Origin of the sequence: Paenibacillus cookii, from assembly GCF_018333375.1 — a bacterium.
In the GTDB taxonomy this organism is placed as follows: domain Bacteria; phylum Bacillota; class Bacilli; order Paenibacillales; family Paenibacillaceae; genus Paenibacillus_AQ; species Paenibacillus_AQ cookii.
Genome location: NZ_BORW01000011.1, coordinates 115,344 through 173,014, shown reverse-complemented (window position 1 = coordinate 173,014; position 57,671 = coordinate 115,344). Strand labels below are relative to the sequence as shown.

General features: G+C 56.5%; 49 protein-coding genes and 1 other annotated feature (2 of these 50 cut by a window edge). Of the genes, 13 read left to right on the top strand and 36 right to left on the bottom strand.

Features of this window, described 5'->3' with window-relative positions; all coding sequences use genetic code 11:
- The 3 genes in view from KI367_RS12945 to KI367_RS12935 are tightly spaced (at most 55 nt apart) and all read right to left on the bottom strand, a layout consistent with a single transcriptional unit that may run on beyond the window.
- Positions 1-450: the 5' portion of a RidA family protein gene (locus tag KI367_RS12945; protein ID WP_036707512.1), read on the bottom strand. 12 nt of this gene lie to the left of the window's left edge; 450 of the gene's 462 nt are visible here — the first part of the coding sequence; it begins with the start codon at positions 448-450; the stop codon falls past the left edge of the window.
- 55 nt (positions 451-505) lie between these two features.
- Positions 506-2,122, bottom strand: a complete 1,617-nt coding sequence (locus tag KI367_RS12940) for an N-acyl-D-amino-acid deacylase family protein (RefSeq protein ID WP_212950113.1) — start codon at positions 2,120-2,122, stop codon at positions 506-508.
- A gap of 21 nt (positions 2,123-2,143) precedes the next feature.
- Positions 2,144-3,247, bottom strand: coding sequence for an alanine racemase (locus tag KI367_RS12935; protein ID WP_212950111.1), 1,104 nt, complete (start codon positions 3,245-3,247; stop codon positions 2,144-2,146).
- A gap of 213 nt (positions 3,248-3,460) precedes the next feature.
- Between KI367_RS12935 and KI367_RS12930 the strand changes: the two genes are divergently transcribed.
- A complete protein-coding gene (locus KI367_RS12930; RefSeq protein ID WP_212950109.1) occupies positions 3,461-3,733 on the top strand; it encodes a hypothetical protein in 273 nt (90 codons plus the stop codon).
- A gap of 155 nt (positions 3,734-3,888) precedes the next feature.
- Here the strand turns inward: KI367_RS12930 and KI367_RS12925 are convergent, their stop codons facing one another.
- The 6 genes from KI367_RS12925 to KI367_RS12900 form a co-directional block, all read right to left on the bottom strand.
- Positions 3,889-4,926 (bottom strand): YdcF family protein, encoded by a 1,038-nt coding sequence (locus KI367_RS12925; protein ID WP_212950107.1) that lies wholly within the window; start codon positions 4,924-4,926, stop codon positions 3,889-3,891.
- 241 nt (positions 4,927-5,167) lie between these two features.
- Positions 5,168-6,706, bottom strand: a complete 1,539-nt coding sequence (guaA, locus tag KI367_RS12920) for a glutamine-hydrolyzing GMP synthase (protein WP_212950105.1) — start codon at positions 6,704-6,706, stop codon at positions 5,168-5,170.
- A 79-nt stretch (positions 6,707-6,785) separates the two neighbouring features.
- Complete coding sequence (locus tag KI367_RS12915) at positions 6,786-8,996, bottom strand: transglutaminase TgpA family protein (protein ID WP_212950103.1); 2,211 nt, start codon at positions 8,994-8,996, stop codon at positions 6,786-6,788.
- Positions 8,997-10,295, bottom strand: a complete 1,299-nt coding sequence (locus KI367_RS12910; protein ID WP_212950101.1) for a DUF58 domain-containing protein — start codon at positions 10,293-10,295, stop codon at positions 8,997-8,999.
- On the bottom strand, positions 10,292-11,275 hold the full coding sequence (locus KI367_RS12905; RefSeq protein WP_212950099.1) for an AAA family ATPase: 984 nt from the start codon (positions 11,273-11,275) through the stop codon (positions 10,292-10,294). The genes KI367_RS12910 and KI367_RS12905 overlap by 4 nt, the downstream gene beginning before the upstream one ends.
- 131 nt (positions 11,276-11,406) lie before the next feature.
- Positions 11,407-12,657, bottom strand: coding sequence for a polysaccharide deacetylase family protein (locus KI367_RS12900; protein ID WP_212950097.1), 1,251 nt, complete (start codon positions 12,655-12,657; stop codon positions 11,407-11,409).
- A gap of 127 nt (positions 12,658-12,784) precedes the next feature.
- On the opposite strand from KI367_RS12900, the gene KI367_RS12895 reads away from it, so the two are divergent.
- Positions 12,785-13,441, top strand: coding sequence for a DedA family protein (locus KI367_RS12895; RefSeq protein ID WP_212950095.1), 657 nt, complete (start codon positions 12,785-12,787; stop codon positions 13,439-13,441).
- Positions 13,442-13,551: 110 nt separating this feature from the next.
- Here KI367_RS12895 and KI367_RS12890 read toward each other — a convergent pair whose 3' ends face one another.
- The 5 genes from KI367_RS12890 to bcp form a co-directional block, all read right to left on the bottom strand.
- Positions 13,552-15,075 carry a DHA2 family efflux MFS transporter permease subunit gene (locus KI367_RS12890; RefSeq protein ID WP_212950093.1) on the bottom strand — a complete coding sequence of 508 codons (1,524 nt, stop codon included), beginning with the start codon at positions 15,073-15,075 and terminating at the stop codon, positions 13,552-13,554.
- Positions 15,072-15,530, bottom strand: coding sequence for a MarR family winged helix-turn-helix transcriptional regulator (locus KI367_RS12885; RefSeq protein WP_212950091.1), 459 nt, complete (start codon positions 15,528-15,530; stop codon positions 15,072-15,074). The genes KI367_RS12890 and KI367_RS12885 overlap by 4 nt, the downstream gene beginning before the upstream one ends.
- 276 nt (positions 15,531-15,806) lie before the next feature.
- Entirely contained in the window at positions 15,807-17,081 is a 1,275-nt protein-coding gene (locus tag KI367_RS12880; RefSeq protein ID WP_212950090.1) for a YhgE/Pip domain-containing protein, read from the bottom strand.
- 25 nt (positions 17,082-17,106) lie between these two features.
- Positions 17,107-17,574: a MarR family winged helix-turn-helix transcriptional regulator gene (locus KI367_RS12875; RefSeq protein ID WP_052146821.1), complete on the bottom strand. Its 468-nt coding sequence runs from the start codon at positions 17,572-17,574 to the stop codon at positions 17,107-17,109.
- Between the two features lie 240 nt (positions 17,575-17,814).
- Entirely contained in the window at positions 17,815-18,276 is a 462-nt protein-coding gene (bcp, locus tag KI367_RS12870; protein ID WP_212950088.1) for a thioredoxin-dependent thiol peroxidase, read from the bottom strand.
- A gap of 184 nt (positions 18,277-18,460) precedes the next feature.
- On the opposite strand from bcp, the gene KI367_RS12865 reads away from it, so the two are divergent.
- Both KI367_RS12865 and KI367_RS12860 read left to right on the top strand, forming a co-directional pair.
- The gene (locus tag KI367_RS12865; protein WP_212950086.1) at positions 18,461-19,519 is read left to right on the top strand and encodes an LCP family protein; all 1,059 of its coding nucleotides are present in this window, start codon (positions 18,461-18,463) and stop codon (positions 19,517-19,519) included.
- 64 nt (positions 19,520-19,583) lie between these two features.
- Positions 19,584-20,897, top strand: a complete 1,314-nt coding sequence (locus KI367_RS12860) for a glutamate-1-semialdehyde 2,1-aminomutase (RefSeq protein ID WP_212950084.1) — start codon at positions 19,584-19,586, stop codon at positions 20,895-20,897.
- A 103-nt stretch (positions 20,898-21,000) separates the two neighbouring features.
- Here the strand turns inward: KI367_RS12860 and KI367_RS12855 are convergent, their stop codons facing one another.
- Positions 21,001-21,600 carry a VanZ family protein gene (locus tag KI367_RS12855; RefSeq protein ID WP_212950082.1) on the bottom strand — a complete coding sequence of 200 codons (600 nt, stop codon included), beginning with the start codon at positions 21,598-21,600 and terminating at the stop codon, positions 21,001-21,003.
- A 189-nt stretch (positions 21,601-21,789) separates the two neighbouring features.
- Positions 21,790-22,090 (top strand) — a binding site (T-box leader).
- Positions 22,091-22,353: 263 nt separating this feature from the next.
- Between KI367_RS12855 and trpS the strand changes: the two genes are divergently transcribed.
- Positions 22,354-23,364, top strand: a complete 1,011-nt coding sequence (gene trpS / locus KI367_RS12850; protein WP_246536884.1) for a tryptophan--tRNA ligase — start codon at positions 22,354-22,356, stop codon at positions 23,362-23,364.
- Between the two features lie 107 nt (positions 23,365-23,471).
- On the opposite strand, the gene KI367_RS12845 is transcribed toward trpS, so the two are convergent.
- On the bottom strand, positions 23,472-26,057 hold the full coding sequence (locus KI367_RS12845; protein ID WP_212950080.1) for a xyloglucanase: 2,586 nt from the start codon (positions 26,055-26,057) through the stop codon (positions 23,472-23,474).
- A gap of 289 nt (positions 26,058-26,346) precedes the next feature.
- Positions 26,347-27,228 carry a LysR family transcriptional regulator gene (locus KI367_RS12840; RefSeq protein WP_212950078.1) on the bottom strand — a complete coding sequence of 294 codons (882 nt, stop codon included), beginning with the start codon at positions 27,226-27,228 and terminating at the stop codon, positions 26,347-26,349.
- Positions 27,229-27,409: 181 nt separating this feature from the next.
- Between KI367_RS12840 and KI367_RS12835 the strand changes: the two genes are divergently transcribed.
- Positions 27,410-28,324, top strand: coding sequence for an NADP-dependent oxidoreductase (locus KI367_RS12835; protein ID WP_212950129.1), 915 nt, complete (start codon positions 27,410-27,412; stop codon positions 28,322-28,324).
- Positions 28,325-28,426: 102 nt separating this feature from the next.
- Here KI367_RS12835 and KI367_RS12830 read toward each other — a convergent pair whose 3' ends face one another.
- From KI367_RS12830 to KI367_RS12795, 8 genes are all read right to left on the bottom strand, one after another.
- Positions 28,427-29,686 (bottom strand): SGNH/GDSL hydrolase family protein, encoded by a 1,260-nt coding sequence (locus KI367_RS12830; RefSeq protein WP_212950076.1) that lies wholly within the window; start codon positions 29,684-29,686, stop codon positions 28,427-28,429.
- 83 nt (positions 29,687-29,769) lie between these two features.
- Positions 29,770-31,377 carry a response regulator gene (locus KI367_RS12825; protein WP_306433236.1) on the bottom strand — a complete coding sequence of 536 codons (1,608 nt, stop codon included), beginning with the start codon at positions 31,375-31,377 and terminating at the stop codon, positions 29,770-29,772.
- A gap of 7 nt (positions 31,378-31,384) precedes the next feature.
- Positions 31,385-32,746, bottom strand: coding sequence for an ABC transporter substrate-binding protein (locus tag KI367_RS12820; RefSeq protein ID WP_036707469.1), 1,362 nt, complete (start codon positions 32,744-32,746; stop codon positions 31,385-31,387).
- A 35-nt stretch (positions 32,747-32,781) separates the two neighbouring features.
- Entirely contained in the window at positions 32,782-34,506 is a 1,725-nt protein-coding gene (locus KI367_RS12815; protein ID WP_036707467.1) for a sensor histidine kinase, read from the bottom strand.
- A gap of 137 nt (positions 34,507-34,643) precedes the next feature.
- Positions 34,644-35,513, bottom strand: coding sequence for a carbohydrate ABC transporter permease (locus KI367_RS12810; RefSeq protein ID WP_212950072.1), 870 nt, complete (start codon positions 35,511-35,513; stop codon positions 34,644-34,646).
- Positions 35,510-36,466 carry a carbohydrate ABC transporter permease gene (locus KI367_RS12805; protein WP_212950070.1) on the bottom strand — a complete coding sequence of 319 codons (957 nt, stop codon included), beginning with the start codon at positions 36,464-36,466 and terminating at the stop codon, positions 35,510-35,512. Before KI367_RS12805 ends, KI367_RS12810 begins: the two co-directional genes overlap by 4 nt.
- Positions 36,467-36,662: 196 nt before the next feature.
- Positions 36,663-38,015 carry an ABC transporter substrate-binding protein gene (locus tag KI367_RS12800; RefSeq protein WP_036707465.1) on the bottom strand — a complete coding sequence of 451 codons (1,353 nt, stop codon included), beginning with the start codon at positions 38,013-38,015 and terminating at the stop codon, positions 36,663-36,665.
- A 201-nt stretch (positions 38,016-38,216) separates the two neighbouring features.
- Positions 38,217-38,537: a winged helix-turn-helix transcriptional regulator gene (locus KI367_RS12795; RefSeq protein WP_052146825.1), complete on the bottom strand. Its 321-nt coding sequence runs from the start codon at positions 38,535-38,537 to the stop codon at positions 38,217-38,219.
- 314 nt (positions 38,538-38,851) lie between these two features.
- On the opposite strand from KI367_RS12795, the gene KI367_RS12790 reads away from it, so the two are divergent.
- Complete coding sequence (locus KI367_RS12790; RefSeq protein ID WP_036707462.1) at positions 38,852-39,391, top strand: NAD(P)H-dependent oxidoreductase; 540 nt, start codon at positions 38,852-38,854, stop codon at positions 39,389-39,391.
- Positions 39,392-39,536: 145 nt separating this feature from the next.
- Here KI367_RS12790 and KI367_RS12785 read toward each other — a convergent pair whose 3' ends face one another.
- The 6 genes from KI367_RS12785 to KI367_RS12760 all read right to left on the bottom strand — a co-directional run bounded on the left by KI367_RS12785 (position 39,537) and on the right by KI367_RS12760 (position 44,647).
- Positions 39,537-39,803, bottom strand: a complete 267-nt coding sequence (locus tag KI367_RS12785; protein ID WP_036707461.1) for a hypothetical protein — start codon at positions 39,801-39,803, stop codon at positions 39,537-39,539.
- 100 nt (positions 39,804-39,903) lie between these two features.
- On the bottom strand, positions 39,904-40,773 hold the full coding sequence (locus KI367_RS12780) for an inositol monophosphatase family protein (RefSeq protein WP_212950068.1): 870 nt from the start codon (positions 40,771-40,773) through the stop codon (positions 39,904-39,906).
- Positions 40,774-40,985: 212 nt separating this feature from the next.
- Positions 40,986-41,987, bottom strand: a complete 1,002-nt coding sequence (gene uvsE, locus KI367_RS12775) for a UV DNA damage repair endonuclease UvsE (RefSeq protein WP_036707458.1) — start codon at positions 41,985-41,987, stop codon at positions 40,986-40,988.
- Between the two features lie 37 nt (positions 41,988-42,024).
- Positions 42,025-42,345 (bottom strand): hypothetical protein, encoded by a 321-nt coding sequence (locus KI367_RS12770; RefSeq protein WP_036707456.1) that lies wholly within the window; start codon positions 42,343-42,345, stop codon positions 42,025-42,027.
- A 122-nt stretch (positions 42,346-42,467) separates the two neighbouring features.
- Positions 42,468-43,562, bottom strand: a complete 1,095-nt coding sequence (locus tag KI367_RS12765) for a D-alanine--D-alanine ligase (protein ID WP_036707453.1) — start codon at positions 43,560-43,562, stop codon at positions 42,468-42,470.
- 68 nt (positions 43,563-43,630) lie between these two features.
- Positions 43,631-44,647 carry an amidase domain-containing protein gene (locus tag KI367_RS12760; RefSeq protein ID WP_036707451.1) on the bottom strand — a complete coding sequence of 339 codons (1,017 nt, stop codon included), beginning with the start codon at positions 44,645-44,647 and terminating at the stop codon, positions 43,631-43,633.
- A gap of 456 nt (positions 44,648-45,103) precedes the next feature.
- Here KI367_RS12760 and acnA point away from each other — a divergent pair, with 456 nt between their 5' ends.
- On the top strand, positions 45,104-47,818 hold the full coding sequence (gene acnA / locus KI367_RS12755; protein ID WP_212950066.1) for an aconitate hydratase AcnA: 2,715 nt from the start codon (positions 45,104-45,106) through the stop codon (positions 47,816-47,818).
- A gap of 117 nt (positions 47,819-47,935) precedes the next feature.
- Here acnA and KI367_RS12750 read toward each other — a convergent pair whose 3' ends face one another.
- The 4 genes from KI367_RS12750 to KI367_RS12735 form a co-directional block, all read right to left on the bottom strand.
- Positions 47,936-48,901 (bottom strand): hypothetical protein, encoded by a 966-nt coding sequence (locus KI367_RS12750; protein ID WP_212950064.1) that lies wholly within the window; start codon positions 48,899-48,901, stop codon positions 47,936-47,938.
- A gap of 16 nt (positions 48,902-48,917) precedes the next feature.
- A complete protein-coding gene (locus KI367_RS12745; RefSeq protein ID WP_246536883.1) occupies positions 48,918-49,916 on the bottom strand; it encodes a cysteine peptidase family C39 domain-containing protein in 999 nt (332 codons plus the stop codon).
- 5 nt (positions 49,917-49,921) lie between these two features.
- Complete coding sequence (locus KI367_RS12740) at positions 49,922-50,827, bottom strand: helix-turn-helix transcriptional regulator (protein WP_212950062.1); 906 nt, start codon at positions 50,825-50,827, stop codon at positions 49,922-49,924.
- Between the two features lie 111 nt (positions 50,828-50,938).
- Entirely contained in the window at positions 50,939-51,154 is a 216-nt protein-coding gene (locus tag KI367_RS12735) for a hypothetical protein (RefSeq protein ID WP_036707549.1), read from the bottom strand.
- 253 nt (positions 51,155-51,407) lie between these two features.
- Between KI367_RS12735 and KI367_RS12730 the strand changes: the two genes are divergently transcribed.
- The 5 genes from KI367_RS12730 (at position 51,408) to KI367_RS12710 (ending at position 57,098) form a co-directional block, all read left to right on the top strand.
- Complete coding sequence (locus KI367_RS12730; RefSeq protein WP_212950060.1) at positions 51,408-51,554, top strand: hypothetical protein; 147 nt, start codon at positions 51,408-51,410, stop codon at positions 51,552-51,554.
- 190 nt (positions 51,555-51,744) lie between these two features.
- The gene (locus tag KI367_RS12725; RefSeq protein WP_036707442.1) at positions 51,745-52,143 is read left to right on the top strand and encodes a GntR family transcriptional regulator; all 399 of its coding nucleotides are present in this window, start codon (positions 51,745-51,747) and stop codon (positions 52,141-52,143) included.
- Positions 52,143-53,240 carry a DUF1648 domain-containing protein gene (locus KI367_RS12720; RefSeq protein ID WP_036707440.1) on the top strand — a complete coding sequence of 366 codons (1,098 nt, stop codon included), beginning with the start codon at positions 52,143-52,145 and terminating at the stop codon, positions 53,238-53,240. Before KI367_RS12725 ends, KI367_RS12720 begins: the two co-directional genes overlap by 1 nt.
- Positions 53,241-53,358: 118 nt before the next feature.
- The gene (locus KI367_RS12715) at positions 53,359-54,993 is read left to right on the top strand and encodes an alpha/beta fold hydrolase (RefSeq protein ID WP_212950058.1); all 1,635 of its coding nucleotides are present in this window, start codon (positions 53,359-53,361) and stop codon (positions 54,991-54,993) included.
- Positions 54,994-55,103: 110 nt separating this feature from the next.
- Positions 55,104-57,098, top strand: coding sequence for a S9 family peptidase (locus KI367_RS12710; protein ID WP_212950056.1), 1,995 nt, complete (start codon positions 55,104-55,106; stop codon positions 57,096-57,098).
- A 58-nt stretch (positions 57,099-57,156) separates the two neighbouring features.
- Here KI367_RS12710 and KI367_RS12705 read toward each other — a convergent pair whose 3' ends face one another.
- On the bottom strand, positions 57,157-57,671 hold the 3' portion of the coding sequence (locus KI367_RS12705) for an IclR family transcriptional regulator (protein WP_036707437.1). It continues 226 nt past the right edge of the window; 515 of the gene's 741 nt are visible here — the last part of the coding sequence; its start codon lies off the right edge, out of view; its stop codon occupies positions 57,157-57,159.

Here is a 57,671-nt window from a genome sequence, read left to right as displayed (position 1 = left end):
GACGATCAATTCGATCTCTACCGGCGTATTAAAAGGCAGCTCATTCGCGGAAATCGCGGAACGCGCGTGTTTGCCCTTTTCACCGAAAATTTCGACCAGAAGCTCGGAAGCCCCGTTAATGACGTACGGCTGTTCGACGAATCCGTCCGCGGAATTGACGAAGGCCAGCATTTTTACCACCTGTTTGATCCGGTCCAAATCGCCCAAATGCTCTTTCAGCACGGAAATCAGGTTGATCATCACCTGGCGCGCCGCATCATACCCCTGCTCCACCGTCAGGTCGCTGCCCACTTTCCCCGTATATTTCAGCTTCCCGTTGACGCGGCAGTCGTTGCCGGAGGTATACACGAGGTTGCCGACGGTTTTGGCCGGAACGTATTCCGCTACCGGAGTCGGAACCTTTTCTAAGACGATCCCTTTTTCTTCGAGAATTTTTTCGATTTTTGCCATGATGGTCATCTCCCTTTTAAATTTAGCTTGCGCTTTGATACGAACCTATTTGCATTTACCGTTCCAATTCATGCCGGCAGCAATGCTGGACGGGGATAAAAATGCCCGGCCGTTCATGCGTATGATGCCGATGCTCCATCGTTTTGCGGCCGTTGACGAGCACCGCGGAAATCCCCTCGGGATGCCGGATGGGGTCCTGGTAAGTCGCCGTGTCGGAAATGCGGTTCGGGTCAAAAATGACGATGTCCGCGGCATACCCCGGAACGAGGAGCCCGCGTTTGCCAAGCTTGAACCGCTGGGCCGGGAACGATGTTACTTTGCGTACCGCCTGCTCAAGCGTAAGTATTTTGTTCTTTCGGACGTACTCCGCGAACAGCCTCGGAAATGTGCCGTAGGAACGGGGGTGCGGTTTGCCGGTGACGCAGCCTAAGCTGTCCGACGCCACCAGAGAATAATCGTAACGGATAACTTCCCGCACGTCTTCCTCCGACATATGGAAATACACGATCGATACCTGTCCGTTTTCCCTCCGGAGCAGCTCCAGCGCCGCATCTTCCGGATCCATGCCCCACAGCTCGCCGATCTCTTGCATATGCTTCCCTTCGAGCAGCCTGCCTGCCGCGGAAGGCACGGAGGACACGAACACGCTTTGCCAGCCGGTCGAGCATACGAGGTTGTCCCAAGTCGTCTGTTCTTCCCGGAGCTCCTGCTTGATTTGGGCCCGGATGGCCGGATCGGCGATCCGCTCCAGCGTCGCTTCGATTCCGCCTTCGAGGACCCATGGGGGGAGCACCGTCGTCAGCGTCGTCGAGCCCGCGGAATACGGGTACACGTCGCAAGTGACGTCCATCCCGCGGCTTCTGGCTTCGTCGATCAGCTCCATCGCGGCCCCGGTTTGGCCCCAATTGATCCGGCCCGCCGCCTTCAAATGGCTGACATGGAGCGAAACGCCGCTTTGCTCCGCGATCCAGATCACTTCGCGCACGGATGCCAGCAGGTTGTTGCCTTCGCCGCGAATATGGGTGGAGAACAAGCCGCCGTACGCGGCAACGACCTTGCACAGCTCAGCCAGCTCTTCTTTTGGCGTATAACTTCCCGGAGCGTATAACAGACCGATGGACAAGCCGATCGCACCGGCCTTCAAGCCGTTTTCCAGCAGCCGTTTCATCCGGTCGAGCTCATCCTTGGTGGCCGGGCGGTTTTCGAACCCCATGACGGAGATGCGAAGCGCGCCGTGCGCCACGTAAGTGGAGACGTTTTCGGACGCGGGAGACTTCGCCAAATGCTGCATGTATTCCTCGATGCTTTCCCAAGGCCAGGGCCAATCCGTGCGTCCGATGACGGGCTCGATATAGCTTTTTAGCTCGGCAGCCCGGTTTTTCACGTAGGGGGCAGGCGCCAGGCCGCAGTTGCCGACGACTTCCGTCGTGACGCCCTGCTGCATCTTGAACTCGCTGTTCGGCTGGTCCAACACGAGCAGATCGGAGTGGCAATGCCCGTCGATAAAACCGGGAGCAACCACCTGCCCGCGCGCGTCGATCCGCTCCAAAGCTTCGGCTTCGGTTCTGCCGACATGCGTGATTTTCCCGTCCTTGATGCCCAGTTGTCCAAAATACCACGGATTTCCGCTGCCGTCCACAATCCTTCCGTTTTCGATGACGATATCAAGCATCTTCTTCTCCCTCCCGCTGCGCTAGGCCAGTTTCCCTCTTGCCAAGACCGGGATGGCCCGAATGCTGCCGTCTTTCGACGCAAAAACCTCGTTATGCAAATTGACCGTCGAACAAATATGGTTAGGGACGATTTCGAGAATGTCGCCGACATGCAGGCCGTGCGGGCCTTGCGTCCGGATCATGCCGTGCTCTTCATTCATTTTTTCGAACACGGCATCCGGATGGCCGACGATTTCGCCAAAACCCTTCAGATGCAGCGGCGGTTGCCCGGGCTGCACGTCGGTCGCAAAGGTTTTGCTGCCGCCGTCGACGACCAGCCGATCTTCCGCGGGAACGCTTACAACCGTAACCAGCACTTTGGCCGCCCAATCTTCTTTCGAGCAGGCTCCCATCACGGCGAGCATCCGGTCATAAAAAATATAGGTGCCGGGCCGCACTTCCGTGATGCCCTCCACGGCTGCCGCATAAGGGGCGGTTGGCGTGGAGCCGACGCTGACGTCCCGGATGGCGATGCCCGCGGCGCGCAGCCTCTCCGCCGTTTCGACCATGATGCGACCCTCTTCCTGTCCTGCAGCTTCGAGGTCCAGCGTCCCTGCTCCTTCGAACACCGCACCTTTAAACGTAAAAATACCGCTCAAATCGAGCCCCGGCAGCTCCGCAATCCGTTTGGCCAGCTCTACGGCCTCATCCGGACGCACCCCCGTGCGCGCCAGCCCCGTGTCGATTTCAAGCCGGACCGACAAGGTGATTCCCGCCCGTACAGCCTCTTGGGAGAGATTCCGTGCGCCTTCGATGCTTTCGACGCCGGCGATCATGCGGATTTTTTCCGCCAAAGCAATGATCCGCTTGATTTTGGACGGGGATACGATCGGGTAGGCGATAAAAATATCGTCAATGCCGTGTGCCGCCATCATCTCCGCTTCCCCCACTTTGGCCGCCGTGATGCCGGATGCCCCCTCAGCAAGCTGTCTGAGCGCAAACTCGGGAACTTTGTGGGTTTTGATATGCGGGCGAAGCTGTACCCCGTTCCGCGCGGCGATGTCGGCCATGCGGCCGATATTGCGCTGCATAACCTGTTCGTCGATCAGGATGCAGGGCGTCTCCAGCAGCTCTTTCGTTACCATGCCTTAATCCTCTCCCCTCTCGCGTACGCCTGTATTTTGCAATTCCTAACATAAGCCCATTATATAGGATAAACAATAGGAGGAAAGGAAGGAAATGATAAAATTCAACGAAATCGGTTGGCGGAATCGCCGAATGACCCGACGAAAAGGGATGAAATCTTCGCGAGGCGGAGACATTACTTTTTATACATCGAAAGGCAGGTGCGAAAGAACATGACAACATCGAAATCCGAACCCGAATACAGCGACTTTTCCAACGTCGAGTCCCAGCGCAACGACCTGACGGCCGAGGAGTTTCCGGAGGGCCCTTACGGCTCGGGCCTGGAAGCCGAATCGATCGGCAAAAGCGCCCCTTGGGGAAAAGGCCAAAACGGCCCGCGCCCGTACGGTTACGAAAACCTGCAGCTCCATGAAGGTTCGGGCCGGGACTATCCGGCCGAAGATTTGATGACGGACGAACAAAACGAGCGCGAAAACGGCGAATAACCGGCGGCATGCCCAAGTGACGCTCCCTTAAGGTAGACAGGACATGCATAAGTCCAGCTGCTTTGAGGGAGATTTGTCATGTACAGCCTTGCGCGGCAGAAAAACCAAAAAGAAAAAGCCATTCGCCGTTAACGATGAATGACTTTTCGAACCGATTATTCAATGAACAAATAAATAAGCGTGACGAGGAGCGAAACCCCGAAAATGCTTCCCGCCACAAGGGTATGACGTTTCCGCTGCATGACGACGATGGCGATGTATTCGCGAATCATGGCATTCGGCCAGTAATAGAACGCTGTCTTCGAACCGATTCCCTGGCTCTTCAAACCTACCTTTTTCGCGTACAAGCTGGCTCTGAACAGGTGGAAATTGTTCGTCGCAAAAATGCTGTTATATTCGCGTCCCTTTAACGACTCCATGATCCGTTTCGAAAAAAGCATATTCTGGTATGTATTTACGGATTCCGTTTCCGTTATCGTGTGCTCCAAGGGAATGCCGCGCTCGAGTGCAAATTTTTGCATCGCTTCCGCCTCTGAAATATTCTCATCCGAGCCTTTTCCGCCTGAAAAAATGATCGTCGGCGGAAAAGCCGCCGCCGCTTGCTTTCGGTAAAAATCAATGGCTTTTTGAATTCTGCTGGCCAAAAGCGGCGGTACCTTGTCGTTAATCAATCCACTGCCAAGAACGATAATAAAATCCTGATTATATTTAGGCCTGTTAAATTGATACAGCAAATATGCGGTCAAAAAATTGGTGAGGTGCAAAAAGAAATACACCACAATGAGGGTCACTCCGGCGTATAAAGGTTTAAAGTGAACGGATAGAAAACGCTCCGGGTTAATGATTTGGATCAACGACAACACGAGAAGGGCGATCCCTAAGATCAGCGTCAGGCAGTTGGAGAATTTCCGGCCTTCTTTTTTCAGCAAAATTTTCGCATTTAGGAAAAGACCGATACTTAAAGCCAATAACCCGAACGAAGAGATAATAAATACAAAAACGAGCGCAGCGAAGGCAAAGATCCCAAAAATCAAGAGATTCGACTGATACCCTAAATAACCGCAAAAAAGAAGAAACGAACAAAAAAACACGTTAAACAAAAAACCGTTTAACATTCGTCTCGGATCCGTCAAATAAAAGGCCAGGAACACCATAAACAACGCAAGAGAAGTCAGTCCAAGGGCTGCAAGCATGTTAATCAAACCTCAATTTTTATGTATTTTTTCAAAATGACAAATATATCTTAACCCTTTCAAAGCGGAAAAAAACGCCTGAACCTGAACGATAAAAAAACTCCCTTTTATTTGCCGAAAACAGCAGATAAAAGAGAGTTGTTGTTTCAGATGATCGCCCGCAGGTAAAAAACAGCTGTACCGTCCATGCCGTCCCCTCTCACTTCCAAGGGGGGCAAGCATGGACGGACATTCACCCGGCTTACTCCCATTCGATCGTTGCAGGCGGCTTGGAGGTAATGTCGTACACGACGCGGTTGACGTTCTCCACCTCGTTCACGATGCGCACCGAGATCTTCTCGAGCACGTCCCAAGGAATGCGCGCCCAGTCCGCGGTCATGCCGTCGATGGACGTTACGGCGCGGATGCCGACGGTGTAGGAGTACGTACGCGCATCGCCCATGACCCCAACGCTCTTCATGTTCGGCAAGGCCGTAAAGTACTGCCAGATTTCGCGGTCCAGACCGGCTTTGGCGATTTCTTCGCGCAAAATGTAGTCGGAATCGCGCACGATCGTCAGCTTCTCTTCCGTTACTTCGCCGAGCACGCGGATCGCAAGTCCAGGACCCGGGAACGGCTGGCGCCATACGATGGCTTCCGGCAGGCCGCATTCCAAACCGACCTTGCGCACTTCGTCTTTAAACAGAGTTTTCAGCGGTTCGATCAGCTTGAATTTCATGTCTTCAGGCAAGCCGCCGACGTTGTGGTGCGATTTGATCGTTTGCGCCGTCGCCGTGCCGCTTTCGACGATATCCGTATACAGCGTGCCTTGGGCAAGGAAATCGAAGTCGTCGAACTTGGCGGATTCTTCGTCAAAGACGTAAATGAATTCGTTGCCGATGATTTTCCGTTTTTTCTCCGGATCTTCCACGCCGGCCAATTTGCCGAGGAAACGGTCGCGGGCGTCGATTTTGACGACCTTCATGTCGAATTTGCCGACAAAGGTTTCCATGACGCTTTCGGCTTCGCCCTTACGCAGCAAACCGTGGTCGATGAACATGCATGTCAGCTGGTCGCCGATCGCTTTGTGGACGAGCATGGCCACGACGGAAGAATCTACCCCGCCGCTGAGCGCGCAAAGCACTTTGCGGTCTCCGACCTGTTCGCGGATGTCGCGCACCGCGTCATCAATGAAGGTTTCCATGCTCCAGTTGCCCTCGCAATGGCACACTTCGTACAGGAAGTTGCGGATCATTTCGTTGCCGTTCACCGAGTGGCGCACTTCCGGATGGAACTGAACCGCGTAAAGCTGCTTGTCCAGGTTGCTCATGGCCGCAATCGGCGCCGATTCCGTGCCAGCATCCAGCTTGAAGCCTTCAGGCAGCTCGACGACATGGTCCCCGTGGCTCATCCATACGGTTTGTTTGGCATCCAGACCTTTGATCAAAGTCGTGCCCGGGTTGAATTCCAGATCCGCTTTGCCGTATTCGCGTTTGGCCGCGCGTTCCACTTTACCGTTCAGCTGATGGGCCATCAGCTGCATGCCGTAGCAAATGCCGAAGATCGGCACGCCCAGGTCATAAATCGCCGGATCCACATGGGGTGCGTCTTCAGCATATACGCTCATCGGTCCGCCGGAAAATACGATCCCTTTCGGAGAAAGCTCGCGGATTTTGTCGATCGGCGTATTGTATGGCAGCAGTTCGCTGTATACTCCCAAATCGCGAATGCGTCGTGCAATAAGTTGATTGTATTGTCCACCGAAGTCCAAGACGACGATGATTTCATTTGGTTTGTTCATGAACGTGCCTCCCTCAATTGTTGAAATTAATTATACGCAACGATAATTCATACCGTCAAGGAATCCGGGGCGGCAAAGCTTATGCCACTTTTTTGGAGATCCAAAGGCAGCGGCGCAAAAAGTCGGTGCATCTGCCCCGTTCCATCGGACCTTCGTCATAAGCTATCATTTCCCAATCGGCGGCAAAATCGTACAGCATTTTGCGTATTTCATCTTGTTCAACAGGGAGGGACCGGATATACTCCCGAACCGTGCAGCCTGCGGGGGCGGCGCCGAAGCGTCGCGCCAGGGCCCGCCAGACCGGGCGCGCGCTTTGGATGAGCTCGTCTCTTCCCGGAAACCGCCGTCGTGTCGCGTAGAGGCGAAGCCATAAAGGCAAAAGCCCCAGCCATGGCAGCGCCCGGACAACCGCCAGGGCAAGCGCTCCCGCCAAAGCGGCTCCGACGGCGAACCATGCCGCGTGACGGAGCATGAAAGCCAGCGTCGAACGCAAACCGTCAACGGCCGTGCCTGCCAACGCTTTCAGAACATGCCCGCCTGCCGCGGCCGGACGGAACGCCGATGCCGTTTCCGACGCGCCGCCGGTCAACGCAATGCCTGGCGTAGGATCGAACGGAATCCAGCCGGACTCCGGAAAATAAACCTCCACCCAGGAATGCGCATCGCCTTCGCTGACCAGATACGTACCCTCTTGGCCGACTTCTTGTTTTCCCGGCGCAAATCCTTTCACGTACCGCGCCGGGATGCCCTCGCTGCGCAAAAGCACGGCCATGGCGGTCGAAAAATGATTGCAATATCCGGCGCGGGTCTCGAAAAGGAAGTCATCGACGAAATCCGTGCCGGCCGGGGGAACCCTCGTGTCCAGCGTATACTTTTCGTGCTCCTTCAAGTAATTCAGGACTGCTTGAACCCGGTCGTAACGGCTGCCGGCCCCGGCCGTCATTTCCTTCGCCAGATCCCTCACCCGCTGCGGCAGCTCCTCGGGAAGCTGCAAATACCGTTCGCGTACGGCGAGCGGATCCGGGCCCGACTCCCGCTTCAGCCGCTCGGGGTTTTTGTCCGGTATGGCGACTTTCACGGTATAACCTTCAATTTGCGTCTGCCCTCCGCCGAGCACGACTTTGACCGTGCCGGCGCCAACGTTTCTTTCGATGGCGGCAGGCAGCGCCGAACCTCCCGGGGACAGCCGCATGTCCACGATTTCGGCGACCCTGCCCCCGCCAAACAGCGGAAAGCTTTGCCGCAGCGGTTGCTCGAACGAGACATGCTGGGTGATTGTCGCCAGCCCCGCCGAAGCGTCTCCCCCTTGCTCCGCGATCACGCCGGGGGCATACCCCGTTTTGACGTCAGCGTCGGGTTCCGACCATTTCCTTCCATTATATTCGCTGAAGGTTTCGCCGCGCCAATAGGTCGGGACCGGGGTTTGGGCCGTGAAATAGATCCGGCTGCTTTGCTGAAGCGGAAGGCCCATGTCCTCCTCTTCGCCGGATAAATTATAGCCCGTCATCGCTGCCGCTTCTTTGGCCCCATATTCGGATTGAACCCAATTCGCCAGACGGTTCGCGGCTTGCTGGAGCGAAAAACCCGCAGCCGGTTTCGGCTCCGCCAGGCTCCCCAGCATCCAGCTGCCGGCAACGACCGTCAGCACGACCGCGGCAAGGGAGCCCCCCCATCTGCCGTACTCCGGTTTCGCCATGCGGCGGCTGCCAGGAAGCGAGCGTTCCCTTAAACGCGAGAAATGAACCATGCCCTGCAGCAGAAGCACCAAGGCGCTGGTCCGAATCACGTCTCCGTACACGGACAGGCCGAGCAGCGTTTCAAGGCAGAACAAATACAGCAGCGTGGCTCCCGCGAACAGGAGGATGCTGCTTCGGAGCAGGGCCAGGGACTGGACCGAATAGACCAGCAGCGCCCAGCCGACCATGAGCACGAGCATGCGCGCATCTTGGCTTAATGCCGAAAATCTGCCGGTGGCGGCAAGCTGTTCGGCATCTTGGCGCAGCACGGAAAGCATGGAAGCCAGGCCGGCTTTCTCCCCGCTTTTCGCGATGACATCCGCCCAAAAAAGAAGCGTGCAAAGTCCGTACAAAGGCGCCAAAAGGGGCAGCCGCGGACAAAAGGCCCCGAGCAGCAAAAGCATGGCCGTAAAGCCGTACATGACGCCGAACCATTCCCGGCTGACGGACAGCACATCCAGCGGTTGCAGCGGAACGATCCATTCCATGAACAACCCCATCAAGAGAGCGGAGATGCCGAGCCGGAACCATAACGGATCTTTGCCGGTTTCCATTTACACCGCCCCCTCTCCGGCGCGAAACGGACCGGTCAAGCCGACCTTCGTCACGCCTTCGGGATGAACGGCATAGATCCCGGCACCCATCCGGGAAAGGCGTACGGCCGCCGCAAAAGCCGAACCTGCTCGCTTCTCGCGTTTCCCGTCGGCCTCCCCCATCCCGGCATTCAGGGCCGTGCAATACAAATGAACCTGGATGCCCCTTGCCAGCAGCCGGGCTGCCGCCTCGGACGTCGGCTCGCTGAGCGTCCCGGTGATGAGCAGGACTCGCGTCCCTGGGGCCGCATGCCTGATTTCCGTTTCCAGCAAGGAGCCCAGGGCCGGGCCCTCGGCCAGTTCAACCGAAGACAGGGCGGCAAGCATTCGCGAATAACCGCCGCTGCCTGACATCCGATCCTCCGCCGGTGCGGCGGCAAACGCCGCGAGCGGGTCCGATGCGCCGCAGACCAGCTTGCCTTTGGCTCCGGAGCGTCTCATCTCGCTTACGATTCCTGCCGCTGCCGATACCGCCTGCTCAAAATCCCGCTTTGCCCGTTTCACCCGCTCCTCGTCCGTTCCTTCCCACGCAACATATCCGGCGTAGGAACGGTCCAGGACAACGAGGCAATGCGGATCGCGTTCGTCTTCCGGCAAAAAGGTGTTCAGGCTGCCGCGTTTGGCATAACTTTTCCAATGGATCCGGTTCATGGGATCCGTCGGCAAGTAGGGCCGAACCTCAGGGCCTTTGACTCCCTGCCTCCGTTCCATCGTTTGGGCCGGCTGCGCCGCCCCATAAGCAACGGCGGCCGGGGATTCCGACAAGCCGGCGACGGGCAGCGGCTTGGGCAGCACCAGAAGGTTTCCCTCCGATTTTTGCACCCGCTCCCCTTTAAACCAGCCGAAAAGCCCGCCCCATTCCAGCCGGCAGGCATCGAAGGAATATACGCCGCGCGGCAGGCTGCGCAGCTCGCAGCGGTATGCCAGGCGGCGCCGGAATCCCGGGAACAGGATCTGCCGGCTGCTGCCGCCGGTGTAATAGTCTTCGACGGCAAGCCAAGGCACGGGGAGAAACGATCGGAACCCGATCTCCACCTCCATGACGGCGGTTTCGCCCGAAGTCACGACGGGGGCGGACATCCGGCGCTGGACCGTGACGTTCCTCGGCCCGAGCCATTGCAGCAGGATGCCGGACGACACGATCCATCCCGCGAGCAGCATCAAATACAGCGCCGAGGCGCCCCCATGCCTAACATACAAGGCGCATAACGCGCCGAACACGCAAATCCCGGCCGACCACTCTGCAATCCGCCTTTTCATGGCTTTGCTCCTTTGCGGGCGGCGACCGGCATCGTCAGGCCGGATAACAGCTCCCGCACGACGTCCTCGCTTTGCGTCCCGGAGAGCACGGCCTCATGGCTGAGCACCAGCCTGTGGGCAAGCACCGGCACCGCCACATGCTTCACGTCGTCGGGGATGACGTAGGAACGGCCGGACATGTAGGCGGCAGCCTGCGAAGCCTGCATCCATGCAAGCGTCCCGCGCGGGCTGATGCCGAGCTGAAGCTTCGCATGCCGTCTCGAAGCGTCCGCGGTCTGGACCAGCATCAGCTTAATCGCGTCGTCCACGAAGACGCTTTTGGCCTCCCGCTGCATGTTGACCATCTCTTCGGCCAGCATCACCGGTTTGATCCGGTCCAGCGGGTCGTTCCCGGCCATTCGCGTCAGCAGCTCGATCTCCTGGTCCGGATCCGGGTATCCGAGCTGAATCCGCATAAGGAAACGGTCAAGCTGCGCTTCGGGAAGACGGTAGGTTCCTTCGAACTCCAGCGGATTTTGGGTCGCGAGCAGCAAAAACGGACGAGGCAAGAGATGCGTATGGCCGTCCACCGTTACTTTTCGTTCCTCCATCGCTTCAAGCAGCGCCGACTGCGTCCGGGGCGAAGCCCGGTTCAACTCGTCGGCCAGCACCAGATTGTTCATGAGGGGACCCGGACGGTATTCGAATTCGCCGCTTTGCTGGCGGAATACCGACGTTCCCGTGATGTCCGCCGGCATGAGGTCGTACGTAAATTGGATTCGCCCGAAGCTCGCGCCGAGACAGGCGGCCAGCGAGCGGACCAGCATCGTTTTGCCGACGCCGGGAATGTCCTCAAGCAACAGATGCCCGCCGCAGAGCATCGACATCAGCGTCAGCCGGATTTGTTCCTCTTTGCCGACAATGACCGTGCCGACGCGGTGAATGACCCTTTCAAGCAGCTCGGGAGCAAAATCCCGATGAGGTAAGGAAGAAGTGGACAATGTCAAAACCTCCGATTCATTGTGGAGTGGCCGTCTATAAACGGAATCTATGAATATAGCTTTTCCACAAACGAAAGGAAGTAGACATGATCGCCCGGGTTGTTTTTCTTGAGCAGCCTCTCGAGAAACGGTCAGGACACCTTGACCCGCCGCTCCTCCCGGTTTTCGGAAGCCTCCGCGCGGGCATATCCGGCATTGGCGAACAAGTCCCGCAGCGGAATCCAAACCGCATCGTTGATCATGCTGACGGACGTCGTGACCGAAGAGACGTTTTTCCCGGCTTTGGTCACCGTCAGCTGTCCGGTCCGGACCTGGATGTTCAGCACGGTATCCGAATCCGCCGACAAGGTCACTTTGGCGGTCTGCGTTTTCGGATCCCAAACGGCGTTCCCGCCCACCCTTTCGGCTACGGCACGGACCGGAACCAGATAATGCCCGTCCTTATACAGGTATTCTCCGGGATTCAGCGTCGTTTCCATCGGTCCGACTTCGAGGCGCAGCGGTTTGCCGTTCGCGAACAAGGCGCCGTTGCCGGCGACATGCGACTGCACCCACGACTCGCTTGGCGCGGCGCGCTTCAGCTTTTTCGCCTTTTCGTTCACTTTGAACTGCACGGGTTCCTCGTCCGGCGACAGGACGTCAAAACGATACCCTTGCTTTTTGTAATGCGCAATGATTTCAGGCAAAGCCTTCACGCTTTCCTCATGGCCGCTGCCGTCATGCAGCAGGAGTACGACGCGGTCCGAGTTCGCCGGGGCCTTGGCCCCTTTTACGATTTCCGCCGCGGGCACTCCCCGCCGCTTCGAATCGCCGCTGTCCACGTTCCAGTCGGTCACGACGTATCCGCCCAGCTTCATCAGGCGAAAATAGGTATCGTCGAAATGGCCGGCCGTACCGCCCGGGGCCCTGACCAATTGCGGCCGAACGCCGGTGACGGCATAAACTTCTTCTTCGGTCCGTTTGATCTGGTTCCAGAAGGCGGGAAATCCGCTATAAAGTTCGGTATAATGATGATCATAGGAATGATTGCCTATCGCGTGCCCTTCTTCGTGGATGCGCTGCAGCAGCTCGGGATACCGTTTCACCTGCTCGCCCAGAACGAAAAACGTGGCGCGGATATTATTTTTTTTCAAAATATCGAGAACTTTGCCGGTTAAAGCGCTGGGTCCGTCGTCAAACGTAAGGAAGACTGTTTTTCCGGCTGAAGTTGGATTTTTGGATTTCGGGGATGCGGATGTTGTTGCGTACATCGGCGGAATTTGCTGCAGAACCCGTTCCTGCACCGAAGCTTCCGCGGTTTGAGGCTGCCGAACCAGTTCCTGTCTGCTGATGAACGGTAGGATCATGAGGAGCAGCAAAGCAATCAATAATCGTTTTACCATCGGGAAAACCTCCACTATTTCTATGAATTCTGCTTTCTGGTAGATTATATGGTGGGAGGTTCGAAAATAGACTTTACGGATCAGTCTTTTGGCAAGAACATCTTGGATCTGGTTTGGAGTGAGAATGTTGGAACTGCTGAAGTGGATACAGCTATTGTTTGGAGATTACGGTTATATCGTTTTGTTTTTGGGACTGGTTCTGGAGTTTATTGCGCTCCCGTTTCCGGGTGAGACGACCATGGCTTATGCGGGGTATTTATCCTACGCGGGGAATCTGAATTTCGGCTGGCTGATCGTGCTTGCTTTCCTCGGGACGACCATCGGCATGACCATCACGTATTTTATCGGCCTCAAGGCAGGTCTTCCCTTCATTCACCGGTACGGCAAATGGGTGCTGCTTTCCGAAAGCAAACTCGATCACGTGCAAAAATGGTTCAACAAGTACGGGCAAGGCCTCATTTTCATCGGGTATTTCATCCCCGGCGTGCGCCATTTTACCGGGTATTTTGCGGGAATCATCTCCGTTCCCTTCCGGAAGTTCGCTTTGTATGCATACAGCGGGGCGCTGTTCTGGGTGGTGCTCTTCATCAGCATCGGCAAGGTGTTCGGTCCTCAGTGGAACATGGCCTTCCATATGGTGGAGAAATATTCGGTTTGGATCGTCGGCGCCATCCTGCTGCTCGCGATCGTCCTGCTGGCCGTTCGTTACCGGAAACCTCTCTCGGCGCTGATGCACAAGCTTTTCCGCAAAAATAAAGCAAAGACCGTGTCGAAGACGCGTTGATCGAATGGCAACGTTTGAAAAACGTGCAAGGTCCATTGAAATAAAACAAAAGGGTATCCCTCCAGGTTGTTCAAACCTGTCGGGACGCCCTTTTTTTTGCGTGCGATCCATTAACCTTTCGCGTTCACGGCTTTGCCGACGTTCGGCATCTCCGCCTTTTCCGATTTCATGTTTTCGTCCTGCGGTTTGGTCTTTTTGATGAAAAACGCCAACACCAGCGAGACGGCGCTCAGCCAAGTGGCGATCACGAACGCGTCGTTGATGCCGTGCACCATGGATTGGGCCGACAGAGCCGCCATTTGCGCTTTGTCGGTCGCTTTGGCGGCGCCTGCTTTCAGGCCTTCGGTCACGTAATGTTTCGTTTGCGAAGTCATGACCGTCACCAGAATCGCCGTACCGATCGAACCGGAAATCGTCCGCAGCGTATTGGACATCGCCGTACCGTGCGCGTTCAAGCTGCGCGGCAGTTGGTTGAGGCCCGCCGTCTGGATCGGCATCATCATCAGCGACATGCCGAACATGCGGATCGTGTAAATCGTGATCAAATGCGCATAAGTCGTTTCAACGCTCAAGCGGCTGAACTCATAAGTCATGTAAGTCGTGATGGCCAGGCCGATGACCGAAAGCCATCTCGCGCCGATTTTATCGAAGATCGCCCCCGTAATCGGCGACATGATCCCCATCAAAATCGCCCCCGGCAGCATCATGAGGCCGGACTCCAGCGGCGTAAAGCCGCGGATATTCTGCAGGAACAACGGCATCAGGATCATGCCGGCATACATCGCCATCGTGACGATCACGTTGATGAGCGTCGTCAGCGTAAACATGTTGTATTTAAAAATGCGGAATTCGAGCATCGGGTTTTTGGACTTAAGCTGCATCCACACGAACGCGATCAAAGCCACGGTGCCGACCGCCAGCGACCAGACGACCTCCCGGCTTCCCCAGCCGTCCGTACCCGCGTCGCTGAAGCCGTACAATAGGCCGCCGAAGCCGATCGTGGACAAAATGACCGAGACGGCGTCGAATTTCGGCTTGGTGACTTTCGTGACGTTTTTCAAGAAGAAAATTCCGATCAACGTCGCGATAATGGCAAACGGAAGAATGATGTAGAACAGGACGCGCCAGCTGTAATGCTCCACAAGGTAACCGGAAAGCGTCGGTCCGATCGCCGGAGCGAGAATCATTGCGATCCCCATCATCCCCATCGCGGATCCGCGTTTTTCAATCGGGAAAATGTTCAGGAACACGACGGTCATCAGCGGCATCAAAATGCCGGCTCCCCCGGCCTGGATCAACCGTCCGACCATCAATACGCCGAATGACGGAGCCAAGGCGCATATGAGCGTGCCGATCGAAAACAGGGACATCGCCGAAATGAACAACTGGCGTGTCGTAAAACGGGCGATCAAAAAGGCGGTGACCGGGATCAACACGCCGTTGACAAGCATATAGCCGGTGGTCAGCCATTGTCCCGTCGCGGCTTGGGTAATCCCGAGGTCGGCCATGATTTTGGGCAGGGCCACGTTCATGAGCGTCTGGTTCAAAAACGCCACGAAAGCGCCGATGAGCAGGGCGGCGATAATCGGCCCTTTTTTTATGTGCTCGATGGACTGAGCTTCGCTGCTATTCATAATAGATTTCTCTCTCTCCCTTTTTCGGATAATATGTCGATAATCTGCTTGTGCGTCCTTAACATGTGACGCCGGTCCTCTTCCTTGATATGTAAAAGAGGTTCAAGATAGTCTTGGCAAATGGCCTCGGTGCGTTTCCGCAGTTCATCCCCTTCCTTCGTGTTTCTCAGCGTAATCGATCTCCGGTCCGTCTCGGAGCGTTTGCGTTCCACCATCCCCGCCTTGACGAGCCGGTTCACGACGCCGCTGGTCGTACTGTTGCCTATTAGAATGAAATCCGCGAGCTCGGTGAGTCCGATGTCCGGATGGTCACGGAGCGTTCGCAGCACTAGATATTGAATCCAGGTGGTCCCAAGCGATTCCGCTCTCTTCCAGAACAGCTGGTAAAAGCTTAAATGCACTTGGCGAAAAGAATACAGCAATTCAACGATTTGTTCCTGTTCCTGGGATTCCAAAACTTGCCCCCCTGTTTCACAACCTAATATTTCGCATACGAATTAGTTTAATGCCTACCTGTTTCCATGTCAATAAAAATATACGAACAAATTTACATATGTTTTTACAATTTTATTTCATAAATTATCTGAAAACAACTATTTCGGATTAGACATGTCCCCTTAGCACGAACAAGATCCCCGGAAAAGCAAAAAAGCCGGTCTCCGCCGCCGCTTAAGCAGCGGGTACGGAAACCGGCTTTTGAAGGATCACAAATACGATAAAGAAAATTGGCATTATTCCGCGGCCAAAGCGCCCATTTCGTTTCCTTTGGATGCGGAAGTTTCTTGTACCGCCTCGGCGGCAGCGCCCTTTTTATCCTGATGATGCGCCATGATGACCTTTGCTCCGCAAAGGAACAGGAACATGATCAAATAGGTAACGATGTATTGCAGCGCCGTGCCGAGCCCGGCTTCCATATGGCCGCCGTAATAAAACAAGGCGCGGAACCCGTCCACCATGTACCGCGTCGGCAAAAACGAGCTGAGCGCGCGGTGAAACTCGGGCAGCGTCGTGACGGGAAAAGCGCCGCCGCTCCCGAAGATCCCCATAATGTTGACCGGGAACATCGCAAGCATCCCCCATTTGCCGAGGAACAGGCTGAGCATTTTGAATAAGAAAAACATCGTGAGGGAACTTAACAGCAGGAACAGATAAATGCGCCAAACGGCCGTCGTATGCGCGCTGTCGAAAACGCCGAACACGAAGCTCATGATCACCGAAGTCACGAGCACCGACGTAATGACTCCAAGCAATATTTCGGTCAGCAATTGTTTGGCATGGCTTAGGCGATGACCTTTGCGTCTCATGTTTTCGGCGATTTTTTCCACATATCCGTGGATCATGTTGACCCCGAGCAGTCCGCTGATCGACGAGATCATGACGACCACGAAAGGCGTCATCCCTTTGTTGATGTTCCCCGTCAAGCCCAAGGCATTGGTTGTCTTCGCCTGTACCGGGTTATCCAGCAGCGTTGCCGCTTGCGGCGATACCTCCAGGCCGAGCTTCGTCATGCCCGCCTTGATTTGCTGGCTGACGCCGGCGTTCACGGTCGAGGCGACCGTTTGAAGCGCGGTGGTAGCGACCGAGGAGGCGAGCTGTCCGCCCGCTTCGTTTACCAATATCTCCATCCGTGCAGGTTTGCCGCCGGTTTTTCCGGTCATCAGCGATTTCTGCACGCCGGACAGCGAAGCGGAATAGTCGGCCGGGATGACAAGCGCCCCGTATGCCTTGTTGTTTTTGATTTGTTCGACGGCTCTTTCCCTGCCGGACTCGATCGTCCATTTAAAGGAATGTCCGTCCTGCGTTTGGATCAGATTGTCCATGATCTTTTGGCCCATGTTCACCGAGGCGGCGCCTTGATCCTCATTCACCACGATCAGCGGAAAATCCGTCAATCTTTGCGACTGCCCGCCGAATACGGGCAAATATATGCTTAGCATGCAAAGCATGAGAAAGGCCGTGCACCACACCGGGAACCAGGCGATTTTAACCTTCAGTAACCTTTTCAAAATAACACTTCCCTTAAGTTATGATTCATATTTTTTGCATATCGCTTGATTCCGAGTCCAATTTACGGTTCATGATCCGCATCATCACGTACAGAACCTCGAGGTCATCCTGGCTGAGCTTTTTGAAAAAGTCAGCGGCAAAAGAATGCTCGAACGGGAAAGAGGAGATTTCATGCCCTTCGTCCGTCAAGCTGATGAAATGGCTTCGCAGGTCGCTGGGATTTTCCGTCCGGGCCACAAGCCCCTTTTTCTCCAGCGAATCGACCAAATACGTAATGGACGCCGCCTTCAGCTTCAAATGGCTCGCCAGATGGCTCGACAGGCATGCGCCGCCCCGTTCGATGATATTCAATATAAAAAACTGGTTCAGGGACAATTCGTGCTTGCGCAGATGATCCATCAAGGCACGAATGCGCTGGCCAGTCATTTTTCGGGACAGCTCGCTGTATACATCAAATAACATATCTACCGTAATTTCAGGCTGCTTATCCATGTAATTCTCCTCTTTCCTTACCGGATAATCACCATTATACTTCGAATATTCTAAATTGTAAATGGATAATGATGTGTTTACATTTGTTTTCACTGAAATTTCACCATGGTTTGCTTAGAATATTCTAACTTATATTCTTAGGAACTCACTGCGGAAACAGCCGGAGCAGGCTGAGCGAAACGCCAAAAATCCCGGCGTCCGCCATGAGGCTGCACAGCGCCGGGATCTTTGGGTCACAGTTTACGATAAAGCGGACAGGACGTCCTCGGTATGGCCCTTGACCTTCACCTTGCGCCATTCCTTCAGCAGCTTGCCGTCTTCATCGATGAGGAAGGTCGAGCGGACGATGCCCATATATTCGCGGCCGTACATCTTTTTCAGCTGCCAGACGCCGTACATCTCGCTCACCCGGTGATCCTCGTCCGACAGCAGCAGAAACGGCAGGCCGTATTTCTCCGTAAACTTGCCGTGGGATTTGATCGGGTCGGGACTGATGCCAAGCACCACCGCCCCCTTCTCTTCCAGCAACGGGTGCGCGTCCCGGAAGCTGCAAGCCTCCTTGGTGCAGGCTTCCGTCATGTCTTTTGGATAAAAATACAAAACGACCTTTCGTCCGCGGAAACTGCTCAGCGTAACGTCCGCGCCGCTGGATGCCGGGAGGGTAAAATCCGGAACCTCTTGTCCGATCGCCAGTTCTGTCATATTCTTCGTGCTCCTTTCGGCAGGCAATCCATGCCAACATCGGGTGCCATCAAATGCAATATCCCAAGGTAAAATTGATTGTATTGTCAAAAAAAATTATAATAAATGAATCCTTATCCTACAAATTGTCGAATGATACAGCAAAAGCCTCCTTTATCAGCATAACTTGAAAGGAAGAGAAGGAATGACTTCAAGGAAAAAAACGATATTATGGATTATAGCCATCATCTTGGTAGCCGTCATCGGCTACGCGGTATATTATTTTACTTCGATATACAACGGTTTGCAGGGCCTGCAAAAAACCGGCGAAGCCTCCCCTTTTAAAAACGTGACTCCCGTCGAAGCCAAAGTCCCCGAGCCTCCCAAATGGGAAGGCACCGAACCCGTCAACATCCTCCTCATGGGCGTGGATGCCCGCGGCATCTCCGAAGGCGAGATTCCCAGGTCGGACAGCATGATGGTCGCCTCCCTCGACCCGGTCAAAAAGCGGATTCATCTGTTTTCCATCTTGCGAGATACGTACACGGACATTCCTGAGCACGGAAAGGACCGAATCAACACCGCGATCACCCACGGTCCGAACACGGCCATGAAAGCGGTCGGCGATTTGCTCGGCATTCCGATCCAATATTACGTTTACACCGACTTCCAAGGCTTTATCAAGCTGGTGGATGCGGTCGGCGGCGTCGATTTTTACGTGGAAAAAGACATGTATTATCCCAGCGCCGCGGATAAACACGAATACGACATCGACCTGAAAAAAGGCATGCAGCATCTCGACGGAAAAACGGCGCTGCAATATGTCCGTTTCCGCCACGACGCGACTTCGGACTTCTCCCGGACCGAGCGCCAGCGCGCTTTCCTGAAAGCCGTCGCCGCAAAAATGCAGTCCACCACCTCCATCATGAAACTTCCGGATATTTTGGAGGAGGTCAGTCCATACATCGATACGAATTTATCGGTGAACGACATGTGGAAGCTGGCGACGGTCGGCTACAAAAGCCAGATGGCCGGCAGCGAGCAAATTCCGCCCATGAAGCTGCTCAAAGAAAGAACCATCGGCGGAGCGGCGGTGCTTACCGTATCGAGCGAATCCAAATTGAAGGATTATATTCAAGACGTTTTCAACAAACCGGCCACGGTACCGGTTTCCAGCGACGGAACCGCCGGGTCCGGAACAACCAATACCGAATCGCAGGACGCCACGTCCGGCAAAAGCGGCAGTACGGGCAGCAGCGATTGACGGCTGCCCGCCTGTGTTTCTAAATGGAGGATTGTCACATACATCGAAAGGAAGTTGAAATTCAATGAATCGTTCTCGTTCCGAACAGCTTTACCAGGAAGCACTTCAGCACATCGTCGGCGGCGTCAACAGCCCTTCCCGTTCGTTTAAGGCGGTAGGCGGCGGGGCGCCCGTCTTTATGAAGAGAGCCAAAGGCGCTTACTTCTGGGATGAAGACGGCAACCGCTACATCGATTATTTGGCGGCCTACGGCCCGATCATTACCGGACATGCCCATCCCCACATCACGGCGGCGATAACGCAGGCCGCGGAAAACGGCACGCTGTACGGCACGCCGACCGAACTTGAAATCCGCATGGCCCGGATGCTCAAAGAAGCCATCCCTTCCATGGACAAGGTCCGTTTCGTCAACTCCGGCACCGAAGCGGTCATGACGACGATCCGCGTCGCCCGCGCGTATACGGGCCGGAGCAAGATCATCAAATTTGCCGGCTGTTACCACGGCCACTCCGATCTCGTGCTGGTTGCGGCGGGATCCGGGCCTTCCACGCTCGGGACCCCCGACAGCGCGGGCGTGCCGTCCAGCATCGCGCAGGAAGTGATCACCGTTCCGTTCAACGATCTGGACGGCCTCGCACAAGCGCTGGATACCTGGGGCAAAGACGTCGCCGCCGTCATGGTCGAGCCGATCGTCGGCAACTTCGGCATGGTCATGCCGAAGCCCGGATTCCTTGAAGGGCTCTGCCGGCTGGCCCGCGATAACGGCTCGCTCGTCATTTACGACGAAGTCATCACCGCTTTCCGTTTCCACTACGGATCGACCCAAACGTTTGCGGGCCTGGCCAACCATGAGGCGATCAAGCCCGACCTGACCGCGCTCGGCAAAATCATCGGCGGCGGGCTGCCGATCGGCGCTTATGGCGGCAGCAAGGAAGTCATGGAGCAGGTCGCGCCGCTCGGCCCGGCATACCAAGCAGGCACGATGGCCGGCAACCCGGCTTCGATCGCGGCGGGCATCGCCTGCCTGGAAGTGCTGCAGGGCGAAGGCGTCTATGAAGAGATGGACCGCCTGGCCGCCAAGCTTGCGGACGGACTGCAGGCATCGGCCGACCGATACGGCGTGCCGCTGACGATCAACCGGATCCGGGGTTCGTTGTCCACGCATTTCTGCGACCATCCGGTCACCAATTACGACGAGGCGCAGGATACGGACGGCGAAGCATTTGCCGCGTTCTTCCGCAACATGCTGAACCGCAACGTCAACCTGGCGCCATCCAAATATGAAGCCTGGTTCCTGACGACGGCCCATACCGAGCAGGATATCATCGACACGCTCGAAGCGGCCGACGCCTCCTTCCGCGAAATGAGCAAAAAATAAGATAAGGCGCCAAAGGCAACGCACAATTCGAGTTCGCGATGCCATGACTATAAAAAAGCCGTCCCGAAAGGTCTAATGATCGACCCGGGACGGCTTTTGCCGTTTAAAACGGTTGATTTCTGCTCCTTCCTTGCTCCCCTTGCTTCAAAAGAAAATACAGCACGAGGTATGCCGCGTATCCCAGCAGCCCCCCGGCGGTATTCATGATGATGTCGTCGACGTCAAAGGTGCCGATAAAAAGGACGAGCTGCAGCGATTCCAACGCCAGGCTGACGCCAAAGGATAACAATAGGACTTTGGGAAGCGTCATCGAGCGGACGCCGCACACCATCGGCAGCAAAAAGCCGAGCGGCATAAACGCGGCGATGTTTCCGAAAAAGTTCATGAAGCTGACCCCGTCTCCCAGGTCGCGGAGGTAGCCCTCGATCTCCCGGAGCGGCATAAGATTGCTGACCATCCGAAGCCGGTCGGCGATCATCCCGGGATGCAGGATATGATCGATCAGCTCCCGCAAGTAATACACCGGGCTGATGCTGCCGAATTTGAACAGGATGATTTTGACGAGCGCGTACAGGTACACGACGAACAGCAGGATCACGCCCAGCTTGATCGCCGCATGGGCCGGATTCGAATCGGCTGGGCGGGCCCCGGCATCGTTATTTTGCTGATGATATCGTTCATCTCGCAGTTGTTGGTCATACATGGAAATAGTCCTCCTTAGCATGCTTCCTATCCTAAGCTATGTCTCGATTCAGGCATTTTCGCCGTTCCTGATTTCAGGATACCCTGCAGGTCTTTGCTATTTTTCAAAAAAACCTAAAGAAACTTAAAGAAGATGCGTTCGATCGAAAGCCTATTCCCTTTTGCCGGCAAATGCGGTACAATGAACCCCATATTCGCGATGATGAAGAAGAGTACGCGGACAGCGAGCCTCAAGAGAGCCGGCGGGTGGTGCAAGCCGGTGGCTGCGTTGGCGGAAGTGGGCTTCGGAGCGACCGGTCTGAACGTAAACCGCGATTTTCGGCGGCGATTAGTAGGACGGGCGGCGTGTCCCCACCGTTAACCGGGGCAGGGTATCGAAGAGGAGCTTAAAGGGCTGCCGCTTCCGTACCTGATGAGCAGGGCGGCCTTTTCCCATGGAAAAGAGCGGCCAAACAAGGTGGCACCGCGAAGCTGACGGCTTCGTCCTTGGAAAGCGATATGACCGGAAATCCCGGCATGCCGCTTTTCGCAGGACGGGGCCTTTTTTGATTTCGGGAACATCGGGGAGGGCATGGAATGCGTCCGTCGCAACCGCAGTCCTTTTTTTCGCCGAGCAGGTTTCACGGATGGCCGCTTTGGAATTCGGGCTTAGGGTTCATATGATTTTTATGGGAGGTGATGGCCATGGAGGACGGTTGGTGGCGGCTCAACGTCGGAACGAAAAAGAACAACTTCACCCTTAGGAGGAATTCTAATGACAACCCAAATGACAACGCAAACCAAACGGGAGATCGTATTGACCGGAGACCGCACGACCGGAAAGCTGCACCTTGGCCATTACGTCGGCAGCCTCAAAAACCGCTTGCAGCTGCAGCGGCAATATGAGACCTATATCATGCTCGCGGATGTGCAGGCGCTGACGACCCATTTCCATCGGCCTGAACTGCTTGCCGAAAGCGTGCGCCAAGTCGCGCTGGACTACTTGTCCGTCGGGATCGATCCGGAGCGCTCCACCATCTTCGTGCAGTCGATGATCCCCGAAATCGCCGAGCTGACCGTTATCTTTTCGATGTTCGTCACGGTCAGCTCGCTGCGGCATAATCCCACCGTCAAACATGAAGCCAAAGAACGCGGCTACGAAGATCTCTATTACGGCTTTCTCGGGTATCCGGTCAGCCAGGCGGCCGACATTACCGCCTTTAAGGCGACGCTTGTCCCGGCCGGGGAAGATCAGATTCCGCATATCGAGCAGGCCCGGAAAATCGTGCGCCGATTCAACGAATTATACGCCCCCGTGCTGGTGGAGCCGGACATTCTCGTCGGCGAACGTCTGGACGGACTCGACGGCGGCAGCAAAATGAGCAAAAGCCTCGGCAATGCCATCACGCTGGACGCTTCTCCCGAGGAAGTGAGCATGCAAATCCGAAAGGCGAAGACCGATCCCGCGCGCATTCATAAAACCGATCCGGGCCATCCCGATCGATGCACGGTGTTCGGCTACCACTGCATTTTCCGCCCTGAAGGCAGCGAAGACATCCGGGAAAACTGCCAAAAAGGCGCCATAGGTTGCGCCGCCTGCAAAGGCATGGTAACGGATGCGATCGAGGACGTAATGCAGCCGATCCGCGAACGGCGCGAAACATACAAACATCGTCCGCGATATATCGACGAAGTGCTGATGGCGGGCACGGCCAAAGCTCGGAGCGCTGCCCGGCAGACGATGGGCGAGGTACGCGAGGCTATGGGGATCCATTATTTCAAATAGGATGGAATCGGACGGCAACCCGCCTGATTCTTGCAAAATAGTAAAGGGATGCCTTCCGGCCGGTGGACCGGGGCATCCCTTTTTGTTCTATCCCTTTCGTTTTGCTCCTACTTTTTAGCGTTATATTCTACCGTCATTTCAACGCTTGCCTTGTTCCCGTCGCTATCGACGGCTTCGAGCACGATACGGTTCGTGCCGCTTGCCAAGGTGAGCTTCCCGTTGAATTTGCCGTTGTTTACCTTGAGATACATCGGCTCGCCGCCATTCAAGCGAACGCTGATCCGGGCATCGGCCACCGGCTTGCTGACATGGCCGGAAAGCACGTAGTTCCTGTTGTTTTGCTTTTTATTTTTGCCGTCCACCGTGATCACGGGCGCTGCCGTCCCCGGAGTCCCAGCCATCTCGCCGAGCACGATCCCCAGGCCGTTCGTGGCCAAATACACCCGTCCGTACACTCTCGGGTCACCGGTGATCGCCGTGTTCGCCGCGCCGAATTGATGCCGGTCGTCATTGATGCGAATCCACGTTCTGCCCGCATCGTCCGAGCGGTAAATGCCGTCCCGGCCGCCGATGGAGGCATGGGCGTACAGCGCCATGTAACTTTGGCCCGGCGCGGCTTTGCCGAACCCGATGGCCGCGGCGGCCTGAACCTGATCCAATTTCTTAAACGTCTTTCCGGAATCGGTGGAATGCCAAAGTCCATACGGGCTGTCCCGATCGGTGTTATCCTCTGCCGCGGCTACCCAAATGTCCCCTTCCACTCCCGGCATCGCCTTGAAATTGCTGGTCAAATACGTCGGCAATCCGGTTGCCGCCTTCGCAAAGGTCGCCCCGCCGTCCACGCTGACGTAGAATACGCCGTCCGCGATGCCGTAAAATTTCTTCGGATTCACCCGATCGGAGGAGACTCTGGCGCCGCTTGGGATGCCGGACGAAGCCTTCCAGGTCGCGCCCAGGTCTTTCGAGTAGCTCACCGGCTTGGGGTCCGCCGCATTGGACGGGCTCCAGACCATGGATGAGCCGTCGGCACCGACCGCAACATAACCGCCCTGCGTCGCGTCATTGGACGGCGAAACCCAGGCGTTGGCAGCCGGTCTCCACGTTTTGCCGTTGTCCATGGAGACGCCCATTCTCGGATTCGAGCCCTCGCTGTTGCCGACGCGAACGACGATGTTCGGGTTCAGCTCGGCGTAGTCGATATCCGTGCTGGTTCCCAGATACGGATTGGTGATCATCGGCGGCGCCTGGGTCAGATCCTCGTGGCGGAAGCCGCCGATATCCCCCATGGCGCTCAGCAGATGCGCCCCCGACGGCGGGCTGATCAGGCCCATTACCGCCGTTTCTTCTATCCCGTCGGCCATAACGGAAATGTTGACGTTCTGCCCTTTGTCCAGCGCCGTCACGTTATTGGAGCCGTACAGCGTCGCTCCCGTGCCGTACATGATCCGGTCCGGATCGAACGGATCGATTTCGAGGTCGCCGATCATCCAGCCCAGCTTCGGATTCTGCTCCGGCAGGTTCTTTTTCTCTCCCCAATCCAGCCAGGGAGCCAGCGAATAATCGATCGTATATTGATTGGTCCGGACCGGGTCCTTGGCGTCATCAAGCGTCCAAAACGGCTTCCATGTCTTGCCGCCGTCGGTGCTTCGGTAGATGAACTCGTCCGGCCACCATTTGTTCATCGTTGCGACCATGACGGTATCGGGATGCTGCACATCCACGGCCAAGCCGCCGTAAGGGCTGTCGGTCTTCCCCGCCCCCGTCGGGCTAATGTCAGTCCACTTGCCGGAAACGGTCTCGTATTTCCATACGGAACCTTCGCCTCCGTTATACGGCCCCACTTCCTTGGTGTACGTCACGTACAGGTTTCCGTTCGCGGACAGGATGCCGTGATGCGGGATGAAACCTTGAGCCGGCTGTCCAGGCACAGGTTCCCACGTCTGGCCGCCGTCGGTGCTGCGATACAAGCTATGTTCGGTATCGGCTACCCCGGCATAAATCGTCCGGGTCGCTTTTCCCCTGCTCCCCGTGGAAGGATCAAACGTGACCCATACGACGCCCACCAGGTCGTTATACGGATCTCGAACGTTGCCGACCGCCGTAAAGCTCTCCACCTTCTGCCAGGTCGCCCCGTAATCCGAGCTCCGCCACAGCCCGTTGCCGCTGCGGGTGCCCATGTACAGGATGCGGTTATCGTTCGGATCGATCGCCAGCCGCTCGCCCATGGAGCGTCCCGGCATATTCCCGCCGAGTTTGAAAGGAAGCTCCGTGCGCTGCCACGTCTCTCCTTTGTCCATCGAACGCAGCAGCACCCCGTTCATGTCGGTAAAGTCGTTGGTATACGTGCCGGCCGCCACGTACAGGCGATTCGTCTCCACCGGATCGGTCGCGAGCGTATCGACGCCAAGCATGTTCCATTCCTTGGCCCCGACAAAATCGAGCAGCTGCTTCCACTTTTTCAAGGCCGGATCCCACCGGTAAGCTCCTCCGATATCGGTCCGGGCGTAGATCAGATCCTTTTCGCTCGGGTTAAAAACAATGCCCGGGACAAAGCCTCCGCCGACGACCTTCACCCGTTCCCAGCTGTAACCCTGCCCGGAAGGCGCCGAGCCTTTGCCGCCTCCTTCCGGCTTGGCCGAAACGGACGGTCCGCCCATCGCCGCAAGCACCAAACTTAACGTCTTCTTGAACATGAATCTCCCTCCTTAAACATGAATTCGCCAGTTTGAAACCGCTGTGAGAAAGAATGGGTCCCAGCTTCTTTTGCCGGCCGGTCCCATCCTTCCGACATCGTTCCGGGTTCCAACGCCTTGCATTCGTCCTTCGGTCCTTCCGACGACCTAGCTGCAACGCTCCTTATGTAAGCGATTTCTGAAGAACGGTATATTCATTTTAAGGGGACTGTTTCCCTAAAAAACACCCTAATAATTAGATCAATTTTCATGTAAAAATTAGACATGAAGCCATTGGCCTATTGTCCGCTTACATGCTGATCGACGCAAAACGCCGCACGATAAAATCGCGAAACTCGCAGGCCGCTGCCGAGAGGTAACGGTTCCGCATCCAGGCGATTTGGTAGGTGCGGATGCATTCCGGCTCAACGATTTCCAGCACGTGAAACGGAGCATCGAACTTCTCAAGCAGCGTCTCCGGCAGAAAAGCAATGCCGATCCCGGCACGCAGAAAATGCCCGACCGCGGAATGCTCATCCACCTCGCAGACGATGTTCGGCGCAAAGCCGGCCTGCCTGCAAAAATCATCCGTCATCGTCCGAAACGGGTTTTCCGACTTGAGGCAGATAAACGGCTCCGCTGCCGCTTCCGCCAAACGAATGCTGCTGCGGCCCGCAAAAGGGTGCCCATGCGGGACGGCCAGCAATATCCGTTCCGTCAAAAACGGAATCCCTTCGATGTCCGGCTGCCGGATCGGCGGGAACGTAATGCACAAATCCAACTCTCCCTTGCGCAGCTTTCCGATTTTTTCCGTCTCCGAAGCCTGGGATATGTGCAGCCTTGCCCCGGGATGCCGGGCGATAAAATCGCCGATCGCATCAGAGAAACATTTATGCGTCGTGGTTGCCACAAAAATGCGGCCGCGCTCAAGCCCCGCCATATCCTGTACTTCCTTCCGCCCGTCTTCCAGCGCCTGCAGGGCCGTGTCGACTTTCCGCAAAAACGCTTTGCCGTAAGCGTTCAAACGGATTTGCCGTCCTTTGCGGTCGAACAACGGCACGCCTACGTCCTCTTCAAGCCTGGAAATCGTTTTGCTTAAAGCGGGCTGGGCTATATGCAGCTCCTCAGCCGCTTTGGTCATATGCTCCAGCTCCGCCAACTTCCGAAAATACTGCAACTGCAGAAACTCCATTTTCCCCACCTCATTGATACACTTCAGTATATTAATAAATACGGATATATATATTATTCATTATCTAGAGTTCATTATAAAATAATCCCTGAAGCAATGCGATGCTTAAAAAACGCAATCGTGTGAAACACGGCTCAGACATAGAACAGACAGAAAGGCGGATGAAACCATGAAGCGACAAATGAAAGCTGCGGCATTTTATTCAGCCGGAGCGCCGGATGTGCTGCAAGTCGTCCATTTCGACTTGCCGGAAGCCGGGCCGGGAGAAGTGAGGGTCCGGGTCAAGGCGGCAGGCGTTCAGCCTTTCGATGTGGCAGTCCGGAAAAACGGCTGGGCGCCGTCCGGGCGCCGGATCGTCTATCCGCAAATCCTTGGCAATGAATTCGCCGGCGTCATCGACCAGGTCGGCGAAGGCGTCACGGCATTCGCCGCCGGCGACGAAGTGCTGGGCTGGGCGCTCCTTTCCTGTTATGCCGAATATGTGACCGTCCCAGCCGATCAGATCGTCCGCAAGCCCCGGAATATGCCATGGGAGGAAGCCGGGGCTTTAACGGCCGGCGGGTTGACCGCGTACACGGCCTTAAAGGAGCTCGGCGTCGGCCCGGGGGATACCGTCCTGATCCATGCGGCCGCGGGAGGCGTCGGTTCGGCCGCGGTACAGCTGGCCGCCTTGTGGGGGGCGACCCCGATCGGCACCGCCAGCCCGCAAAACCACGATTATCTCCGCTCGCTTGGCGCCATCCCCGTCGCCTATGGGGAAGGTCTGGCCGAACGGGTCCGGGCCCTTGCTCCGGACGGCGTGGATGCGGCGCTGGATGCCGCCGGGGAAGACGCGCTGAGAGCTTCCGTCGATCTTGTCCCCGATAAAAACCGGATCGGCACGATCGTCTCCTTCGAGCTCGCGGCCCAGCTCGGAGTCCGCATGATCCGCAACCAGCGTTCGGCCCAGCGGTTGGCGGAGCTAACCGACTGGTACGAACAAGGAAAATTCCGCGTTCATGTCCGGCAAACGTTCCCGCTGGAGCAGGCGGCGGACGCCCATCGCGAAATCGAGCAGGGCCATGGCCGCGGAAAGATCGTTCTTACCGTCGGATAACCGTGCTCAAAGCCGCCGGAGGTTTGGCGTTTCCCTGCATTACAAAAAAACCAGCTGCTTGGCCGGATGATGGCCGAAGCAGCTGGTTTTTTTGACCTCTGATTATGGATTGATGAATACCGTTCTAAGTTTGTTTACGTACTGTACGTCCAGCCCCAGGCCTTGCGCCAGGGCCGCAACCGGCACGTAGGTTTTCGACTCTTTGCCCGCTTTGTTCAGGAAAGCCGCGGCATCGATCGGAACGTCCTTGCCGTCCACTTTCACCGTTTTGGATCCGATCGTAATTACGACCTTGTGCCCTTCGTGCGTGATCGTTGCGCTGGAGGTTTTATTGTCCCATGTCGACGTGGCGCCGACCGCGTCCACGATATCCTTGATCGCCACGAAGTTCAGGTTTTGCCGGATGACCGGCTTGTAAGGCGTGTTCAGCTCTTTGCCGCCCACGTAAATGCCCATGGGCGTTCCTGCTTCATGCACCGCCAGCTTCGTATAGCTGCCCCAAATCGTTTCGGAGAATACCTTGGCCATCGCTTCGTAGCCGAGCTGGTTCGGGTGGAAATCATGATCCTTGATCATATGGGTCATCGTGCCTTCCCCGCCGACGAATTCCTTGGCGACATGGGCGACTTTGACCTCGACCCCTTGCGCCGCGAAACCGGCGGCCATCTGGTCGATCACGCCGGTGAAGGCTTCGGCCGCTTTGCCGAGCTTCGGATACAGCGCTTTGTCGGCGATTTCCGGCAGGGGCTGGTATTGGTCCGCGACGACGATCAGCGCATCCGGGTTCAATTCATGCAGATCCGTGATGACCGCGCCGACGCTGTCGGTGTACAGCTTGAAAAGCTCCTGAACGCGGGCTTGCAGATCGGCATCGGACATTTTTCCAGCCGTCGTCAGCAGCTCGGACATGTCGTTGCCGCCGATCGTGATCGTAACGGCATCCGCGGTTTCAAGCGCTTCCTTCGTCTCTGGCGCTGCGGCCCCGATCTGGGACGCGCGCGGGTCGGGCAGCTTCGGCTGGATGTCGTCGGCCGAAATCGCTTGGCCGTTTTTGACGGCTTCCACGAAGTTTTCCAGCCCCTTGCTCTTCAGCCCGGCGATGCCGACGTTCACCGTTTCCGCGCGCCCGTGCAGCAGCGCTTGTTCCTGCAGGCGGTCGACGAACCCGTAAGGGCGTTCCTTTTCGCCTTTGCCCGGTTCGTAACCCACCGTCAACGAATCGCCAAGCGCCACGATGCGGTAAGGCTGCTTCTCGTCAGCTTTCGCCGATTCCGGCGCGGCCGACGCCGCTCCCAGCAGCAGGGAAGACATCAGCACCGCCGCCGAAACGGCCGATATGTACCTTTGAATAGACTTTCGCATCCGATCCATCACTCCTCTTTTCGCCTATGAAAGCCCTTTCCACCTTGGCGGCGCAGGGCTTTCTCCCATTTTACCATCTTCTGCTAGACGGAGTAACTGCTTTCTTCGCGGAATTCGGACGGCGTGCGTCCCGTCGCTTTTTTGAACACCTGCGTAAAATATTTCGGGTCCTGATAGCCGACCATCGGCGCGATTTGGTAGACTTTGACGCTCGTATGCTTGAGCATGTACTTCGCTTTTTCCATCCTGCATTCGGTCAAATATTCCAAAAACGTGTATCCCGTCGCCTGCTTGAACAGCGTGCAAAAATGGCTGATGCTCAGCCCCGCCACTTCTGCTACCTCTTCGATGCCGAGATCCTTATGGTAATGGTTCATCATGTACAGCTTGGCCTTTTCGATCAAGGAGCGGGCGTCCTCCTTCGTCTGGCTTTTCATGCTCTCTTCCATTTGTCCCCCAAAAGCCTTTTTCAGCATGTCGATCGCTTCCTGCAAATGTTCGGCCTCGTGAAGAGCCTGAATCAGCCCGTCCAGCGGCCAGTCCGCAAGCACGCTTGCGTACTCCAGCTGCCTATACAAAACGACCGCGATTTCCACAAGCAGCCGTTCGGCTGCATCTTTAGCGGCGGCATGGCGTTCGATGTACAGCTTCAAATCGTCAAAAGCCGCCTCCATCCGCTGCAGGTCCAGCATACGGACGCTTTCCGCCAAAACGCTCTCCAGCTGCCGGGGATACTTCAGGTCCGAAGGCCGGGCCTCAGCCTGCTGCCCCTCTTCGTCGGCAAACACTCCCTCCCGTTCGGAATAAAAACGGCGGTACAACGCCCGCGTGGCGCTCTGATAAGCCGCGCTCAGCTGCCTGATCCCCGTGCAGGGCCGGCTTAAGCCGACGGAACAACCCAGCTTGGCGTATTTCTTGATCTGGCTGATCAGGTCATGGCCAAGCGCCGCGGCATCCGCTTGCCCTCCCGACGGGAACAAAAGGATCCATTCGCCGCTGTGGAAAGGAAACATCGTCAGCGCGCCATGCTGCAGGGACCATTCCTCCAAAATGTTGCGGATGGCAAACAGCCACAGGCGTTTCTCGTCCATCATCCATTGCTCGTTCAGGCGGAGATAACGGTCAAGCTGCACGACGGCCATCACGTATTCCTGCTCCAGCTCGCTGTTTTCCATCCACTGCATATGCCCGAGCGGCCGGTCGTTGCCTTCGATCCATTCCGCAAACAACCGTTCGCGCGCCATGACGGATAGCGCCTTGGCCGAGTGCAGCAGCCGCTCGTTTTCCATCCGCGCATCCAGCTGCGCCGCCGCCCGTTCAAGCATGCCTGTCAGCTCCTCGTGGTCGATCGGTTTCAGCAGGTAGTCGAACGCCCCTTGGCGCAGCGCCTCCCTCGCATATTCGAACTCGCCGTAGCCGCTGATGACGATAAAGATCCGCTTCGGACCGCCTGCCAGCACTTCCTTCATCAGCGCGATCCCGTCCATGCCCGGCATGCGGATGTCGCTGATGACGATATCCGGCGCATGCGCTTCGATCAGCTTCAGCGCAGCTTCCCCGTTGCGTGCCGTTCCGGCGACCTCAAGCCCCAGCTCCTCCCAGCCGATGGCCGCCTGCAGGCTGCGGAGAATGATCGGTTCGTCGTCGACGAGAATGACTTTATATTTTCCGGATCCCCCCAACTCCCTCACCTCCTGCTCATTTCAACCCGGAGCTGCTGCGCAGGCTCCAATACCGGCGCAGCGAATCATCCATGCGGCGGAGCGCCGCATCGGGAGCGATCCGCCGGCTGATCGTCTCCTCCACCGCGGCCAGGAACGACCATTTGACCTCGGGCGAAAGGATGTTGTCATACGGCGCAAAAGTCTGCGCCTCCTGTTCCATGAGTCCCGTCACCTGGGTGAACACCGGACCGGTCTTTTGCGCATCGAAGTCGATCCGCATGGACGGGATGCGCAGCCCTTCGTACACGATTCGTTTCTGCACGTCCTCCGAATAAAACGCCTTCATCAGCTCGAGGGCCGCTTTCTGCTGCGCCGCCGTCAAGTTCGAGGAAAGGCCGATGCCGAACGTGTATCCTCCCGCGATCGATCGCTCCCCTCCCGGATGCAGCGCGGGAAACGGGAGGACGCCCACCTTGTTTTGGAAGTCCGGCGGCGCCTTCTCGTTGTGGAACAAGGTGATGTCCCAGTTCCCGTTCAGGTACATGGCGGCTTTGCCGTGCGTGAACAGGCCGATCGCTTCCTCGGTGGACAAACCGTTCGGGTCCGGCCCGAAGGCGCCTTCCTTGCCCCATTCCGCCAACTGTTCAAACGCTTTCAGATATCCGTCGTTGTCGAATACCGCTCCGGCGTTCCCTTGGACGATCCCGTCGATTTGCTCCGGGCCGCTGTAACGATCCATCAAATAATGGGCAAACACCGCCGCCGGCCACCGGTCCTCGTTCCCGAGCGCAAACGGGATATACCCGCTTGCTTTCAGCACCGTCACGGCTTCGTCCAGCTGGGAAAGCGTTTCCGGAAGCGCCAAGCCCAGCTTGTTGAAAATTTCCGTGTTCACGTACAGCGGCTCGGCATTCCCCTCGATCGGCAGGCCGTAAATGCGCTGATCGTAGGTCCATAACTTCAAATCTTTGAATTCCTTCTCCAGGCCGTTTTCTTGGACGAACGCCGTCAGGTCCATCAGACGGTTGGAACGGAGATACGGCTCGATCTCCGCCCCGCCGAACAGGACGAACATATCCGGCGGCGCGCCGGTCACCATTTCGCTTTTCAGCTTTTGTTCCCGGTGGATCGTCTGGTCCATGCCCTCGAAATTCACCTTGACGTTGGGATGGCTGCTTTCGTATTGCCGGACGACATCCTCGAAAATATCCAGCATCGGGCGGTCATGCTCGGCGATCCAGAAATGGCGGAAGGTCAGCGTCGTTTTTTCTTCGGTCTGCTCCTCGATCCCGCCGTGGTTGCTCCTGGCCACCAGCGTAACCGTGACGGTGAGCACCGCCGCGTACAGCAGGGCCCAGCTCCAGTTCAGCCATTTTTTTAAGTGCGCTCGCTTCACGTCCCGCTCCCCCCTTCCGCTTCCGGTATCCCATCTCATGGCGTGATTTTGGGCAGCCGGATCCGGATGACCGAACCCCAGCCCGGTGATGAGCAGACGAGAATGCCGTAACGTCCGCCGAACCGGATGCGCAGCCGTTCATGCACGTTTTTCAGCCCCACGCCGCTGTCGCGGTATTTTTTCGCGCCGCCCGCTTTGTCGTCCGCCAAATGCCGCAGCGTATGCTCATCGAAACCCGGACCGTTGTCGGTCACGTCGATGATGATGTCCCCGCCCGCATCCCTGGCTTCGATCCGGATAAGGCCTTTGCCTTCCATCGGCTCGATCGCATGGTACAGCGCGTTTTCGACGATCGGCTGGACGATCAGCTTTTGCGTCATGAACAGCTTCAGCGGTTCCGGCAGCACGAGCTCGTATTCGAAGCGGTCCTCGAAGCGGTATTTTTGGATGTTCATGTAATGGCGGACATGCTCAAACTCCATGTTCATCGTGATGAGCTCCTGGTTCTCGCTGATGCTGATGCGGAGCAGCTTGCCGAGCGAGACGACCATTTTGCTGATATCCCGGTTGCCGGCCAGGACGGCCATCGAGTTGATGGACTCCAGCGAATTGTATATGAAATGCGGGTTGATCTGGGCGACCAGCGCCTGCATTTCCGCTTCTTTTTTGCGGGTCTGTTCGGTTTCCACCTGCTGAAGCAGCTCCTGGATTTGGCTGCTCATGCGGTTGAAGCCGTCGATCAGCAGATCGGTCTCGTCGAAGCGTTCCACATGCGCCTGGATCGGCACGAAAATGCCCTGCTTCACCCGCTTCATGCCGTTGACCGCGCTGATGATGCTGCGCACGAGCCTGCGGATGAAAAACTGGTCGAACCATAACGCCGACAGGAGCGAAAACAGCACCAATATGACCGCGATGTTGCGGATCGACACCGACTCGGAGCGGATCAGCTTCAGCGGGGTAACGGCGACCAGGTACCACTGCTCGTTATGGGACGGCAAAAAGGTAATGAGCGATTTTTCATGCTGGTATGTATCGACGTAGTAATCCTTCTCCTGGCGGTAACCGTCCGACAAAAACGGAAATTGCACCTTTTCGCCCACATGGCCCCCGGATTTGTTGAACACGATGCTGCCCGCTTTGTTCACGAGCAAAATATCCCCGCTTTTAAGCGTGGCGGACTCCCAAAATACCTGGTCCAAAATGTCCGGCTTCACGTAAATGACCAAATACCCGATATCCTCCAGCGAGTAGTAGTCTTTGATGACGCGGGCATGGATCATGACCGGCTTTCCCCCTGCGGCGGAGCCGTTTTCTCCCGGACCGGACCAGACCGGCCTGCCTTCGGCCTTTTCCATGTCGGCGAACCATGCCTGCCGCTTCATGTCCCCGTAGGGCAACGGCGCGTTGTATTGGTAGACGAGATCCGTTTTGGAATACAGGCTGAACGAAGCGATCATCGGATGGTTGATGAGCAGATTGTTGATTTCCTGCTTGCGGTCATAGGTCAACCCGGAGCCGTGGTTTTTAAGCGCCTGCTGGATGGCCGGCTGCGTGATCGCCGCATTCGAGATGGAGTTGATTTCGCTGAGGGCGAATTTCAGCTTCCGGTCGGTCTCCAGGAGGGAGATCCAATAAAAATTGCTCGACTTCTTTTCCATCGCGCTCGAAAAATTGTAATAGGAGACGACGCCCATGACGATAACCGGGATAAACACAAGAAGAATAATAGCAAGCAAGATTTTGCGGCGGAGCTTCATGGCAGTCCCTCCTGCGCCTTGATCTGTGGCTTCACTCTATTATTCTTCATCAGGTTGAATATTCCTTGCATGACACGTTTTCGGGCGAAGGTCCCGCCGCAAGCAGTGCCGGGCTTGCCGGCACCAAGCGGGAAACTTCAACTTTTGACCGCGCCGGAGGTCAGGCCGGCGATGACCCAGCGGCTGAACAGCAGGAACACGATCAACAGCGGAAGCGTCGCCGTAAAGGTCGCGGACATGATCATGCCGTAATCGAGGCCGTCCCGGTTGGCAAAAAGCTGCTGCAGCGCGATTTGGATCGTAAAATGCTCGCTGTTTTTCAGCACCACGAGCGGCCAGAAAAAGTCGTTCCATACGTTCATGAAATTCAGGATGCCTAACGTCGCCATGGCCGGCGTAATGACCGGAACCGCGATGTTCCAGAAAATCCGGAAATGCCCGCCCCCGTCGATGCGCCCCGACTCGATCAGCTCGGAATGCACCGCCGTGGCCGCATACTGCCGCATCCAGAAAATGCCGAACGCGTTGACCATGGCCGGAACGATCAAGGCGCGGTACGTGTCGATCCACTGCAGCTTCGCCATGATGATGTACGTCGGAAGGACGCTGAGCTGCGACGGCACGAACAAGGTGGCGATGACGAAATAAAAAAGCGCGTTTTTGAACGGGAATTCATATTTGGCAAAAGCATACCCCGCCAGCGTGCAGAAAAAAACGACGGATACCGTCACCATCGACGAGACGAACAGGGAATTCAGCAGCGCCTGGAAAAAATCCGTCCGCTCCAGCACGCGCTGAAAATTGTTGAAAAACTCGCCTCCGATCATCAAGAGCGGCGGAATGTGGAAAACCGCGCCGCGGTCGTTCGTGGCGATGACGAACATCCAGTAGAACGGAAAGATCGAGATCAGGGCACCTGCGATGAGCAGGACGTAAAATGCGGTTTTGCCGAAAATTCCGGCTCCGCCGGGGGCCTTCGAAGGTTGGGACCAGCTGCTCGAGCTCATGCTTTGCCACCTCCCGTACTGCCTTCCATGCGGTTCGATACCCACATATTGATCATCGAAAAGATGATCGTAATGATAAACAGCATGACCGCGGTCGCGGCCGCCGTGCCGAAAAAGCCGTTGCGGAACGCTTCGCTGTACAGATAGGTTACCATGGTGATGCCTTCCTCGCGCGTGGAGCCCGTTCCCGACTGTCCGAGATACACGTACGGCTCCGTAAAGAGCTGCAGCGCTCCGATGGTCGAAATGAGGGTAACGAACACGATGAACGGCTTCAGAAGCGGCATCGTAATGTACAGCAGCTGCTGGCGCCGATTGGCGCCGTCGATGCGCGCCGCTTCATACAGGTCCAGCGGGATGCTCTGCAGGCCCGACAGGAAAATGATCGCGTTGTAGCCCGTCCAGCGCCACATGACCATCGTGGAAATGGCGATTTTGACGCCCCACCACCCGGAGTTGAACGCCATGCTCTCCATGCCCATATGGTTCAGCAGCCAATTGATCATGCCGTTGTTGCCGAACAGCGTGCTGAACACGAGGGTGACGGCCACGATGGACGTAATGTTGGGCATGAAAAAAAGGACGCGGAACGTTTTCTTGAACCGGGTCATCGCCGAATTCAGCATAACCGCCAACAGCAGGGCTATAATCAGCTGCGGAACGGTGCCCATGACGCCCATGATGAGCGTGTTCGTGAACGAAGTCCAAAACAAGGGATCGCCGGTGACCAGGTCGTAATTTTTCATGCCGACATAGGTCATCGGCCCGAGCGCATCCCATTTAAAAAAAGACAAATAGATCGTGAAGAAAATCGGGTACAAGCCGAAAATCGCAAACAAAATAAAAAAAGGCGATATGAACGTATAAGCCGTTAACCGGCTTCGCCTTTGCTCGGTCCAGAACGGCCGCTTGCCTGCCGAAACGGGCCGCGCGGCGGTGACGGGTTCTGCCATGACGCACCTCCATGAAGTCGCTTTTGATATGCCCGGAGCAGACCGGAATGAGGCTCGTGCCTGCATCCGGCCTGCTCCGGGAGAGTCCTTCGGGCCTGACGGCAACCGCGGCGCGAACCGCCGATTCCCGAAGCGTCAACGCCTCTTTGAGGCGGTCCGCCGGTTGCCTGTCATGCCGGGTCTGCCGGCTGCCTGCTTAGCTGCGGGCCGCCAGCGTCTTCGCCTTCTCCACCGCCGCGTCCCATTCTTTCGCGGGATCGGCTTTTTTCTCCAGCACGTTTTTGAGCGCGTCCTTGAAGTAGGTATCGGTTTGGTCGTGCAGCGGACCGTAATAGATCGGTTTGACGCGCTGCGCCGCCTTGCCGTATTCCACCGCCGTCGCCTGGCCGCCGAAGAAGTCGTCCTTGAAGCCCGTAAACGCCTCATCCGTATACAAGGCCGGGATGGACGGCATCAGCCCTTTCGTCTTGAACGATTCCAGCTGGTTTTCCTTGCTGTCGAGCCATGCGATGAATTCGTACGCTTCCTTCGGATGTTTGCCCTGCTTCGGCAGCGTCAGGAACGAACCGCCCCAGTTGCCGGCGCCCTCCGGAAGCTGGGCGATCCGCCATTTGCCCGCGGAGTCCGGACCATTGCTTTTGATGTTGCCCGCCATCCAAGCCGGGCCGAGCATCACGCCGAACCCGCCGTCATTGGTCGCCTGTCCCCACTCCGGAGACCACAGCAGCGTATTGCCGATCCAGCCTTCCTGGATGCCTTTGACGGTAAAGTCGTAAGCTTTTTTCACCTGCGGGTTTTTGTCGCCGATGAAAGAGCCGTCTTCTTTGCTGAAGTAGATTTCCCCTTCGGATTGGTCGCGGATGGCGTTGTATACCAGGTCGGTCAGATCCGCGAACGGTTTACCCGTCTTTTCTTTGAATTGCTTCGCCGTAGCGGCGAATTTATCCCATGTATCGATCGTTTGGCCGAATGCCTCCGGGTCGGTCGGGAGCCCGGCCTGCTCCGCCAAATCGGTGCGGAAATAGACGACGGTCGGGCCGATGTCGGTCGGCAGGCCGATCTGGAAGCTGCCGTCCTTGGAAGACCCCTGTTTCCATTTCCAGTCCAGATAGTTGCCGGCGATATCTTTGGCGCCCAATTCGTTCAGGTTGTAAAATTTGTCCTCGGCGGTGATGAACCGCTCCATGAATCCGATTTCAAGCATGAAGATGTCGGGCGCCCCGGAGCCTGCGGACAGCGCCGTCGTCAGGTTGTTGTGATGGGCCGTCTGGTCCGACGTATTTTGAAACTTGATCGTGACGTTCGGATGTTCCTTCGTGTATTCCTTGCCCAGTTCCTCGTAGTTGGTCGTTCCGAGCGACCAGAAGGTCAGCTCCACTTTTTCGCCGGAGTCCCCTTTTGCATCGCCGGATGGCGCGGTGTTGTTGTCCGTCGTGTTTCCGGGCGTCGTTTGGGTTTCTTGCTTGCCGCCGTTCCCGCCGCATGCCGCGAGCGATGCCGTAAGCAGCAGCGACAGCAGCAGCAGCGGCCATTTTTTGCCTCGTTTCATTTTTCTTTTGCCCCTCTCGAAAATAAGTTTGACGTCGTCTAAGGTTTAGTCTAATCGAGGGGGCCATAAATTTTGAGGAGACAATATTTCGATTCGAGGTTGAAATTATTACGGCGCAAAAAAACGCCGAAGGATTCCCCCCCGGCGCCTCCATATTCAGTTCATGTCGAAACCGGGCGGGGCTGAATCAGGCATGACGGGTTACCTGCTTGCCCGCTCCTCCTCATAACCTTCCACGTAATCCCGGTGCTTAAATCTCCAGGAGCACATATCTTTAAGCACCGAGCTTAACGACTTGCCGTGCTCCGTCAGGGAATATTCGACCTTGGGCGGAATTTCCTGATAAATCTTCCGGGTGATCAGCTTGTCGCGCTCCAGTTCGCGAAGCTGGTTTGTGAGCATGCCCTGCGTTATGTTGGGAAGCTGCCTCCGCAATTCCCCGAACCGTTTCGTCCCCTCGTGGAGCAAAATGAACAATATTAACGGCTTCCATTTCCCTCCGATCGCATGCAGCGTCGCCATGATTCCTTCCGTGTTCCCGGGGCGGCGTTCGTCCGTGCTCACGTTCTTTCGTCCCCCTTCCCTTTGATGCGGTTTCGGCTTTTTTGCCATTTTACCAAAACACACCGTTATCTTACAGTACTCTCATTTCTCGGACATAGTACGTTTTTTGGTACCATTCCGCAACCCGCATCCGAACGGATGGTACGGTTTGAGAGACCTGGTATGAAAAAAAAGCGTACTTTTCAGAAAACGGAATCGGAACCATACTGGAGATGAATCCAACGCATGCATCATTTTTAAACCCACGTTAACCGACGAAAGGATGATTCCATATGAAAACATTGATTATTGCGGCACATCCCGATCTTGGCGTCTCCCAAGCCAATCGAGCGCTCATTGACGCGGTGAAAGGAGAGCAGGGCATTTTCGTCCACGACCTTTACGCGGAATATCCCGACTGGAACATCGACGTCGCCCGAGAGCATCGGCTGTTGACCGAACATGACCGGATCGTGCTGCAATTTCCTTTTTATTGGTACAGCACGCCGCCCCTCCTCAAAAAGTGGTTCGACGACGTGATCCTGTCCGGCTGGGCTTACGGCCCCGGCGGGTACCGTTTGAAGGGGAAGGAATTCATGGTAGCCACCACGGCGGGCGGAACGGAGAAATCCTTCCAAGCCGGCGGAGACAACTGGTATGCGATGAGCGAATATCTGAAACCGATTCAGGGGACGATCAACAAATGCAGCGGCGTGTTTCTCCCCCCATTCGTCGTTTACGATGCCAATCGGGCAGACGGTTCCCGATTGCAGCAAGAAGGGCGGCGGTATGCGGAGCATATCCGGATGCCTTACCGCGTCCTGGTTCACTAAAAGCGACGTTTGAGCCGTCAAAGCGGACTGCATGTCGCAAAATTTTGGCGGATGTTTGACTGAACGTGCCTGAAGGTACAATCAAGTTCTGAACGACGCAAAAAAAGCGGACGAAGTGACATATCCACTCCGTCCGCTTTGCCTCTTATTCCTGATTCGCCTCGTGATCGGGCGTGTGTTCCCATTTCTTCGCCCGTTCCAAGTACCGGTCGTACCGGTCGTCCAGCTCGCGCGCGATGCTGCGGTATTTCAACGTTTCTTCCACGATCGGATCCATTTTCGTCTGAATCCGGATTTCATATCGGGGGGAAATAAGCTCCCGCTCCTGCTCCTTGCGGTGACCCTGATCTTCCATTTCGCCTTCGGTTAGCATCTCACTAAGCTGACGCTCCAGTTCATGTTTTTCACTCATAGCAAAGACACTCCTTGCGATAGATTCCGCACCGGGGTAGGTGCTTGCTTACGATATGTGTTATCCCGTCAATCGGGAAATGAAACGCCTTCCGGCATGATCACGCGTTTTCCAGTCCGGTGGCCGCGGCTTCCTTCAAAGCCTGAACGAGCTCCGCATGCACCGCTTTGTTCGTGGCGGCAACATGGCGCGTACGAAGGGAATAAGGGTTCCCTGCCGTATCGGTGATTTGTCCGCCGGATTCGGTAACCATCAGCGCGCCCGCGGCCGTATCCCAGGCGTTCAGGCCGATTTCCCAGAATCCCGTCAGCCGGCCCGCGGCGACATAAGCCAGATGCAGCGCCGCCGAACCGCCGGAGCGGATATTGCGGACCTTCGGAGCCAAATGCATCAGCCCCGCCATGTTGACCGGAAGCGTGCTCTCGCGGCCTACGGGGAATCCCGTCGCCAGCAGGCTTTCCTCCAGCTTGGCCTCGCCGGATACCTGCATGCGTTTGCCGTGGACGTAAGCTCCCTTGCCTTTTTCGGCGACAAACATTTCATCCCGCGAAGGATCGTAAATGACGCCGACGATCACCTCGCCTTTATGCGCAAGCGCAATGGATACGGAAAAAAACGGGAAGCCGTGCACGAAATTGGTCGTGCCGTCCACGGGATCGACGATCCACAAGTATTCTTCTTCCGCATATTTCTCGAGCGCTTGGGCCGAAGCCTCCGGGCCGGGCTCCACGCCCTCTTCGCCGAGAATGGCGTGATCCGGGAAATGGGTGAAAATCAGCTTGCGGATCATCGATTCCGCACCCTTGTCCACTTCCGTGACCAGATCGCTCACCGCGGACTTGGTATTTAATTGTTTTACGGTGCCCAATCTGGTTTTAATCCATTCCCCCGCTTTGGAAGCGGCATTGATCGCCACAGCGGTATAGCTTTTGCTCGTCACGACATAAGGAGTTGTTTCCTTTTGGTTCAAAGCGCTCACTCTACTTTCCGTGTTATCGTAAGTCAGACATCTGATCGATGTGATTCCTTGAAGACAGACCGATTCTTGCAGTTATCATCTTTAAAAATATACGTGATGAAAGATTTAAAGTTTCGCCCTTTTTCACAAGGCGGTTCAAATCCGGCGGCAGCCTGGAAAGGCCTTGGCGACAGCCCAAAATCGCCGCTTCGCTCCTTCGGGATTCAACCCGATATTTCGATGCTCGCCCCGTCCAGCATCCGGACTCCCTCCGATTCGTAATTAGCTAAACGATTCATCAGGTCAAAAAGGGCGGCATCCTTCCGTTTGGCTTCGATCATCACGTCGATTGCGGGCGTGCTGCCTGCGATATGCCGCAAAAAGGCGAGCAGCGGGCCCGGCTCCACCAGGTCGGCATGGCTGCGCGGATCGCTTTCGCTTTTCGGGCTGGATACATGAATTTTCGGCGGCAGCGGCCGTTCCGGATCCGCGTCTTTTTGCGCAAGCGCTCCGGCCCACGTTTCCTGAATGCCCGGCCAAAGCTCCCACGGCTGTTCGCCGTCGTTGTTGACCCATTGATGATGCAGATCGAGCACCATGGGCAGGCCCGTCGCCCGGCAGACCTCCAGCGTTTCGGCCGCGGTAAAGGTTTTGTCGTCGTTTTCGAGCGTCAAACGCTCCTGGATTTCCCGGTCCAGCATAGCGACATGCTCTTTGAAGCGTTCGGCGGCGGACGGCTTGTCTTTGTAGGCCCCTCCGATGTGGATGTTGTTTTTCGCGGTAGCATTCAGTCCCATAGCCTTCAGCATCGCGACGTGATGCTTCAGATCCCGCACCGAATTGCGCAATACCTCCGGCCTCGGCGTGCTAAGCACCGTAAAGTGATCGGGATGAAAAGACACCCTCATCCCATGGTCGCGGACGTACTGCCCCACTTCCCCGAAAGCGCCGTGCAGCGCCGCAAACGGGTCCCAGTCCTGCAAGTCCTCGTGGGTCGACAGCGGGATCAGCTTGGAGGAAAAGCGGTATACCCGGATGTCATGGGCATGGTTATGCTTCAGTAGCCGCAGCGTGTTGTGCAGATTCCCTTCCGCGATCCTCTCCAGCTTGCGGATGGCCGCATCCCGGTCGCTCAGCTTGCGAAAACTCGTCATCGTCATCGTTTTGGACGGGGAAGCGTCCTGAACCTCCATCGACATGGCCACGTAGCCGAACCTTACGATCATAATTCCGCTCCTTAGGGTCTTAGTAAATGATTATACCTTAAGGATTATGTTCCCCAAAAAACATTTCGTAAGCCAAAGCCGTTTGAATCCGCGATTCCTCGTCATTCAGCTTGCGGATCAGCTCCATTTCGACCTCGGTCACCTCTTGCCCCTGAAAGTTGATTTCGGCAATGCACCCCACGATTTTTACGATGGCCACCGCGACGTTGTCCGGCGTATACGCGATCACTTTCTGCCCCGTCGGAAAAACGCGGAAGCCCTGCTTCACCATTTTGCCGCGCCCGTATTCCATCAGTTCGTACAGCTCCTGGTCGCTCTTGAACTTGCATACCGAGTTGAATTCCGTTTGAAATCCCATCCATGCACCTTCCCTTTCCCCATAAAATGGCGTTCCCTCATGCATAAAAGGTGCCCGGGCCTTTGACTGCGCCGGCCGGACACCTTATGAAACGTTTCTTCATCTTCGAGCGGGGCAGCCGCTTACGGTTCGTTCGTGTAGCTCAGCGCCTGCTTGTTTTCGTAACGTTCGAACGCCAGCTCGATCATCCGGTCGAGAAGCGCCTGATAGCCGAGCCCCGTTTCCCTCCAGAGCAGCGGATACATGCTGTACGGCGTAAAGCCCGGCATCGTGTTGACTTCGTTGATCAAAATCGCGCCGTCCGACTTGCGGAGGAAGAAGTCCGCCCGGGTAATGCCGCTGCCTTCGATCGCCTGGAACGCGATCAAAGCCGCTTCGCGCAGGCGGTCCGCCACGTCCGGATCCACCGGAGCCGGAATGATCATCTCCGACTGGCCGTCGGTGTACTTGGCGGCGTAATCGTAATAATCGGCGGAGGATACGATTTCCCCCGGAACCGAAGCCATCGGCTCCTGGTTGCCGAGAACGGCCACCTCCACCTCGCGGGCATCGACGAATTCCTCCACGATGACCTTCAGGTCGTAACGGAAAGCAAGCTCGACCGCACGCTCCAGCTCCTCGCGGTTTCTCGCTTTGGAAATGCCGACGCTCGAACCGAGATTGGCCGGCTTGACGAAGCATGGGTACCCCAGATCGTCTTCTACGCCTCGGATCAGATTAAAGCTGCCTTGTTCCCATTGATGTTTGGTGAAATGGCAGAACTTGCACTGCGGAAGGCCGGCCTGCGCGAAGAGCTTCTTCATCACGACCTTATCCATCCCGGCCGCCGATGCCAGCACGCCCGCCCCGACGTAAGGGATATTCGCCATTTCGAACAGCCCCTGGATGGTGCCGTCCTCGCCGAACGTTCCGTGAAGGAGCGGAAACATCAGATCCACGGCCTGCTCGCCGCCGTACAATCGGCTGAAAATCGCGCCAAGCGCCGCTTCGGTGCCTTCCCCGCCTTCCTCCAGCTTCAGCTTTTCCACCTTGTCAAGCGGAGCGGACAGCGCGGGTCCCTTTTTCCATTCCCCCTGCTTCGTGATGTAAAACGGAATCAGCTCGTATTTATCGTAATCAAAGGCGTTCATGACCGCAAAAGCCGTTTGCAGCGACACCTCGTGTTCGCCTGATTTGCCGCCGTATACCAGCCCTACGGTTGTTTTGTTGTTCCCCATGCCTAACCTCTCTCTTTTTTACTGTATTGCAGGCTGCTCCTGCTGTCGTACCTTATCATTATAACGCTCTAGAAGTAGTCCGGGATATGCAAAAAACGGTACGCGGTATTTTCGGTCCACGCATAGGAATCCCTGTAATCCCAGTAACGGTGCCGGCTGCTGACCGTGTGCGCGTTCACCAGCGGCTGCCCGCCGGCATCGAAAGCGGTGACGATCGTCGAATGCTGGAAGGAGCCGTCCCCGTCCCAATCATAAAAAATGACGTCGCCGAGCATCAGCTGCTCCGGACGTTCCACCAGTTCCCCCCGGGTTCCCCAGGTGCTTGCCGCAAGAAAAGCGGACAACGCGTTGGACACGGCCCAACTGTAGCTCCACCATTCCTTGCCGCCGACATATCCCTTGTACCACCAGCCCGTTTCTCTTCTACCAGTATAGTTGATTGGCGCACCGCCTGCAAAGAGACATTGGGAGATGTAATTCGTGCAATCCACGTCGAAAACCGCAAACTCGGGATTGTAGGAATTCCACCAGCGGTCGGCATACGCAGCCGCTTCCTCCCGGCGGTACCGGACGGACTTCCGGTTGATTCCCCCGCCCAGGATGTACGGGTTCAGGTAAGGCTGGGGACTGCTGCCGTAGGACGGGTAACCGGACTGCTGCGGTTCCGCCAAGACGTCGATGCCCGCCGCCGACGGATGCTTTTCCGGCGTGAGATGTTCCACGGACACGATGACCCAATCGTCGCCGTCGCGGATCAGCGTCAGGCGCTCCCTCTGGATCGTTTCCTCCGCATGGGTCACCCCTCCTTTTTCATAAATAAGCTGCACATGGAGCTGCACGTCGACGACCGCTTGATCCGGGGCGTCCTGGATCGTCCGCAGCAGCTTGGCCCTTGTTTCGCTGCGAAGCGGCCGGGCCCCGCGCGCTTCGTACCATTGCGAAAGCCGGAAGGAACGCTCCGCCTTGGCCATCAGATAACCCGGGTCGGTGACGACCTGCTCCCCTTGCTGCGACCGGTAATCGATCTGCAGCTGATTATATTGGTTCACATAGGTGTAGAGTGTCTGTTTCCATTCCTTCTCCATCCGCTCTAATCCCCTCTCGTTTCCGTTACTTGCAGCCGTTTTTAAGCCCTGAACGGGCTTCAGGCTTGAACAAGCCATGAAACGGCTTCCTAATATAACGTATATGAACCGAAACGAGCCGCTATGAACTTCAGTTCATCCGCGGTTGAAAGGGGCGGCCCGGGGAAAGAATGATATTCGGCGGTTTTTGGGGCATGCGAATTCCTTGGCGCCGCAAGGATCGGGAGGCCTCCCGGACAGTCGTCCTTCTTCCTTTTATCCCACCTTTCGTTTCATATAAATAGACGCAAAAAGTTCTTTACTCCCCGGCTTGTAAACGGTATACTAAAAGCAAACCTCACTATTTTGAAATTATGTTTCATCTAGTGAAACAGGAACGGCAAAGTGATTGCCCTTATCGCTTACCGCATCCCACCGAAAATGTTCACGAGAGCACATTTTTAAGGAGGTACATGTATGACAGCAAAGGATCAATTCTCCACAGCCCGCAGCCTGGAAGTCGGCGGCAAAACATACCGCTACTACAGCCTGAAGGCGCTTGAAGAACAGGGACTCGGCAGCATTTCCAAGCTCCCGTTCTCGATCAGAGTGCTTCTGGAAGCCGCCGTCCGCCAATTTGACGGCCGCGCGATTACCGAGGAGCATATCAAACAGCTGGCAAAATGGAACGAAGGCGTAGGCCGCAACAAAGAAATTCCGTTTATCCCTGCGCGGATCGTACTTCAGGACTTCACCGGCGTTCCGGTCGTCGTCGACTTGGCCGCGATGCGCGACACCGTGAAAAAAGCCGGCGGCGATCCGAAGAAGATCAACCCGCTCGTACCGGTCGACCTCGTTATCGACCACTCCGTTATGGTTGACGCCTTCGGCACACCCCAGGCGCTGAACTATAACATGGAAGTCGAATTCGAGCGCAACGAAGAGCGCTACCGCTTCCTGCGCTGGGCGCAAACGGCGTTCAATAACTTCCGCGCGGTTCCGCCGGCAACGGGGATCGTTCACCAGGTCAACCTGGAATACCTTGCGTCCGTGGCAGCCACCAAAACGGTTGACGGCGAAACCGTCGTCTACCCTGACTCCCTCGTCGGAACGGACTCCCATACGACGATGATCAACGGTCTCGGCGTCGTGGGCTGGGGCGTCGGCGGCATCGAAGCCGAAGCCGGCATGCTCGGACAGCCGCTTTATTTCGTCACGCCGGACGTCATCGGCTTTAAACTGACGGGCAGCCTGACGGAAGGCGCAACCGCCACCGACCTGGCCCTGACGGTCACCGAAATGCTGCGCAAAAAAGGCGTCGTCGGCAAATTCGTCGAATTCTTCGGCCCTGGGCTTGCCAACATCAGCCTGGCGGACCGCGCGACCGTAGCCAACATGGCACCGGAATACGGCGCGACCATCGGCTTCTTCCCGGTCGACGGCGAAACGTTGTCCTACCTGCGCAACACCGGCCGCTCCGACGAACAAGTCGAGCTGGTGGAAGCTTACTATAAAGCACAAAACATGTTCCGTACGGCCGACACGGAAGACCCTGAGTTCACGGACATCATCGAGCTCGACCTGGCTTCCGTCGTACCGAGCCTTGCCGGACCTAAACGTCCGCAGGACCGCATCGAGCTGACGAACATGAAAAAAGCCTTCAACGATATCGTGCGCACGCCGATCGAAAAAGGCGGATACGGTCTCAGCGATGCTAAAATCGAAGAGAAAGTGACCGTGAAACATGCGGACGGCACCACCAGCCAAATGGGAACCGGCGCCGTCGTCATCGCCGCGATCACGAGCTGTACCAATACGTCCAACCCAAGCGTTATGCTGGGCGCGGGCATCTTGGCGAAAAAAGCGGTTGAACGCGGCCTGAAAAAACCGGGCTACGTAAAAAGCAGCTTGACGCCGGGCTCCCTGGTCGTTACCGAATATTTGGAAAAAGCAGGCCTGCTTGAATCCCTGGAAGCCCTCGGCTTCTACGTTGCAGGTTATGGCTGCGCGACTTGCATCGGCAACTCCGGCCCGCTGCCGGACGAAGTCAGCCAGGCGATCGCCGACAACGACATGACCGTAGCCGCCGTATTGTCCGGCAACCGGAACTTCGAAGGCCGCGTCCATGCGCAGGTCAAAGCCAACTACCTGGCTTCGCCTCCGCTCGTCGTAGCCTACGCGCTGGCCGGAACGGTCAACATCGATCTGCAAAACGATCCGATCGGCCATGACCGGGAAGGCGAGCCTGTCTATCTGAAGGATATCTGGCCGACTTCCGCGGAAATCAAGGAAGCCATGAACCAATCCATGAACGCGGAAATGTTCCGCAAAAAATACGCGAACGTCTTTACCGCCAACGAACGCTGGAACGCGATTCCGGTTCCGGAAGGCGAACTGTACGAGTGGGACGAAAAATCCACTTACATCCAGAATCCGCCGTTCTTCAAGAACCTCGGCACGCAGCTGGATGACATTAAGGACATCAACGCCGCTAACGTACTGGCACTGCTCGGAGATTCCGTCACGACCGACCATATCTCCCCTGCCGGCAACATCTCGCCGACAAGCCCTGCAGGCCTGTACCTGAAAGAGCACGGCGTTGAACGCAAAAACTTCAACTCCTACGGCTCCCGCCGCGGCAACCATGAAGTCATGATGCGCGGCACGTTCGCCAACATCCGGATCCGCAACCAGGTTGCGCCTGGAACGGAAGGCGGCGTTACGACGTACCTGCCGACGAATGAAGTGATGTCCATTTATGATGCATCCATGAAGTATCAAAACGAAGACCGCAACCTTGTCGTCATCGCAGGCAAGGAATACGGTACGGGAAGCTCCCGCGACTGGGCGGCCAAAGGCACGTTCCTGCTTGGCGTCAAAGCCGTTATCGCCGAAAGCTTCGAACGGATTCACCGCAGCAACCTCGTCGGCATGGGCGTGCTTCCGCTGCAGTTCCAAGAAGGAACCGGCTGGAAGAGCCTTGGCCTGACCGGCAGAGAGACATTCGACATCGTGGGTCTGAGCAACGACGTGCAACCTGGCCAGACGCTGACCGTGAAAGCGACGCGCGAGGACGGCACGAGCTTCGAATTCCCGGTTACGGCCCGTCTGGACAGCATGGTGGACGTGGATTACTACCACAACGGCGGCATTCTGCAAACCGTGCTTCGACAAATGATCGCAAACCAATAATAAGCTTAATGAAAAAGGCGTTCCCCAGCCATGATGCATGGCTCGGGGACGCCTTTTTTCTTTCGTGTATGGAGGTGAATCGTGCTTATCTTCATGCGATGCCGGCAACCGGAAACTCTATCTCAGCCCGACATGGTCAAAGCGGTTCCGGATCCGTTCATGCATAAACGACTTGATCAATCCGATCGCCTCCTGTTCCGCACGCTGCGCTTCATCGAATAATCGAACGAGATTTCGGGCCTGTCGTTTCATGCTTGGATCCTCGGCAATGAGGCCCAGCACGTCGAGAAACGCTTGTGCGGTCTTTCGGTAAGCTTGAGCCGCCGGTTCAAGCTGCGGCCATAAAGACGCCAGCACGCCTATATATTCGCCGACGTCCCGTTTGGCGGCCGCATAACATTCGAAAACCTCGCCGGCCTGAACGGGATCGAATGCACCTCCATGGAGTGCCTGCTTGATCGCATCATAAGCCTTAGAGCCGCAGGCATAATCCGCTTCGGGGAGCATCCGGTCATGCGTCTCCCATTTGTAGATTGCTTGCATAAGGGATTCCTTATAAATTTCGATCGGATCGAGTTCGACCGTATCTTCGAGTATCTGATAATACCAGTAGGGTGAACGATTCTGTCCGAATTCCCCGTACGGCAATCGCTGCAGCCCATGTCCGGAGCCGTCGTCGTAATACAGGATGCCTTCTTCGTCGTCATATCCGGCTGCAACGGCAAAGCAGTCCTTCCAGAACACGGCTCCGATCCCCCGGTCCAGCGACGCCTTAATTTCGGCAACCGCCTCCTGCCGATATAACGGAAACGTCGGGTGAAAGGCAAACCCCGCGGATGACGAAGCGGTAACTCCCATAAAATCCGCGGCGAGAAAGTTTTCCGCCACCCAATTGTATGCCGTCGGCGACTCGGCGGTTAAATGCCGATGGACCGCAAACCGGAAGCCGGTAACGGTCATGCCGGCAAGCATCGCCTTGGAACAGGACGTCCAACCGGCATGGGTCAACACCGCATGCATCGCATCGATGTAGGATCTGGACTCCGTGGTCATGCGCAAATCTTTCAGGATGGTTTTGGCCATAACTTCTCCCTTCCGTTTATCTTGCGGTATGCAGTCCCCATCGCGGAACGGTCGACCGTTTCAAATCCGGATATTGGACGGAGATGCTTCTGAAAACGCCCATCGCCCGCTCCTCCAGCTTCTCCGCCTCCTTCAGCACCCCGATCAGTGCCGGAATGCTCTCCTGGCTGAGCGTTCGGCCCCCGTTCGCGGAAACGGTCCAACGCTCCGGCTGCTCCATCATGCCCGCAAGCTGCTCGTAACATGCCGCCGCTTCTTGCAACCCCGGAAACATGAGGGACGCCTCCTGCAGAAAATACATGATTTCCGTCCTCGAGCCCCGAAAGGCATCCCAAACATAAACGGCGCCAAACGAGTCAAAATCCCCTTGCTCCAGCGCATGGATAAAATACGAATAAGCCTTCCTTCCGGAAGCAATGCTGCGGTTCGGGGGAACCGGATGCGGGGTCTCCCAATCGTCCAGCGCCATGCGGAGTGCCTCCAGAACCATGTCTTTCTCCCCGATGTCCACTTTCCCGCCAAACATTTGCGCATACCAAAACGGGGTGAAGTTGATGCCGAAATTATCGTACAACACGATTTTGCTTTCCGCGGAGTACCCGTCCTGCACGTAAAAAATCCGGTCGGCATCGTCATATCCGTGGATAACGCCGAATTCGGGAAGCCAATACACCGCTCCGAGTCCTCGGTCCAGGCTGGATTTGATCCACTTGACGGCATCCTGCTGATATTTCTTAAACGTGGGATGCCTCGTCCTGCCTGCATCCGTCACCGTAAAAATGCCGAGGCTGTCGGCGGCCCGCTTATGAACCGTCCCCCACTCCCCGTAAGCCGTTACCGAAAGCGGCAGCAGCCGTTCATGTACGGAAAAGATGAAGGCCATGCCGCTCAGCGCGGAAAGCCTGTATTTCGGTCCGGAGAATAACCCGGCTCCCGTCAGGACAGCGTACAGGCTGTCGGTAAAAGACTTCGATTCCCTTTTCATCTCCAGTCCGCGCAGAATCACTTCGGCCATCGGCATCATTCCTCTCCATCCAAGCATTTTAAAATTTGTCCGCACCGGTTCCGCAGCTTGGTTTTCAGCCATTTGGGAGATACCAGGTTCAGCCATCCGCCCAGCGTAAGCTGCTGCAGGAACGCGTCGTCGTCATAAAAGTCGATGTCGTAAAAGCCGTCCCCGGCGGGTCTTGCCGGATAACCATGCCAGGCCTCCCCCTGAAGCTCCCGATCCAGCCTAAGCCTGGCCGTAAAAGGTTGGATCGCGGGAGGTCTGCCCTTTACAAAAGGAACGTCCCCCGCTTCGTTTATCTCGAACATGCGATTCGTCACATGCAGGCTTTCGATGGCGTCCAGCCGGTACAGGCGCGTTTTCCCCTCATGTTCTTGGTACGCTGCAACATAATCGGCGTTGTATCGGGACAACAGACGCACCGGACATACGTCCTCCCGGAACTCTCCGTTTTCGGACCGGTAATGGAGATGCACGGTCCTTCGCTGCTCGATCGCAAACGCCAGCTGCCCGCTGATATGGATAAGCCGGGGATCGGCATCGAAATAAGGAAGCCTCCCGGCTCCCTCCCCTTCTTCCTCGCCCGCAAACCTGCCCAGCAGGTGTGCGACCCGCTGAACGCCGGACGGGGCATCGGTGCTGTACTCCCCGTATTTTCGGGCCAAAAATTTCAGCACCGACTTTTCTTCTTCCGTCATGTACAAATGCGGCAGCATGTACGTTTTATCCTCGTAGCCGTATCCACGGTGTTTGGCTATATAAACGAGCGGCGCCCGCAGTGAAACCGCAAGGTATTCGATGTCTCGCTGCGCCTGCCTTCTGGAAATTTCGAATTGAAGGGCAAGATCCCTGCTGCTCGGATAATGCCCTCCCCTAATCCGCTGGTCAAACCAGTGGATCCTGTGCATATTGCTCATATCTTGCTTCTCCTTGTCAGAAGATCATGCCCTTCAGCTATATTGAAGCATTTGCAGGCTCTGGGATACAAGCGGTTTTTGAATCTTTTTCCTGCCGAAGATTTTTGATCCTTACTCCGTACGAGCGGCCGGTTCCGGATTTCGGCTGGCGGCGTCAACCCTTTCTTGCGTGGCTTTAAAGCATTTTTTGCAGACTTTCATGGATGCGCCTTCCGTACTCGTGCGGGTATATAAAAGCTTGATCCTCCCGCTGCCGCAAACCGGACATGTCCCCCGGCCTCTGGACGGCAAATTCCATAATACGCGTCCCCGTTTCGTTTTTGCCATGAACATATAACCTCTTTTCATTCATTTTTCCGCGTTACATGCCCATTATAGGAGATGTGATGCGACATAAAATGTCGTAACAGTTTCCGCTTTCGCTTCTTTGCAAAATGGAGCGTTTCGAAATATGATGTTTATAACCGCCATGAAACGGGTAATGGTTCTACACATGCCGCGCCGAAACATAAGGGCGCTTCCGGTTTGCAGCCGCCATGACGCATGCAGGGTTAGCAAACCTTCGGAAGGAGAGATCATGATGAATGTGCCGCGCATTGCGCCTCTTCACCATTCGTATCCAAGACCACAGATCATCGCATCGAGGAAAAAGGAAAACCTGGAGCAAAACGCAACCTTCAAAGAGCTGCTCATGAAAAAAATGAAGCAAAAACAACAACGTGAATAAACCTGTCGCTTCGCGAACCAAAGCGTCTGCTTAAGCAGGCGCTTTTTTTGCGCAAGCCCGGCCGCCGTTCGCGGCCTTTTTGAGCTGCGGCTTTGGTCAAAATCCTTATTTACACCCAAAATTCTATCTGTTATATTTGTAGTATAACAGTTGCACTTTTGACATTTTGTTTGCGAAAGAAGGGCTTCTTATGATCATCCGTCTGGATATGCAGTCGGAACTTCCCATTTATACGCAGCTGATTAATCAGATTATCGAAGGCATCGCGAGCGGCAGCCTGCAGCCGGGAGAAGACCTCCCGTCCGTCCGGAGCCTTGCCGCGGATATCGGCGTCAACCTGCATACCATCAACAAAGCGTACACGCTGCTCAAACAGGAAGGTTACATTCAGATCCACAGGCAAAAAGGCGTCGTCGTCAATCCGGACGGCATGCCTCCCGCTACGCCGGAGTTTGAGCAGAAGCAGGCGGAGCAATTCAGGCCGCTGATCGCCGAAGCCATATGCCGGAGCATGGATAAGGCGAGCCTGCTGCAAATCGTCGAATCCATTTATGAAGACATCTTACATGGCAAAAAGGAGAATGCATAATGTACTGGATTTCTGCTTTCATGATTGTCGCCCTCTTCATCCCCATCATCATCGCGCTGATTTCCATACCGTTTCTCAGCAGGGAAACCGTCAGTTTCGGCGTTTCGGTCAGCGAAGAGATGTATCACAGCCCGCAGCTGCGGCGGATGAGACAACAATTTGCCTGGATCAGCGGCACGTTGTATGCCCTCCTGCTTCTCGGCTGCCTGTATTCGCTGATGAACGCCGGCGAAGAAGGCCAGGCCACCGTAATATCCATCTTTATTACCGCCGTGATTATTTGCTCGGCAGCGATGAACTTTGCCTTTTACCTGAGAATGAAAAAAACGAAGGCCTCCCTGCCGACCGCGGCGCAGCAGAGCGGAAAAATCGCGATCGACACCCGGTTCCGCAGCAAAAAGATCACGGTTTCCAACCGCTGGTTCATCCTGCATATTGCCGTCATGCTGATCAGCGCCATTCTTGCGATTGCGTACTACGACCAATTCCCTGAGACGATCGCGATGAAATACGACTGGCATGGCGAAGTCACCCGCTCCGTCGACAAATCGCTGCAGGCGGTGCTCGGTCCGAACCTGATGCAGCTGGTCATGATTTTCCTGTTTATGTTCATGAACTGGATGATCCTGAAAAGCAAGCAGCAGATCCATCCCGATCATCCCGAGCTTTCTGCGCAGCGGAATGCGCTTTTCCGCCTCCGGTGGTCGATGTTTAACGTCGTCTCAGGGATGTTGATCACGCTGTTGCTGTCGTTTATTCAGCTCAATATGCGCTACAATCTGCCCGGCAACGTCGTGTTTCCCATCACGATGATGATGCCGGCCATCATCATCGTGATGGCCTTGATCCTCTCGTTTACGACCGGACAAGGAGGCCGCCGCATCGGCCGCCCTTCCGGGGCCGCCAGCGCGACCGCCGTGAATGACGACCGTTTCTGGAAACTCGGCTTTATTTATTACAATCCGAACGATCCGGCCATGTTCGTGGAGAAACGAATGGGCATCGGCTGGACGATCAATTTCGCCAGACCGGCGGCATGGATGATTTTTGCGGGGATTCTTCTCCTCATATTTGCCGCCGGTTATTTTGCAGGCTGAAGCGAAATTGGAGCATTCGCGGCTTCATCGGCATCGGACATCCTAGAATCCAACCTCCGCCTCCATACGATGCCTTTCATTATATAAAGGAGCTAACCGCTCCAGAGGAGGAACCGTCATGAAAAAAAATTCGAAGAAATTACGCAAATTTGCCGCCGCATCCCTCGCGCTTGCGCTGTCCGTGCCCGCAGCTTCCGCCGCAGCGGAATCGTCCAAGGCCGGGACGGCGTACGCGCCGGTGCGCGAAGCCGCGTCCAAGCTGGGCGTGGAGGTTCGCTGGGACCAGGCCGCCCGCACGGTCACGCTGGTCAAAGGCGGCCAAACCCTCGTGCTGACCCCGGGCAAAGCCCAAGGCGTATTCAACGGCAAAGCCGTAAACGTGGGAGGTCCGGTTCAGCTCGTTTCCGGCAAAACGCTTGTGCCTGCCGGTTTCCTTTCCGGCATTTTCGGCCAACCGGCAACCCCGGGGGAAAGTAGCAACCCGGGAGCTTCCCAAGACACAGCCGATTTGTTCCTGAAGGAGCTGCAAGCGGGTAACGGCGCCAAAGCCGCCGAATACATGAGCCCCGCTTTCCAAAAAGCGCTGCCTGTTCAAGCCATCAACGGCTTGTGGAGCAATTACGAGCAGCTGTATGGAAAGGCGCCTTCGAAACCCTCTGCCAGAACGGAGCAAACGAATGCCGTCTACCGCAACGTTTCCTATCTGCTTCAGTGGGGACAAATGCCGGTGAACGTAACGCTCAGGCTGAATGGCGAAGGCCGGGTGGATGACATGTATATCGGCCCTGTCAGCTCTGGCGGATACCAAAAGCCCGCTTATGACAACCCGGCCGCCTATACGGAACAGGAAGTGCGCATCGGTGAAGGCCAGTGGGCCTTGCCCGCCACGTTGACCCTTCCGCAAGGCGAAGGACCGTTCCCTGCCGTCGTGCTTGTCCACGGCTCCGGGCCTCATGACCGCGATTCCTCGATGGGCGCGGCCAAGCCGTTCCGCGACCTGGCCGTCGGTTTGGCGGCCAAGGGCATCGCCGTTCTTCGCTATGACAAGGTGACCTACGAGCATACCTTCAAGGTTGCGGCCGATCCGAAGTTCACGCTGAAGAAAGAAACCGTGGATGACGCCGTCACCGCCGTCAAGCTGCTCAAACAAACGCCTAAGATCGATCCGGGCCGGATCTTCGTCGCAGGCCACAGCCAAGGCGGTTTTGCGATGCCGCTGATCCTCGATGCGGACCAAAGCAAGGACATCGCGGGCGCGATCGTGCTCTCGGGCCCTAGCCTGAAGTTTGCCGATACGCTGATCGAGCAGCAGCAGGAGCTGGTTGCGCGCGTCAAAAAGCTGGGCCAGGACCCTGCCCCGTACGAACAGCAGGCGGCTGCATGGACCCAAATCGCCCGGCTGGTGAACGATCCGCAGTATACCGTGGACCATATGCCTGAAAACTTCCCGCTCTCCCCGGCGTATTGGTGGTTTGAGCAGAAAAACTATAAACCCGTCGATCTGGCCGTCAAGCAACAAACGCCGATGCTCGTCCTGCAAGGCGAAAACGACTGGCAGGTGACGATGAACCAGTTCAACGAGTGGAAAAAGGCGCTTCAAGGCCGGAGCGGCGTCGAATTCAAATCGTATCCGAAAATGAACCATCTGCTCGCGGAATACGACGGCATCTCGATCGGTGCCGAATATGCGATGCCGTCCAACGTATCTTCCGCGCTGATCTCCGATATCGCGGCGTGGATTCGGAAAAAGTAAAGGTTTGCGGGGTTCTCGGCTTCCGAAGGAATCGGGATGGAATTTACGCCCATTCTCTGGGATAATGAACTCATGAAATGGTTCATCTTTTATATGGGAGGTCTTTTTCGATGAGTGAGAAACGCGTAATGACAGCCGAGGACCTGTACCGCATCCGCTGGGTAAGCGATCCTGCAGTTTCGCCCGAAAACGGCGCGACTGCGTACATACTGAAATCGGTCAACGACAAACATGACGGGTACGTGACCCAAATCCGCCTGATTCAGCCGGGCGGCGCGGACGTTCCGTTTACGGCCGGCGAGCAGGACGGAGCGCCGCAGTGGTCCCCTGACGGTGCGCAGCTGGCTTTTCTCCGGAAAAAAGGCGATGCTCGCCAGGTGTGGATCATGCCCGCGCATGGCGGCGAAGCCCGGGCCGTGACCGAATTGAAGCATGGAGTAAGCGCATTCAAATGGTCGCCGGACGGTTCCGCCCTGCTTCTTAAAGCCGAAGCGCCGGACGACAAGGAAGAGCAATTGGACGCCAAAGCCAAGGACGAACCTGCGCTGCCCGAGGAAAAAATCGTGGACCGCATCCGTTACAAAGCCGACGGCGTCGGTTTGCGAAGCGGCCGCAGATCGCATTTATTCGTATTCGACATCGCGGGCGCAAGCAGCGTCCAGATAACGTCGGGCGCGTTTGACGTCGGGGCTTTCGCCTGGTCGCCGGACGGCAGCCGCATCGCGTATACGGCGGAGCTGCCTACGGACGAGTATGCCGACGCCGATCTGAGACCGACGAACGATCTGTATGTAACGGATCGTACGGGAAGCGAAACGCGCCGGCTGACGGACGGCAAAATCAGCATCGGTTCCGTCAGCTATACGCCGGACGGCGGATCCATCCTGATGCTTGCGGATGATCTGTCCTGCGGTTACGCCACGCTGACCCGCATATATCTCATCCCGGCGGAAGGCGGCGAATACCGCGCCCTCTATACCGATCTCGACATCCAGATCGGCCACAGCTGCGTCAGCGATATGCGCGCAGGCGCCGGAACGCCGCCGGTCTTCAGCCCGGACGGAGCGCATGTATACCTTCAGGTGAGCCAGCTGGGGCGCGTCGAGATCGCCCGTTATGCCCTCGACGGCTCCGAATTCGAAATCGTCGCCGGCGGGGACCGCGAGATCTACCAGTTCGCCCTGACGCCGGAAGGCAGCCTCGTATTTGCCGCTGCCGATCCTTTGCACCCCGGCGATTTGTACCGGCTGGAACTGCCGGGCCGAACGGAAACCCGCTTGACCGAATGCAACAAAGAGCTATGGAGCGAGCTGACGCTGAGCGAGCCGGAAGAGTTCCGGTACGCGGCCGGAGACGGCTGGCCGATGCAGGGCTGGATCATGAAGCCGATCGGCTTCAAGGAAGGCTCCAAGGTACCGGCCGTTCTCGAAATCCACGGCGGACCGCAAGCCATGTACGGCCATACGTTCATGCATGAGTTCCAGCTGCTGGCCGCCGCCGGTTATGCGGTATTCTACACGAATCCGCGCGGCGGGCACGGCTACGGACAGGTCCATGTCAACACGGTCCGCGGGGACTATGGCGGACGGGATTACCTCGACCTGATGGAATTTACGGACTACGTGCTGGACCACTATCCTTTCGTGGACGGCTCCCGTCTCGGCGTGACCGGCGGAAGCTACGGAGGATTTATGACCAACTGGATCGTCGGCCATACGAACCGCTTCCAGGCGGCCGTCACCCAGCGTTCCATCTGCAACTGGCTTTCGTTCTACGGCGTGAGCGATATCGGCTACCACTTCACGGAGGACCAAATCTGGGGCAATGCGTGGGATGACGTCGAAAAGCTGTGGAAGCATTCCCCGCTTGCTTATGTCAAAAACGTAAGCACCCCGCTGCTCATCCTTCACGGCGAGCAGGACATGCGCTGTCCAATCGAGCAGGGCGAGCAGATGTTCGTCGCGCTGAAGCGGCTGGGCAAAGAAACGCAGCTGATCCGTTTCCCGGGAGCGGATCACAATCTGTCCCGGAGCGGCAATCCGTATCTTCGCACAAGACGCCTCACCCATATCGTCCGCTGGTTCAAAGAGCATATCGAGGCATAAAATCAAACAAAGCCCGCGCCGACCGAAACGTTTACGGTCGACGCGGGCTTTTTGCCGTCTAGATCATCAGTCCCATTTCATGGGCCGCTTCCATCAGTACCGGCGCAAACTCATGCAGCGTATCCTCGCCGATCCGGCTGATCGGACCGGATACGGAAAGCGCCGCAGCCACTTCCCCCCTCCGGTTCACGATCGGCACGGCAACCGCGGCCGCTCCCGGCTCGCGCTCTTCGAAGCTGGTCGCGTATCCGCGCTCCCGGATCTCCGCCAGCATGCGGAGGTAACCTTCCGGATCGGGCATCTCCGGCCATTCCGGATCGCCGAACAACTCCCGCCGGTCTTCCTCCGAAGCAAAAGCGACAAGCACCTTGCTCGAAGCTCCGACGTACAGCGGCAGGCGGGCGCCGACCTGAGCCACGCGGCGGATCGCCTGGTTGCTCTGCACCGCCTGGATCCGCAAGCGGTCTTTTCCGTCCCGCAAATACAAGCTCACCGTTTCCCCGAGCCGGTCGCGCAACCGCTCCATCGCCGGAAGAAGCAGCACGGCCGGATCGTCGCTTTTGGACAGATGCG

What these genes read in the sequence shown, in the direction of transcription:
- KI367_RS12750 (WP_212950064.1), bottom strand. Translation starts at nt 48,901, where the DNA reads ATGGCCAAAACCATCCTGAAAGATTTGCGCATGACCACGGAGTCCAGA.
- KI367_RS12855 (WP_212950082.1), bottom strand. Translation starts at nt 21,600, where the DNA reads ATGTATGACCAACAACTGCGAGATGAACGATATCATCAGCAAAATAAC.
- KI367_RS12735 (WP_036707549.1), bottom strand. Translation starts at nt 51,154, where the DNA reads ATGGCAAAAACGAAACGGGGACGCGTATTATGGAATTTGCCGTCCAGA.
- KI367_RS12890 (WP_212950093.1), bottom strand. Translation starts at nt 15,075, where the DNA reads ATGAATAGCAGCGAAGCTCAGTCCATCGAGCACATAAAAAAAGGGCCG.
- KI367_RS12785 (WP_036707461.1), bottom strand. Translation starts at nt 39,803, where the DNA reads ATGAGTGAAAAACATGAACTGGAGCGTCAGCTTAGTGAGATGCTAACC.
- uvsE (WP_036707458.1), bottom strand. Translation starts at nt 41,987, where the DNA reads ATGATCGTAAGGTTCGGCTACGTGGCCATGTCGATGGAGGTTCAGGAC.
- KI367_RS12715 (WP_212950058.1), top strand. Translation starts at nt 53,359, where the DNA reads ATGAAAAAAAATTCGAAGAAATTACGCAAATTTGCCGCCGCATCCCTC.
- KI367_RS12860 (WP_212950084.1), top strand. Translation starts at nt 19,584, where the DNA reads ATGAATCGTTCTCGTTCCGAACAGCTTTACCAGGAAGCACTTCAGCAC.
- KI367_RS12940 (WP_212950113.1), bottom strand. Translation starts at nt 2,122, where the DNA reads ATGCTTGATATCGTCATCGAAAACGGAAGGATTGTGGACGGCAGCGGA.
- KI367_RS12760 (WP_036707451.1), bottom strand. Translation starts at nt 44,647, where the DNA reads ATGGAGAAGGAATGGAAACAGACACTCTACACCTATGTGAACCAATAT.
- KI367_RS12805 (WP_212950070.1), bottom strand. Translation starts at nt 36,466, where the DNA reads ATGGCAGAACCCGTCACCGCCGCGCGGCCCGTTTCGGCAGGCAAGCGG.
- KI367_RS12765 (WP_036707453.1), bottom strand. Translation starts at nt 43,562, where the DNA reads ATGGGGAACAACAAAACAACCGTAGGGCTGGTATACGGCGGCAAATCA.
- KI367_RS12810 (WP_212950072.1), bottom strand. Translation starts at nt 35,513, where the DNA reads ATGAGCTCGAGCAGCTGGTCCCAACCTTCGAAGGCCCCCGGCGGAGCC.
- KI367_RS12730 (WP_212950060.1), top strand. Translation starts at nt 51,408, where the DNA reads ATGAATGTGCCGCGCATTGCGCCTCTTCACCATTCGTATCCAAGACCA.
- KI367_RS12935 (WP_212950111.1), bottom strand. Translation starts at nt 3,247, where the DNA reads ATGGTAACGAAAGAGCTGCTGGAGACGCCCTGCATCCTGATCGACGAA.
- KI367_RS12795 (WP_052146825.1), bottom strand. Translation starts at nt 38,537, where the DNA reads ATGGCGACGCTGCATGCGATCGGAGGGAAATGGAAGCCGTTAATATTG.
- KI367_RS12840 (WP_212950078.1), bottom strand. Translation starts at nt 27,228, where the DNA reads ATGGAGTTTCTGCAGTTGCAGTATTTTCGGAAGTTGGCGGAGCTGGAG.
- KI367_RS12910 (WP_212950101.1), bottom strand. Translation starts at nt 10,295, where the DNA reads ATGAAAAGGCGGATTGCAGAGTGGTCGGCCGGGATTTGCGTGTTCGGC.
- acnA (WP_212950066.1), top strand. Translation starts at nt 45,104, where the DNA reads ATGACAGCAAAGGATCAATTCTCCACAGCCCGCAGCCTGGAAGTCGGC.
- KI367_RS12915 (WP_212950103.1), bottom strand. Translation starts at nt 8,996, where the DNA reads ATGGAAACCGGCAAAGATCCGTTATGGTTCCGGCTCGGCATCTCCGCT.
- KI367_RS12720 (WP_036707440.1), top strand. Translation starts at nt 52,143, where the DNA reads ATGTACTGGATTTCTGCTTTCATGATTGTCGCCCTCTTCATCCCCATC.
- KI367_RS12815 (WP_036707467.1), bottom strand. Translation starts at nt 34,506, where the DNA reads ATGAAGCTCCGCCGCAAAATCTTGCTTGCTATTATTCTTCTTGTGTTT.
- KI367_RS12770 (WP_036707456.1), bottom strand. Translation starts at nt 42,345, where the DNA reads ATGGGATTTCAAACGGAATTCAACTCGGTATGCAAGTTCAAGAGCGAC.
- trpS (WP_246536884.1), top strand. Translation starts at nt 22,354, where the DNA reads ATGACAACCCAAATGACAACGCAAACCAAACGGGAGATCGTATTGACC.
- KI367_RS12845 (WP_212950080.1), bottom strand. Translation starts at nt 26,057, where the DNA reads ATGTTCAAGAAGACGTTAAGTTTGGTGCTTGCGGCGATGGGCGGACCG.
- bcp (WP_212950088.1), bottom strand. Translation starts at nt 18,276, where the DNA reads ATGACAGAACTGGCGATCGGACAAGAGGTTCCGGATTTTACCCTCCCG.
- KI367_RS12710 (WP_212950056.1), top strand. Translation starts at nt 55,104, where the DNA reads ATGAGTGAGAAACGCGTAATGACAGCCGAGGACCTGTACCGCATCCGC.
- KI367_RS12865 (WP_212950086.1), top strand. Translation starts at nt 18,461, where the DNA reads ATGACTTCAAGGAAAAAAACGATATTATGGATTATAGCCATCATCTTG.
- KI367_RS12875 (WP_052146821.1), bottom strand. Translation starts at nt 17,574, where the DNA reads ATGGATAAGCAGCCTGAAATTACGGTAGATATGTTATTTGATGTATAC.
- KI367_RS12790 (WP_036707462.1), top strand. Translation starts at nt 38,852, where the DNA reads ATGAAAACATTGATTATTGCGGCACATCCCGATCTTGGCGTCTCCCAA.
- KI367_RS12745 (WP_246536883.1), bottom strand. Translation starts at nt 49,916, where the DNA reads ATGGCCGAAGTGATTCTGCGCGGACTGGAGATGAAAAGGGAATCGAAG.
- KI367_RS12930 (WP_212950109.1), top strand. Translation starts at nt 3,461, where the DNA reads ATGACAACATCGAAATCCGAACCCGAATACAGCGACTTTTCCAACGTC.
- KI367_RS12725 (WP_036707442.1), top strand. Translation starts at nt 51,745, where the DNA reads ATGATCATCCGTCTGGATATGCAGTCGGAACTTCCCATTTATACGCAG.
- KI367_RS12835 (WP_212950129.1), top strand. Translation starts at nt 27,410, where the DNA reads ATGAAAGCTGCGGCATTTTATTCAGCCGGAGCGCCGGATGTGCTGCAA.
- guaA (WP_212950105.1), bottom strand. Translation starts at nt 6,706, where the DNA reads ATGAACAAACCAAATGAAATCATCGTCGTCTTGGACTTCGGTGGACAA.
- KI367_RS12740 (WP_212950062.1), bottom strand. Translation starts at nt 50,827, where the DNA reads ATGAGCAATATGCACAGGATCCACTGGTTTGACCAGCGGATTAGGGGA.
- KI367_RS12925 (WP_212950107.1), bottom strand. Translation starts at nt 4,926, where the DNA reads ATGCTTGCAGCCCTTGGACTGACTTCTCTTGCGTTGTTTATGGTGTTC.
- KI367_RS12900 (WP_212950097.1), bottom strand. Translation starts at nt 12,657, where the DNA reads ATGGTAAAACGATTATTGATTGCTTTGCTGCTCCTCATGATCCTACCG.
- KI367_RS12800 (WP_036707465.1), bottom strand. Translation starts at nt 38,015, where the DNA reads ATGAAACGAGGCAAAAAATGGCCGCTGCTGCTGCTGTCGCTGCTGCTT.
- KI367_RS12830 (WP_212950076.1), bottom strand. Translation starts at nt 29,686, where the DNA reads ATGCGAAAGTCTATTCAAAGGTACATATCGGCCGTTTCGGCGGCGGTG.